Origin of the sequence: Bacillus sp. FSL L8-0199, assembly GCF_038005705.1 — a bacterium.
GTDB classification, from domain to species: domain Bacteria; phylum Bacillota; class Bacilli; order Bacillales; family Bacillaceae_G; genus Bacillus_A; species Bacillus_A cereus.
Genome location: NZ_JBBOTS010000002.1, coordinates 57,672 through 115,342, shown reverse-complemented (window position 1 = coordinate 115,342; position 57,671 = coordinate 57,672). Strand labels below are relative to the sequence as shown.

Here is a 57,671-nt window from a genome sequence, read left to right as displayed (position 1 = left end):
GAATATTCTGTTCATTTTACCTTTAATTTTATTGCGGCCTTTATTTAGTATGGTTTTAGCAAAAAAATACTAATAAATCCAGGGCACATTTATGGACATAATGAAGGATATTACATACGTTTATCATACACCTATGCTTTAATTTTACATTTATTAAATTTAATATATTAATTAATAGAAATCATCCATACACTTTAATGTTAGGTCATTGCCATCAAGTTAAGAAATTCATTATCCTAAAAATGAAAAAAATGATTTGTCATAAATTGGTGTAGAGAGATAAAAATTTTCTTTTTGTGGGTATGTTAAAATTTTAGCTTGATGGACATATGTCACGCCCCCTATTACTGATTGTTGTTAGAACTGCTGCTCCCACAAGAAGAATATCTGAAAAAATTATTTTAAAACAAAACCTCTTTATAAAAGAACACAAGCTCGTATATAACAGGAACAAACGTTCTTTTGTTTAGGAAGGAATAACAGTGTATGACTATTCTATCTTACCGAATAGAATCATCTTATGTGTTGATTTACGTAGCTTTTACGCTTCTATAAGTTGCATCAAAATGGGGTTAGATTCTATGTATACACAATTGGCAGTAGTCGGTGATGTAAATAGAAACGGTTCTTTCGTATTAGCTGCCACTCCCCCATTAAAAGAATTGGGAGTAAAGAAGATGGCCAGATTATACGAGATTCCTCGAAGAAAAGACATTCTTGTTATAAATCCGATTATGGGAACATACATTAAATGCTCTAATTACATAACAAAGTTAGCTTTGCAGTACGTTCCTATTGAAGATTTTCACCAATATTCCATCGACGAGTTCTTCATGGATATTACGGATAGCATTCATTTATTTACTAACGATCCCTATGAATTTGCGTTGAAATTTAAACGTGAAATATATGCAAAAACACAGATCGAATGCACAATAGGAATTGACCCTAACCCTTTAATGAGCAAAATAGCTTTAGATATAGATGTAAAATAAAATAAATTTACGTAAACATGTTTAAATCATTATAAAGGAGCATAAAAGAATGCAAGAGGTTCAAATAAGAAAGAATGCAGTAGGAGCAATTATTCATAATGATATTAAAAACTATCCCTATTTAAATATACCTATGGTTATTAAAGAGAAAGATGGACAGATTTATGAAGTTATAAACACTGGTTTTCACACTAATAATGCAGTAAGAATGATAACAACGGACGATTTTGCTACAACCAGAGTAAATACACCGATTGTAACTGTAAAAAACAGTGATGGTAATATTCAAGTATACCGCTTGCCTTTAGAATTGGAATCTTGGGTAATTTCTTGTATGCAGGCTGCTTCTGCAGGAAAAATTTCATTTCCATGTAAAGTTTCCTTTGGGATTATAGATACAAAATATTATGTTGAATTCATTTAAAATTAGAATACATTTAACATTTGATGTAAATAAAGACGGAACACCAACATTTTGCAAATTCTGTACGTCAAGACTAAATCTCTTAATCAAACCATATTTTATTATACGTACCAAAACTAATTACCAACAACAAAATAGCCTAAAAAATATTAAACATTCTTTATTAACGATATTATTAATGTCAAATAAAAAAAGAAGAGAGAAAACATTCTCTCTTCACCAATAATATTTTACAGAGTAAGTAGGGTAAAAAACTATATAGAGATGAACCACGAAAATACTTTACCTAGTGAATTATATCATAAATCACTCTAAAAAATACATATCACATACAATTTTGTTTTATTTATGACAAAATTGTTAAATATTTGAATGCAGAAAGGCTTTATATCTAAATGAATAGAAAGGTGTTGGTGTGGTAATAAAATTTAAGGAGGCTTTCTATTATGTTTTCAAAAAAACAAAAATTATTAACAGTAGTTACAACATTAACATTAGGGTGCGGATTTACTTTTGGCTTAACACCTGCTTCTGCGGATACAGCCAATAACACTTCTCCAATTAAGGAGGAACAGGTACGAATACAAATACCTTTCACGGGCTATGTTATTTCAGCAGACGATAATTACTTAATTGTTGCTGATACTTTTACGAAAGAAGAAGCACTTTATTATCAGAATAATTGGTGGGAGCTAGTTTCCCAAAATAAAATTTTAAGAGTACCTGTATCCAATGGTGAAAACTACAAATTAGGTGAAAAATTAAACGTATACGCTGCTGCTTGGACTTACTCTTTACCACCAATCGCTATAATGCCAACAATTGAAAAAGTAGTTGATTAAATACTGCTTATCTAATAAAAGAAACATTGCCCTAATTAGAGCAATGTTTCTTTTCCTCATTTGACATTAGAAATTGAAATGGATGAGAACAGATTTGGAACGCTATTCTCAAAAGCTAATGTAAAGGAAGGGATTAGTTCATGTATTCTTTCTTGCATTGGTTTCTTATCTACTTCTCCAAGTTCGTTCAAAAGTTCATTCTCTTCTGAAGACTCATCTCCATTGATTAACATTCTTAACATATCTGAGTTAATGATTTCATGAGGCGAATGAACTAGCCCATTCATCATTATATATTTTTGGAGCATGGATGAATTACCTTCATTTGCTTGCTTTGCAGCTTGTTTAAGATATAAATCAAAATATTTCTGTGCAAATTTCACACCTTTTAGTGGAACGGTTCCTACATGCTCAACACCTTTCCAACGTAAATCCGCAATTGAACTCAGCCACCATGCCGGCTCAATAGCCTGTTGCATACGTTGCAGCACCTTGCGTTCGAATCCAGGTTTATGAGTAGAATGTTCCTTTAAACAAGTATCTAACATTTCAGCTTCAATAGCAGCTACGGTCATCCCCTGTCCATAAATGGGATCAAAGTTACAAAAAGCATCACCTAACACTAATAACCCAGATGGCCAATTTTCCATTTGTTCAAAATGTTGACGAGTTGACTCCTGCGCTCTAAATCCTCTTGGGACACTAATTGGTTCTAACTCTTTAATTAACTCCCTCATCATAGGGGTAACTAAAGAATCCAGTTCTTTTTCATATTCTTTTGAATTTGTTGGTGGATAGTGCGTACCTCCAGCAACAAATAGTAGCGCTTGAGCTATGTTATCTTCAATATACAATAACCCTACAGCACCAACTTTTTTAGCAGGATCTCCTTCAGAAATTGCACTCAATTTCTCTTTGATATGTGAAGGTACTTTATAATATCTCGTGCTATATCCAAAATTCACCTTTAAACGTTCTGGTTCTGGAACATCATAGCCCATAGATGTCAGCCATTTATTGAGTTTAGATTGACGACCACATGTGTCAACTACCAAATCGGTTAACACAGTTCGCTTTGTTTTTAATTCGTCTCGTTCTTGAATATGAATTCCAATAACACGCTTGTGATCAGACGAAGCTAAAAGGCCTTTCACCGCTTGCTTTGAATAAAAATGTACATTCGGAATTTCTTGCACACGTTGGCGGATTGTCCATTCTAACAATGCTCGACTGCTTGCTGCACCTTTTCGTTCTATAACTAGTTCCAGTGCCCCATACGGAGAAAATCGAATCATTTTATCATTCTTGACATTATGGGCCCCAAAATTTAATAAATCATCAACATATCCAGGAAAGAAGCGGTTCATAATTATTTCTCCGCGTGGTAATACACGATGAGGATGAAAGTCTTGAGGTGTACCTGGACGTTCAGATGGTTTTTGAGGTAACTCATCTTTTTCAACAACTATCACTGTCTCAAAATAACTGGAAAGCACGCGTGCAGTAAGTAAGCCTGCAATACCAGCTCCAATCACAAGTGCTTTTTCTCTTTTTTGCTGTTGATATGGTAATTGACTATCCATCAATAATCTCTCCTCTTTCTAAAAAGTATGTTTGTTCAGCATGAATCTATTAATTTTTTCAAAAAAATCAGAATAAATAAATGATGATTCTTCATTATTTTAGTAAGGAGCCCGTTGATATAATAGTTCATATAGGGAAACAAAAACAGATACATTTCAAAACACTACATTCCCCCCTATTACAAGTGAAAAATAATTAACGTAACCAGTAGTATTGTAGTATCTAATAGCACCGGTCTTAAATAGTTTGTTTTTCCGATTATCAATGTGTCAGTAAATCCAGCACATTTATCGTTATACTTTCAAGCTCAGTTCTCTTAAAATATATATGTTTATATTTTTTAGATATACGATTTTAAATCCTTCTGAAAACCCAATAGACAAATGCCCCGATATCATTATATTAAAGAGTTCACCCTAAATTAGTAATATGTTGAAAAACTCACTTTAGCCAACAGGTGCTTTAATTAAATACCTTTATTATCTCTGCAAAGGTATTTAAATTTCAAATACGTTTTTCAATCCTTTGAATCCAGTAAAATAATTCATTTAAATAATAAGATTTCACTGCATAATAGAATACCTAAAGCGCTGTGGGTATTTCATTTCATTATGCCCCTATTGGGATCTGCCTTCATCATTCATATTATTAAAATTACGTTAGTCCAAGTCAGAAAAAGTACACTTAAATGAGTATCTTTTTAACAAAATTCAAGTTCATATAACCTGTATAAATGCCCACCGCTTATAATAGTTTTTTTAATACTGCTTTATTCCCCCTTTAATATTTTTTATAATTTGCACCTTAAATGTATCACTTTTATTACCCTTATAAATATTTAGGGTTTTTATAAATATTTATTTGATTTTTAGTAATATTAGGATTCTATTTTATCTAATAGAAACTAGAGGGTTTGAGAAAAGTATGTAATAATGCATAATAAATCAATCAGATATTATGATATACTTTCAAAGAGCTGATACAAAATTTCTTTAGATTGGAAAACTAAAGTCTTATCTACCTATTTGTGGGGACGTCTTATGGCGCCTTTTCTTTTTTAATATAAAAAACCCCAAAGCATTCATATGCTTAAGGGTTTATCAATTGAAAGGTAGAGCTGTTTGGAATTCCTTAAATTAAGAACAAAGCGGGATTACTCCTAAACCAATTAATAAAGCTGCAGCAAACGCTGGAATTGGCGCAGGAATCTCCGATACCTTCTACAACTAAAAAGTATTGTCCATTTACTACTTTAAAACAAAATAATTGTATGGCTAATCCTCCCTTATGTTAGGATTAATACATTATATTAGACAATCCCGTTATTGATATAATTAAATAGTTTATTTTTTAGAAAATGTGTAATTTATCAACTTTCAAGGAAAACACATTAATTTATCTTTCCCTTATTTTCAAAAGGACCTGCTCAATTCACACATAAAAACATAAGGTAAATTGAACCCATTAAAACACATGGAATGACCCCTATTCTTTTTCTCTTATCTAAAGGAGGAACTATTATTATGGGATATGGTGGTAGTTGCGGCGAAGGCTGCGGTTTTGCTGGAGGCTTTGCTTTACTCGTTGTACTCTTTATACTATTAATCATTATCGGATGCAGTTGCTTCTGCTAAAAAACTATTAGAAAAGGCACCTTAGGGTGTCTTTTCTTTATGCGTAAGAACCTCGCCATCTTATGGAAATGGCGAGGTTCTTATCTATATTATTTATTATCTTGTTCCAGATTTTTATCAAGATTAGAATTACTATCATTATGGTAACGTTGGTAGTTCTCTTCATGTAGCCTTTGTTGTTCTTGTTCAACTTTATTATCATGATCAATCATCTTAATAACAAAAAATAATATTACGATTACAAACACTATAAATGGGATGAGAGCAGTTTTAGAAAGCTCCTTTAAATCCTCTTTTGCTTGTTGCTTTTCTTCTCCTGTTGAAAAGAGATAAGCAAATAAAGCTATTATAAATGCAAAAAAACCGAAGAGTATTTCTACAACTGCAAAAATAGCATCTAACATTACTTATGTATCCCCCTAATATAACATATATGTATTACTAATTAACCAATAATTCCCTTACACATTATATCAGCTAGAATACATGGAAGTATAATAAATTATTTGTATAGTTAATTTTATTAATTAATATGCATTACTATACGATAATTCGAATCGTCGGAAGACCCCTTAAGTTTTTTTTATGGAAAAATCCCCACACATTGTGTAGGGGCCTTGTTTTTCTTACCATTTAATTTTTGTTGGATTTAACTTGGAAATATATCCACGTACTAATTGTTTTTTGTTACTGTCATAGATACCGATATCACCAGAGAAATTTTCCCAATATTCCCCTAAATAGTCTTTTGATGGTGCTTTCAAATCTACATTTAATCCCATTGCCCCAAAACTTGCCACTTGGCGCGCTGCTATGTCGCCTACTTGTTGCGCTCGTTCTTTCGTTGTTCCAGCTGGAACGATAACAACAATTCGAGTTAGACTGTCTTTTGCTTCAATATGAACGTCTTGCGCCTGTGCAGCCACCTTTATTCCATCCTTTGCTGTTTGGATGCCTAAATGGCTTAATTTCACATCTTTATTACGCGCTCCTTGGCCTTGTGCTGTCATCGATTGTTCCACTTTTTCTTGTGTTTGTGCCTCATTTAACCCGCTGGCTTTCGGTTGTTCAACTGATGTTGACTCTGCTTTTTGTTCTTCTTTAACTGTTTCTTTTGCTACATTTTCATGCTGTTTTGACTTATCCGTCGATTGTTGCACAGTTACTTTCCTATCTTCTTGCTGCTTTTCTGCCTGAAATGCTTTAATTTTTTCTTTTTGTTCCTCTTTCTTCACCTCTTGCTCTATTTTCGCTTCTTCAGTACCACACGCTGCCAATAATAAACCTGCTACAATTGTTAAACCTGCTAATTTAATTGCTTTTATAATAAATACCGCCTTTTCATAATTTAATTCTTTCATCTGTATAAACGACCTCAGCTACAAATATTAACTTTGTACCACATATCTGGATCATTTAAATGATAACATATTAATATTCAAATTTTTTATATTTAAATATTAATTTTATAATCTATTTTCAATCAAAACAAATTAACCTTCGCATAAAACGTGGAAGTCATTCTTTTAAATCGATAGTGATAAGGTACCGCCACATCACCATCAAGCTAACAGAACAGATTACCCTCTAAGCGAAAATTTTGTGGCTTTTTTAGCGCGGAAGTTCATTATTATCGTTTTTTATGTTCCTTAACTTGATAGAGGTGTGGTGGATCCCTTTTTTAGAAGTAAATACTTCTAAAACCTTGAAGTATTTGAAAATCAATTTTATCTGCTTTTGTCCTTTGAATTATAAAATCTAATCCATTTTTGGTATTGTCCGCATATTTAGGCATTGCTTCAAGAGTATCTGTCAATGGTTTGTTGAAATCGTCCCAATGTATTGGAATAACAAGCTTCGGTTGTACTTTTCGTACAGTTTGCTTGTAATACGTATTTTGGAAAGTACTTTCCTGCTTTCCTAATACCCCTATTCCTAAAAACAAGACATCAGCTCGAATATCATCTAATACTCCTTCTATATAGTTAGCACTTGGTTTAACAAGGAAAGTTTTATTATTATGTGTAATCAAGTAATCATAAGAAGAGTCTTCATGATAATCTAGGGCTTTAGCAGGTTGTTTAAGTGGCTTTTTTATTTTTTCTCCTTCATCAAAGGTTGGTGAATGTTTCGATGGAAGGACAGTAACAGTAAAATCACCAAACTTCATAGCCTTATTTACTTCATATACAGACATCTGGTTCTTATTTATATAACCACCAATACCTATGTTAATTGCTGATTCTGAACCATATACATGTGTTCCAGTTCGTTTAGCTATATAAGCTAAATCAAACGCATGATCATAATGTGTATGTGCAATAAATAATCCCTTAAGTTTATTATTATCAACCCCTATTTGATTAAAAGCTTTATCCACAGTATCTTCATCTGTTTTTATATTGCTGAACAACATTTTTGGTAAGGATGGCCTAGAAATAAAACCATCAATCATTAATTGTGTATTTCCATCATCAAATAGTAAAGATGATGTTCCTAAAAATGTGACCTTTACCTCACCTTGATTCAATACTTTTTGTGTTGTTTTTGGAGCATAATACTCCTTGTATTGTTGAATATCTGCTGAAGGTGTTAAAAACTTGTAATAAACGAAAATAGAAGTAATTATTACTAGTACTAGTAATCCTATAAAAAACACCCTTAATTTTTTTCTTAATGTGTATTTCAAAAAACATTCTCCTTTCTAGACAAAAAATATTATTGTTTGCCTGTGCTAAATCCTCCTACTTGAGGCTACCACAAAGTATCTATAAAATTTAAAAAACGCCATCCTTTCCTATGATTCTACAGAAAGAATAGCGTATTTTTTCTTTTTATGGATACATTTTTTAGCTCAATAACGATGGGTTGTTACCTCGAATATAATTATTTTATTTAAATGTCTCTTTTAAATTTGTTTCATATCTTTTCATAGGTTGGTATACAAGAACGTGTAGTGATAAACCTATCACTGCAGCAATGTTTAAAATAATACTTATAATCATTAAAGACCCTTCTATAACTGGAGAAAAGTATCCATTCGTACTTAACGTAGAAGAACTTATACCAAGTAGTAAAATCACTATTAGTAAAGGTAAGTTTTTAACCAATTTGAATCCCCCTTTAAATGTAATATCTTTATATTATTATATCACACACTAGTTTATGTAATTACTATAAGATAGTTATCTATGGGCAATTTCACATGTTTTTTTGTTACAAGTTAGCACGAAATTTTGTTCTGGAGTATTATAAAACTTCCGCTTAATGGCGATGTGGTTCTATCCCATCGCTATCAAGCTAAGAAATTCATTGTACACCCAAACGAAAAAAGATGAAAAAATAATAAAAAGCTTATCATTAAGTGCTAAAAGATAAGCTTTTTTGTGTATACTTATTAAATTTTATTTGATTTCTTCCATGCTAATACTGTAATAAGATATTGAATACCAAATAGGAAAGCAAAAAGTATAATAAATCTTGCTATTACTGATAACCATCCAACGAAATCTTCAGGTAAGTTATATTTGTATGTGGTAGCACCTATTGCGACAAAACATAAAATAAAGGTATTACTCATTTTTTCTTTTAACTTTTCATTTAATTGTTCTTTATTATTAATATCTGTTTCATAAATACCAGTCAAAATAGATTTAATAAAAAAGAATATCATATAAAAAATTATAATGGCTAATGAAGCAGCCCATTCTAAAAATGGACGGTGTAGATATGCTCCTCTTATTATAAAATCAACAAAAGCTATAAGTAGGACAATAATTCCAGATTGAGCCCAAATTTTCATTTCAATTTGTTGGATTCTTTCATCTGGGTGTGTACTGAGTGAAAACCATTTTTTTAGTTTTTCCATTTTAAAATTCCTCCCAAAATAATTTATCTAAACTTTTATCTAGTGTTTTAGCTGTATGAATGCAAAGTTTTAAAGAAGGGTTATAATTATTACTTTCAATAATACTAATGTTATGTCGTGTAACATTTACAATATTGAACAACCCTTGTTGGGTCAGACCTTTTTCAACCCTTGCAATCTTCACTTTACTTAAAGACATTAAATACACCTCACTTGTAAAGATAACTTCACACCATAAATCTTATATTTTATATATTAAATTATTAACAACATTAATGCAATATATATTTTACATTTAGTCATGTATAGGTTGCAAATTCCTGTGTTTTTGTATCTAAAACTATCCTACAAATATAAAAAAATTCTTTCTGTAGAATCATAGGAAAGGGTGAATTTATTATATCTGTTTCTATATATAATAAATTAGAAGTATTTGTTCAAGAGATTCAAAGTTACTTGTACTTATCTCCCAATTAATTGTGCAATCTAACCTTTTCATCTACTAAGTTCTTTTACTAAGGAATAGAAACTAAAAAAGAAATAGAAATGAGCCTTTTTATTATTTTGTTCATCTTTTTTCGTTTTAGGAGAGATTTTATTTTTTAGCTTGATAACAATGTGGAGAAATCCTAGGTTTAAAAATCCCTTTAGTTACTGCATACTAGCAACAACCTTTTGAAATTTAGGTTACTGCGATGTATAATTATCAGAAAATCTAAGGGGTTTTATATATCGATAATATAAAAATAATAGCTGAGGTTCTGAGTATAGGGTTACAAATTGGTTTATTTTCAAAAACTGAAATAATTGATTGGGCTGATCAGACAATTGAAGCATTAGATAGCCCTTCTATTGAAATTATAGAAGTTTCTCTATCTAGTAATGATAAGTTGGTTGACATCGTACCTAAATTAAAAAACGTAAAAGGAACGTATGATAAAAAATTACCCGTAAAAATAATACTGGGGCTGTTATGGGATAAATTTATCCTAAATGAAGAAAATGTATTGAAAATAAAACCATTTATATCTAATTTGATACATAATGATTGCTGTGAGGGATTCAGTTATGTAGATGAACAGCTATATAATTTTAATGAGGACATTAATTTAGCAGCAGATAATATATATGGGAATCTAGAAGATATTAGTCAAGAATTAAAAAGCTTTCTATTTCCTTATAAAGACTTTAGTAATTATTTCAGTTTTTGGGAAACTTGAAAAATATTAAATTGATGGTAATTGTATTCCCTAATGTAGTTGGTGGAAATGTTAGTCTTGGATTAGCGCCAGTTGCAGCTTCTCAACTTTCACCTGGTGGTGCTGGTGGTGGGGTCATGTTCCCCCAAGTTGCCCCTATGCAACCTGGATTTTGTGGTAGATAAAAAAATTTAACAAATATTTTATTTCAGTATATAAAATTAATTAAGTATAGAAACAACTACACTTAATATAGAAATGGACCAAATTTTTTTTAAAAAAAAATCCTTTTTCAGTATCAATAACGAATTTCATGTCAACTAGCACCTCTTACGAGGCGCTAGTTGTTATTTTTGTTGTATACATATTAGAAGCATACGTTGACCGCAAACTAAAAAGGAATAAGTTGATCAAAACGGCCATCTTATGCTTCTTGTTACAGTTTTAAACATAGAGTATACAAATTATTACACTTACTTTTCTTCACCGCTTGCTTGCATGGAATTAAACGTCCAATTTAATTTCAATGCATCTCCCTGAAATATATTTTGGCCTTCACCGCTATCTACGAATGTGAACATTACATAAAATGTATCATCATCACCTGGAGTAAATCCATTTCCTTCTCGATCTAAAATACCTTTCTTTACAAGGTCAGGAATACTTCCATTTTGCGTAGCTACCTTTAATTTAGATAATGTAGAATAGTACGTTTTTGCTTTACTCGTTGTACTCTTTATACTTTTAATCATTATTGGATGCAGTTGCTTCTGCTAAAATACTAAGGGAAAAGACACTCTTATTTGGGTGTCTTTTCTTTATTTCTCAATATAAGAGCTATAAAAATATGCTATGATTTTAATAGAAATTCCCTTGTGTGCAATGAGATAGTAATACCCAACAAAAACCCACCTATTTCCGTAGGTGGGCCTTATCTTTATTACACAATCCAAATTATACTCTGATTTTCCCATCAACTTTATGCAATTATACATATCTGGAAAAAATACACCGAATGATTATTATTATCTAATTTCATTGATATACCAACCTTTATTCTTTATAAGACTGATTCTATCAGAGGAAAAATAAAAAGCAAAGCCTTTTGGCTCCGCCAAACCGAAATTCGTCTCCCACCTATCGTCGGGCTACGCCCTTCACACGCTTGAGGAAGGAGACTTCTTTCGGGAAATAAGTTAAAAATGAATTTCAAATTATGTTTAACATTAATTATTTTTATCTATTGGTATTATATTTATTGCTAAACCAATAGATCCTAATTTTTCAATTATTTTTTTTGCTTTACCATATGGAGCTCCTTTTACTAATGTAAAAGGAAGGTTTTTCGATCCTTTTAATAGTTCCCCTGTTGAAATATCAAGTGCTAGTACACTTTTTATCTTTACTAAATCTTTTAATCCTCCATTAGGAATTTCTATTAACACTATATTACACGTATCTGGGATTTCTTCTTTTATTTTCTGTATTTTTTGATTCAAACAACCCGTATTTACCCACTCAATAAAATCTAATGTAACTACAGTGGCATGATTTGGATTCATATCACCAGAATCAACAGCTCTTACTTCTCGTACATCTGCACCTTGCGACATTAAAAAAACATTGCCACTACCATCATCACCAATAGCAACATAACCATTTGCATATTCTATTACTTCCCAAGTCTCATTTCTTTCTATAATATCATCAGTACCATAAATTATTAATCTTCCACCTATAGAAAAACCATTTGTATACTTCAATAAATCTTTATGTACATTTGGTAATTCAACTTTCATTACATCTTCTATTTCTTGAATTTCAATATCATTTGCTGGCTTATTTTTTATTAAACCAGAAACATTAGAGAAATTTATCATTTTTTCACAAAACCTCCCAAAGTATCAAAATATTTATAAGCATCTACCAATACTTTTCTTGCAGTTTTCTGATCAACTCCTGCCTCAATCATTTCTCTATAGCTTACATTAAATTCATAATTTATATCCGTATCATATCCTTCAAGCCTTCTTCGCTTTCTTTGCATAGCAGAAATTTTCGCATGAGGTAAACCAGAACTTGATAGTAAAGGTTTCGTTTGAGCTTTCTTTTCGTTACAACACTCTCATCATCCTTTACAGTCCATTCATTTTGTTGTATAGAATGATGCCAATTGTATTTAATTATCAGCTGACATATTTTTATTTCCTGAAGCAGGATTATAACTTATTTTGTGAAGCCAAAATATATAGTAAATATTAAGTACTATACCTATCCGCGCTTAATTCTAAGAAGAAGCTTATGCAAATACATAAGCTTCTTCTATTACATTTATTACTCTCTTGGGTATAAATTTACATCAGTAAACTAATTTTATTAGATCTCTTTACGCACGATCTTTTGAATCCCATACCTCAACAAATTCGAAACCTTTTAAATTGTTTTCTAAAACTGTATTTCTAAATTCATCAGATACTAAGACAGTAGAAGAATGTAATCTTTGATTTAAAAATGTTTTAAATATTATCTGCCCCTCAACTTTATTGGCTAAAAATGCGTATTTTTCGAACCCTATTATTAACCCTGTACTTAGTTTTTCCAAAACTGCTTTATTGTAGTTAATTGCATCAACTGTATTTAGAACGTTTATTAGGTAATAAACTTCACTTGTAACATCATGAATTAATGGAAGGAACTCAACATTATTACAGATTAGAGGCTCTAATATTTCTTTTGCTTTTCTGCTAATCATTGGTGTACCAAGTTCTCCCCAGAACATAGGACAGTCACTTTTTTTATCACCTTCTACACATTCAATAAAAATTTTCCCCCACGAATCAGACAGTTTTATTGCCAAATCAATTTTCCCATCAAAATATTTTTTACGGTCTTCTTTTAAATTTAGTAGCTGAAAAGATTGATAGTTATCAAATAAGCTTTTTAATTGCCAAATTTTCATACCTTTTTACTCCTTCAGAATTTAATTATTAAGTATCATAGATGATTTTGTATTAAAGCCAAAATTCGCCTAAGTAAACCTAGTGATTTATTGGTATAATTAATATTGTATTCCATTTTATGGATCAATCAATTAATATAAGGCTATGTTTTATAACATATGAAAATACTGCTAATTTAATATTAAACATAATAAAATACATAGCCCTTTCTTTTTACTATTAAAAAACATATTGAAGTAAGGAGTTATATTATAATGGCAATCTTTCAAAGTAATGTTCAAAAAGCTGAACAAATTGCTACTCAAATGAGATCAGCTTCTGACGCAATTCAAAATGCAACAGGTAAATCAATAACGCACGCAACACGTACAACTTTAACCGTTAATTACAAAGCACAGGAAGCAAACCAACAAGCCTTAGAATTAACTAGACAATTTCTGGCTGCCTTTCAGCAATCCATTGACAATATACAGTCTGTAGCAACAGAGTTTGAACGAATGGACAACGAATTACAGAAGAATTTTTAGCTTTTTTAAGAATTTTTTCTTTATCCCTTCTGTTAACTTATATATAAGCAAAAAGGTAGGCGGAAAAAATGAATCAAGAAATAGAACAAAAAATGAAGGTCTTGAGTCAAAATCTAATGAATCTATCCGAGGAACAATACCAAAATCAACACGCAATACAAACACAAGAACAAGCAGAAGCAGACTTTCAAGAATTAAAAATACGCAGCCATCGCTTTTTTCATCGTATTTTAGAAACATGGCATGGTGATAAAGAACTCTTTCGCTTTTTTACCAATATACAATTAGAAACTCAACAAATTGAAAGAAGCCTTTCTTATAAATTAGAAGAACAAAAGGAAACATTAATTCAAGAGAAACAAAAATTATACAATCTAGAAAATGACCTCACTCATCAAAAACAAAAACTTGCTAGGGAGGCCAATTTATGAGTTTAAATATGTATCTTGGAGAGGTACAATCCCAAACAAACACTATGTATGCTTTTTGTACTGCTACTATACAAAGTATGGAGCAAGTAATCCAATCTATCGACAGTTTTGTGAATGATTCTGTCCTACAGGGTCAGACTTATGATAGTGCGAAAATGTATTTTGCAGAAACGTTTCTTCCTTTAGCACAGGGGATTATTTACCTATGTGAAGAATTACTCCATCAGAATGAATCTTTTCCTGCTGAGTTTCAATCAAGAGTCGCCTCAACAGATGTAGTTGAACAAGAACTATTAGAACAAATCCGAGAGATTGACCGAATGATAGCAAGTATTGAAGTTACAAAACAAATTATGCCACTACCGGATATGGATGCAATGGTTAACCTATTTATTGAGATGCGCCGTAAAATCCAGGAAAAGTTAGAACATCTATATGAATTTAATCAAACATCTAGTAATAACTATGCTACCGCGATTCAATTAGCGGCTAGTATCGCTGCAGGCCTAGCTGAAGTTCAAAGTGGAAAAGGCTTTAGCCCTGCAAGTGGTACATTTAGTACACAAAGAATAAATATGGAATGGGCAGATTCTATTCATGAATATCTAGATAATAATATTCGATTAGATAATAGTATAAAAACAAATAATCTAATTGAATCTGGTATACTATTAGGTAGTTCTTCGGAAAAGAATATACTAGAAAAGTTTATAAAAGGGGTTTGGAATGGATCTGGAGAATTTATTGGTGGTTTAGTAGAGACATACAATTCGTTAGACGATACAGTAACAAAGGAGAACCTAAAGTATGCTGCAGGTCATCCTATAGAAACCGCATATACCATGATAAATACTTTTTCAGACACTTTTATGAATGAATTTTGGCATGGCGATGCTGAAAGTCGTACACAATGGGGAACAAATATTTTTATGGAGTTTGGTTTAGGATGGCTTGGAGATAAAGGAGCAGGCCAAATTGGAAAAGTAACTTCCCTTGGAGACTCTGTAAAGTTAACGAAATTTTCAGGTGATACACCTTATATTTCAAGCCACTTACCATTAAAAGATCGATTTGCTTTTGCTGGTGGAGATGGTTTGCGATCTAGATTTGACACACCAGACTTTAAACAAGCTGAAGAAAAACTCTCTACCTATCAATTTGCTAGTAGTGGAAGAATTAATAGTAGCAGAACTAATGGTGGCAATGTTCCGTATAGTTTTGATTCATCACTTATGGAGCACCTTTTTCATGGGGAACTAAAACAAAAATGGTGGGGACTAAAAGCTGTTGGATATCACCATGAAAGTATGATGGGTGGAGGAGAAATAGTTAGAATTACCCATGCACCAAATTCTGCGGGAGTATATAGAGCAAAAGTAAAAGTAGACGGTGAAACAAAAAACGCGCTTTCTTCATTTTTCCCTAAGGATTGGGATAGAGTACAGGTACTTGATTCTATCAAAGAAGCATACGATAATAAGATTCAAGTCGATACAGTTAGATATGTAGGACAAACATCCCACGGATTTAAAGTAGAAATGATTATACAAAATAATGAGATAATAACAGCATATCCTGTTTATACTAGGAGGTAAAAAATGAAATATACATACGAATTTTATCGTGATGGACTTGGCGGATTAAGGATACGTTTGCCAAAAGAAATTTCTATAATTTCCCATTTCTTAGAAGATATTTTAGATGATGAAGCAGATGAGTATATACAAATTTTAGATAATGTAGTAGACCAAAAAGTTCCGCAATATGAAATAGAAGGGAACGTAGCAGCAGTCTACATTGAACCTAATTACACCAGTGCTATTAACTTATTTATGAGTGCTCCAAATAACCAATGTAAAATTGAGACCTCTGAATTTAGAAAACTACTTGTGTTGTGGCGAGATACAGTGGTAGCAGAAGGGAAAGATATAGAAGTATAAAAGAAAACTACCTTCTGTGATATTTAGATCATAGATGCTAAACTCAATAAAATCAAAGGTAGGAATATATTAAATATATTTCTACCTTTTTATTATGTGGCGAGACTCCACATCCATTAACTTAAAAATTTTTTATTTAACAGGAATTGTACTTGCAGGAATATAAAAGATTTTACAATTAAGATGCTGCACTTAATATTGTTAACAGTTATTTTTGCTTATCCTTCATTAATTGTAAACTACCACCCTTAACCCCTATGTTTTTCCGGTACAGGAATAAAATGTTAAAAGCAGTTTTAAAATGAGTTTCTTTTTCACCTTGTAAGCTGTAGAGCTTTCATATATTCCCCTTTTCTTTCAAGGGCCTTTTTTGCATCCTTAGCCGTTAATGCAAAATCTACTGCAATGTTCTGTAATAACTCCTTATTAGCTTACCTGAAGAAATCTCTTAGTTGTTGATTTGCTAACCTTTCTTGTTTACTATCAATCAATTAAAAAAAGAATTTTTTTGTTTAAGGGCTACTTTAAAATCTTAAGTTGATGGATGTGTGAACGAACCGCTACTAAAATTCTTGCTTTTAAATCATTATTACTGTATTATGTTTACATAGAAATATGAGAATTATAGTATATAAAAAGGAATCAAATCTATAAGTAAGATTTAAATCCTTTTCCAAGTCAAAAAGACTTTGCCAAAATCTAATATAATTTATGCTTGTCTTTTTAATATGTATCTAGTAATAACATATTTTTTATCAATAGAATTCTGTTTTCAATGATAGGAATTAGTGTTCTAAACAAGGAACCATACAAAGTGATCTGAAAAACCTGAGAGATATTGTATGTAGTTTGCTCATCTCCCGGTACTATAATAAAAGAGCCTTACCTCTCTAGGCAAGACTCTACTAGTTTAGTTGTATAATATTTACGTAATAACTAAGAAACAGAAAACATATAACACCAAATAGCAGCACCCTATTACTCCTCCTACAGCTAATACCTGTTTAACCCAACTCTTAAATTTTTGATTACTGTAAATCGCTTGCACTCTTTCCATATTTCCTCCTATTAAGGACAACCCTTATAGACTCTCACCTTGCTATGGTAACATTAAAAAATGGCTAATAGAGGCCTAATGTATAAATATGCAATATTGCATACATAAATGTATTGTTATAATTGTAAACGCTTACTATAATAAAGTTATAAAGATTCACCACATCTTAATAAGAAGAAAGAGGAGCGAATAATATGGAAATCGCAATGGCAGTTTTAAAATTTATAGGTGGAGCAATCCCATTAATTCAAGAACTTCTAAAAGCATTTATGTAAATTCACTATTTAGCAATTATTTATAAAAATTATCATACAAATGATCTGTATATCAAAAATGAATTGATTTACAGATCATTTGCGTGAGCAAGGTCCCTTTAACATGATTAAAGGAATTTTTTAATTTTTAAATACTTAAGGTTACACCCCATTAACATCAAGTTAGCAAAACAAAAAGAAAAATACGCACCCTTCCTATAATTCTACAAATGGAATAGCATATTTTTCATTTTTGGGACCTAAAAAACACCAAGACTACCCCTCTTCAGGGCAATCTTGGTGTTTTTTACGTTCACATACAAATTATTATTTGTATTGTTACATGGGTTCTTTATTAAATGATATACGTCTACTTTACCATCGATAAGCAATGACTAATGTCTCCCATTTTATCGTACTGATTACCTATACGAGGTTTTAAAAGAACCACCTTGACTAAAATGATAAAACAAGAAATCGAAATGAGCCCCTTTTTTATTTTGTAAGCAGTAAAGCTTCCATATAATGCTCTTTTCTCTCAAGAGCTTTTTTTGCATCATCAGCTGTTAATATATAATCTACTGCAATGCTCTGTAATAGCTCCTTATCCGCATTTGGCAACTGAATCGTTATATCTTCCACCCTACTCTTATTATTTCCATTTGTCTTATTAAATTCTTGAATACTTCTTGCCAGCTCTGCTAATTTTTCCATATGCACAGGATTGTTTACATCCAAAAATATATTACTTCTAAAAACTGCCGTAACGTATTTCTTTACATTTTTCTGCTTCTTCTTTTTTATCAAAAACAATATTTCCCGTATACATTTGTTCAAACGTAAATATATCGTTATTCTCTTTTCCAACATAATATGTATTGAACTTTTCTTTTACATCATTCGCTTCTTTTTTGATTTTATAATTATCACTATCTACTTTTGGAGAGATTCGTCCATCCAAAGCTAGCTGAAACTGCAAATACGGTTCATTTACTTGCTGTACATGAGCTATCCGTACATCTGGCCCCAGTAAATCTTTATAATTCCCCGGTATTTCAACTTCATTTAGTTTAATAGAAAAACCATACTGCGATTTTGTATAACTTTGAGCTTTTTGTTCAATTTCTTTATCCGATATATCACATGATGTTAATAGTATTAAACTAAACATCATATTACATGTTATTTTTGTTATTTTCATATGGTATCTCCTTTTATGCCTACTTCATATGCAGAAATACTAATATAGATTTCCGATAAAGTCACGAAGTTTAACAAAAAGAAGAGCAGTTTTAAATTGCTATGTTTATACAATTTTATATGAACCAGAGTTAAATTTAAAGGAACTAAATCGTGCGTTTTCTCTTTATTCAACCATTTAACTTACTAACACTTTTCATAAGATATTTACACACTGCATTTAGGTAAAGAAATACAGAAATGTGTTTTTTTCTTTGTACTATCTAAATTTATGCTCCCTCCATGTTTTTCTACTATATGCTTAGCAATAGTTAATCCAAGACCTGATCCCCCATTATTTTCTCGAGAATCATCTACTCGAACAAATGCATCAAAAATACTTTGTTTCATATCCTCAGGTATTCCAATTCCATTATCTATAATGTTTATATATACTTTGCTTTCATCCTCAATTAACGATACAAACACGGTCGTACCTGCCGTATTATACTGTAGAGCATTAGATATTATATTAGAGATAGCACGGTATAGTAACCTGTTGTTAATTGGAGCAATCACTTCTTTAGAGGGTATTTGATATTGAAGGATTAAGCGCTTCGCTTGAAATAAATCATAATATTCTACAAGCAATTCACGAATAAATTCAGATACATCAGTTGGATGTACTTCAAAAGGGTAATCAGAATGCTCTAATTTAGACAGTTCAAAAATATCTTCAGTTAATACCGCAATGATTCGAATCTTATTATATATTACATTCAAAGTTCTTTCTCTTTCACCTTTTTCAGTAATGATTCCTAGTTGTAATGCTTCAACATAACCTTGAACGGTTGTAATTGGTGTCCTTAAATCATGAGACAAATCTACAAGCATCTTCTGCTTGGTTTCTTCCAACTTCTTCTTCTCTTTCTCTATTTTATCCAGTTTTTCCGACATAACATTAAACGAATGCTGTATTTGCATTAACTCAAAATATGTTTCATAGTTTAACCTTTTATCATATTTCCCACTAGCAATTTCCTCAAATCCAGTTGCTAGTTTATCCAATGGCCTGGTTATTTTCCTAGCAATTTGCCTACTAAAAATATATACATTCATAGAGAAAAATACAAAAAATAAAACGATTGTAGTAAGTAATATCTTATAAAAAACATATACGTATTCCTCATTTTTATCAGAAAACGTATATTCATACTTTATTGCTTTTTTAGGAACCTTAACAAGGCAATATAATGTTTCACCTTTTTTCGTTACAAATGTTGCTACAGATGAATAATAAGGAAGTTGATCATTATCAAAAAATAAAGTAGTAAATTCTCTTTGTGAATATGATAAAAGCTTATCCTTCTTTTCCCCTTTGGTATAGATAACTTGTAAATTTTCATTAAGAATTTCTACCCAACCACCAAATGATTCTATTGATTCTGCATTAATAGTTTTAAAATTTTCACGAACTACTTCACTTGCCTTTAAATTAATTAGCTCTCCTAGTTGCTTTTCTGTTTGGTACATCAAAAATATAAATAAGATTATCAACGTGAAACCTATTGCTAGTGCAAATATAACGTAATTTTTAATTAAGATATATAAAACTTTATTTTTCATAAAGTTCTTCCTTCCTAGCAAATCTATACCCAAGTCCCCGGATCGTTTTTATATAAACTGGATTCTTAGGAGAATCCTCTAATTTCTCTCGTAGTCTACTAATATGAACCATAATCGTATTATCATCTGCACAGTAATAATCAGACCATACATTTTCAAAAATTTGTTTTTTAGTAAATATTCTCCCTGGTTCCCCCATAAAAAGGGTTAAGATTTTATATTCCGTAGCACTGAGAGTAATGGTTTCGCTTGATTTATAGAGTGTACAAGAATGATGATCTAATACTAAATCACCCATATGAATTTGCTTCTCCTTACCTTCTACAGCCTTATCATTAAATTCATAGGACCTTCTAAGGTGAGCTTGAACTCTAGCTATAATTTCTAAAGCACTAAATGGCTTTGTAATGAAGTCATCTGCTCCAATCCCTAAACCTATAATTTTATCTACTTCTTGAGATTTGGCTGACAATATAAGTATTGGGAATTGTAACGTCTCACGAATCTTTTTAATTAATTGGTAACCATCCATTTTAGGCATCATAATATCAACGATAGCTAAATCAATATGATTTTCTTCTAGACACTTTAAGGCAAATTCCCCATTTAAAGCCTCTACAACAAAAAAATTTTCCATTTCTAAAAAAAGCTTTAAAAGATCAATAATATCTTTGTCATCATCAACAATTAATATATTTTTTTTCATACTCTCCCTCGCATCGGTCAGAATTTTCAAAAATCCATTTAAGGTTATTGTAAGGTAAATGAAAGTGACATGAAAGACTAACCGTTTAATATACAGGTATGAATTAAAAAAGGAGGCATTATCACATGAAAAAATTTGTTGGAATTGCGTTAGCAGCTACCATTGGAATTGGAGGTTTAGGAACTTTTGCTACTACTAAAACTCACGCTGCAGTAAACAATCCAGAATCAACAAAATCGGTTTATCAAGTATCTGATGTGCAAGGTGAATTTATGCACATTAAAGTGGGGAAACCTTGGTCAATGACGCCAAGCGGAAATCAATACAAATATGTCTTATTTAGTGAAAATAAAATTTATGTCAACCCTAAAACTGGTGTAGTAACAGCATATGAAGAAGGAGCAGCTGAAGGCAGAGTACTCGATAAAAATGGAAATGTTGTTGCTATTTGGTATATCACAGCTTTTAAATAGTGAAGGGTTAATTTTACAAGGTCGAAAAGAGCATCTTTAAGTTTATTATGAGAGTAGTAAAAGAATTTCAATACTTGTAATTACCTTAAAATAAAAAAGCTTATCTTTTAACACGTAATGATAAGCTTTTTTATTATTTTTTCATTTTTTGTTTTCGGAAGTATTTCTTTAAGTTGATAGTAATGCGGTGCTATTCCATCACTATCTACAACTTTATAGTATCCCAAAACGGAAACAACGGGTTGCATTTATATAATTAGGTTTTGGAGAATTGATCATTTTGTTTAGAGATACTTTACGATTTTAACTTGAATGACATATAGTGTTATTTTTAGCATTCTAAATAATCGGGTTCAATGTATTTTTCTGTTTCAGGAGAGCTTTTAATTTCTATAGGATATTTCTTAAAAGCTACAACAGTGATCCTATCTTCTTGAACTAAACTTCTGGATTCATTTATAGAAGAGAAACCTGTTCTCGTTAAAAAATTGTATAAAGAGGATTTTGTCATCCAAAAACTAGTAACGTTATCTAATGATGCCCATTTTGATTTTAAACGTTCTTCTATTGATGAATTAGCAGAGTGTTCTAGCATTGTGTGTCCCTTATATTCATAATTTTTATAAAGTACTGATACATTAGGAGTAGAAGTGATATGAGTATCAATTATTACAAACCTTTTGCATACTTCATACACTTTTTCTAAAAAGGGGAATACATCTGAGCAGTCTAAATGATATAAAATACCAGAGCATAAAACAATATCAAAATGACCATATTTTTCAGCACTTAAATTTCTTACATCATCTTGATAAAAGGTTAAGTTTTCCAACCTTAATAAATCTTTAGCGAATATAGCTTTTTGTATGTTTGATTCTCTTCCTTCTATCCCTACAACAGTTGCTCCTTGCATAGCAAACTCAATAGCGTAATGCCCCTCTAAACAAGCTAAATCTAAGATTCGAAGATTTTTAAAATCACATTGTGTGATATCTTGAATCATTGTCACAATTTTTTTTAATGCAGGATTTGGTTGTCGAATATCTCTTGTATATAGAGTATCCGTTAATTTAATATCATAAGCGGTCCATTCACCATATTTACGAATAATGTTTTCTTTTTCGAGAACAAAATCTTTCATGATACATTTCGCCACCTTTAACATAATATTAGTGTAATATATACCTTTATAAGATCAATATATGTGTGTATAACTTGTACTTAGACGAAGGTAAACATTTTAAAGCTTCTCACTTTATCATGTGGTACGTCCACAATTCCTTCTTTTTGGGAGCCACTCGCAAATTTAGAACAATATGCAGCTCAAATAGTCAACTAATTAAACTACCTATTCATCTCATCTATCTAAATTATAGAAATAATTCTAATTTAACTAATTAAGATTTTTTCTTTTACATAGAAAATCTTATTATATTCATTTTTAGCCATAGCCAGTGCAAATGTCATAATGATAAGTGGGATACCACATTGCTATCATGCTAAGCAAACAAAATACTCCTTAAAATAAAATGAAAAAATACATTATTTTTTCTTATAAAAGAAAAGCAAAGAATAAACTTTAATATGTATTAATCCAAACAAGAGAAGATGATTCATGTGAAACAATTTACTAAATTTCCTCTGACATTTTTAGTTATGTTCCTAGCCAATTTAGCGAACTATTATTTTATCCTATTTATGTAATAATAAAAGCCTTCCTAATTATAGGAAGGCAACGTTCTAAAATGAAAACCTATATTTGATTACTAATTAAATTACCTCAAACTGATAATATACACTTTTCCCATTCTCCCTAGTTACTTTAATTTCAGCAAATCCTTTACCAATGACATCCATTCTAACCTTTCCATTGCCCTGTACTGTATATTTGACAACTTTTTCTCCATCTATTGTTGTATGCTTTGCTGCAACTCCATCTTCTGTTCTAGATTGACCAACACGCCAACAGTCACTGCACTTTTTTGTGCTCTTAGATATCATTTCATTTTTTACATGTACGCTGTTAGTAGATGCATCAGCAATACCATTTGTACTCAACAAAATTATGGAAGTTACTAAACCTATTCCCAGTTTCTTTAACATTATTTCATCCCTCCTGTGATAATTCATAATTTTATATTAAACTGAGATTCTTTCAGGTAACTTTCATTTACCTTACAATAACCTTAAATCCCTTTCTGTAGATATCGAATTCTTTGGAAGAAAGAATTCACATAGTTTATATTGATTTTTTTAACATGGCCATGTGGATTGGCCCTACATTATTAGCTATATGTACCTTTCCGTTCATTTTCTGCTATTAGTTCATGTGTTAAATAAATCAAATACATAATGACTGAGAGAATTAGATAACTAGCAGTTTTACCTTTATCAGCAATTAAATGCCTTGCTTCGACTAGAATCACTTTTATTATTAACAAAATCTCACTAGCTCAAATGTAATAACTTATGAGTATAAGAATATTTTCTGAGCTTTAATATAATGTAAAATTAGTAAGAAACTTATTTCATGAAAAAATGTTAACTATTAAAGAATTAGAAGTGATTATATGAATAAATTATTACTATCGTGTTTATTAGCTACATTCTGTCTAAATATCGCAGGATGTTCTAATGATATGACTATACTAAAGGATAGTTTTAAACCTTCAACACCTACGAAGGCGAAATGCATTAACAAAGCTTGGTACAAAAAACATATGCCATGTAATAGGTTATGCTAAAAATCATAAGGCGAATATGAATGTATATAGTAAACAATATATAAAAACATTGTAATTAATTGTTATAAATCTACCTAAAAAGACTATCAATAATGGTGGTCTTGTTTATATTGGTGAGATTGTACTAGGATGATAGAATAGATTTAACTGTATGACGTAGGGTGGGTGCTGTCCTTTCTCTTTTTTATGTAGAGGGAAAGTAGGTGACTCCTATGATGGAATATTTACTGTCTTTGCTACAGAATTTATTGAAAGTATTTCTAGGAATTATTGTTATTGGTTATGGAAACAAGCTAGTGAATAATATTAGCAAAACGCAAAAGAACCTCCCTACGCCGTCGGAAGCAAAAGGGAAGTTCTAGAAAAAGAAAATAAATTTATTTAGTAACTACCCGCCTTACGGCAACAGTTACCAGAAGAGATGTATCAAGCATCTCTTCTTTTATTATATACCCAAGGTATTACTGTAATACTACTGTAGTAATAATTATATCAAACGAAGATAAAGTAATCTAGCAACTTGACCACGTGTAATACTATCCACCAAAATCATATGTACCATTTTCCATAACCAGCTACTATACTTTCCCTTTTTATATCTATGTTTTCTTTATATAACCAAATGGTCAATAAGAATATCTTTAAAGATTGTATCTGTCCGTAGATTTGCTAAAGATATTAAAGTTGTTGCTGCAAATACTGCACCTAAAAGTTGTTTCATTTTCACACTATTTCCCCTTCTTACCCTAATTATTTTTGCGAATAAAAATATCCTTTATTTCCTAACATAAATCACTTATATATAATAATTTATATATATTAATAATAAATACATCGATTCCTCCCAGAATACTGTAGACTCACTAAAAAACTCTTCTTGCCTATATAAGAGTTTTACTACGACTTCACTGTTAAATAGCATTTCCCTTTATTTCAAGTAAATGTCTGCTGTATTCTTTTTAAACTAGCCGAGATATTGTTTTAGTATTTCTAGCCCTATTTTCAACTCTTCTAATGAGTTTGTAGAGGATAGAGCAACTCGTAAATACTGATTAGGCATGGTTTGTGCGGTAATAAAGCGCTCGGAATGAAAAACCCGAATGCCGTGCCTCTCCAAATCTGTTTCTAATTGAAATGCATCATAATGATTTTGAATAGGTAGCCAACGGTAAAAGCTAAAAGGATGCCCGACAGGATTGTTGGAAGAAAAATATCCTGAATAAATTTCGTTTGCAGACTCCGCTAAAAATTTCTTCTGCTTAACAATTTCATGAGCTTTTCCTGATAACACTAGCTCTGTTATCACCTCTACGTCTAAGGAAGATGTTTTAACATTGACATTAAATATAGCCTTTAAAATATCCTTACGTAAGGCATCTCCGAATACCATATAAGCAACCCTTAATCCTGAACAAATGCACTTAGAAGTTCCACTAATATAAACACTTTGTTCTGGAAGTAAATTAAACATTGGTTGCTCATAATCAGAAATAACCCCTACTGTCAAAAATGCATGAATATCATCCTCAATCAAAATTATTTGATGCTTTCGAATGATTGCTGCTAACTCTTTTTTTCGAAAATCTGAAATCATAATCGTAGTAGGATTAGAGCAAGAAGGCATTAAAAAAATACCATGAATATCTAATTGACTACATTGCTTATCGAGTTCACTTGGGAGCATTCCAAATTCATCCCCTTGAATGGGTACTAATTGAATATGTAGCATTTTTGCCAATTCGATAAAATTTGAATAGGTGTATACATCAGTTGCAATTCGGTTTCCAGGTTTAAACAACGCTGTCAATGTAATTGCTAAAGCATTTTGTGCCCCCGAAACTATTGCTATATGGTCCTGATCCACATTAATGCCGAAAGACTTCATCCAATTGAGACCTGCCGTTTTTTGGTGCGGAAGACCAGTTGGATCATTGTAATTTAATAGTTGCTCTAAATACTTTTTATCTATGACCTTTTGAATAGTCTCTGCGACAATACTATTAGTTTGCTCAAATGATGCTACTAATCCAAGATCAATACAGTTTCTGATTTCCTCTGTAGAAATAGTAATGGAACGAGTTGCATTAGGAGCTACAAAAGTTCCACTCCCTGTGATTGCATAAATTAGGCCTTTAACTTCACATAGTTTGTAAGCTCGGGTAACTGTTGTAAAGTTTAAATCTAAAAAATCTGCTAATTCTCGTTGTGGAGGCAATTTTGTTCCTGGAGCTAAAAAACCATTTACAATATCATGTTCAAGTAGTGCTGCAATAGAGGAATAAAACGGACGCTTTAATAGTTCCTTATTAGGTTTCCAAGACATAGAGTAATTTTCAAATGAATTTACTGGCATGCTTCACCTCTACGATTAAATTTTTATAGGATAAATTTTAATAGTTAAAATTAAGATTTATAAACTTTGAAAAGTATTACAAGGATAAAAACTCAGCATTATTTTAAAGTTAGAATAACACACTTCCGCTAAAGAAAATTGTAATCCATACAATTTTCTTATTCATTGTATGGATTTTATGTGTTAAATTTGTATGCAATAAAGCTCTTGATTAAGGATGTGAATAATATGAAAAATAGAAATCAAATAAGAATCGCATTCCGTGCAGCTTTTCCTTATACAATACCTATTTTTGCTGGTTTTGTATTTTTAGGAATTGCTTATGGAATCTACATGAACTCTCTGGGTTTCAGTGCAATATATCCAATTCTAATGAGTTTAATCATATTCGCAGGATCAATGGAATTTATTGCAGCTAATTTATTACTGGTTGCTTTTAATCCAATTCATGCACTTTTTCTTACTTTAATGGTGAATGCACGGCATTTATTTTATGGTATTTCTATGCTAGAGAAGTATAAAGGAATTGGAAAGAAAAAGTTTTATCTTATTTTTGGACTATGTGATGAATCTTTTTCTATTAATTCTACTGTTGATATTCCAAAAGATGTTGATAAGGGTTGGTTTATGTTCTTCGTGACACTGCTTAATCATTTGTATTGGGGTATAGGAGCAGCAATTGGTGGTATTTTTGGTTCCTTTGTACACTTCAATACAAAAGGACTAGATTTCGTTATGACAGCACTTTTCGTTGTGATTTTTGTTGAACAGTGGATGAGGGAGAAAAAGCATTATAGCGCTCTTGTAGGACTGGGATTATCGATATTTAGCCTAATTATTTTTGGTGGAAACAATTTCATCATTCCTGCAATGATTATGATTTTATTAGTACTTACTATCCTAAAAAAACCAATAGAGAACGTAGAGGAGGTTTCCCTGTGACAATGAGTTTACTGCAACAAGTTATAACAGTTGGTATAGTGGTTTTAGGCACAATGATTACAAGGTTCCTTCCCTTCTTAGTGTTCCCATCAGATAAACCTACTCCGCAATATGTCCAGTATCTCGGTAAGGTACTACCTTCAGCTGTCATAAGTCTTTTAGTTATTTACTGTTTTAAGGATCTAAACTTATTATCCGGCAATCATGGTGCTCCAGAATTAATTTCAGTAGGAGTAGTAATAATCCTTCACATATGGAAGAGACAAATGCTTCTCTCCATAGCAGGTGGAACAATTATCTACATGCTGTTAGTACAATTTCTTTTTAATTAAATTCATAATAACAAGTAATTGTTCCTATAATCCTTCTATTTAAGAAATAGAAGGATTATAATTAAAAAACTAAAGGATATTTAATAAACTCATTCAAAAATTCTGTTCTCCTAACTGTAATATCTCCTTATTTACCGGACATTTTACTTTCACTTCCCAGTGTCCATGTACTGTAACTCTCACCTGAGGATTAAACATTTTGATTTCATCTACACTAAAGATAATGCTTTTCTCCTCAAAATTTTTTTCCTTAGTGTTTACTTTCCCTATGACTTCATTCTGCCAAAACACTTCTAATGAAGCCTCACTTTTAGGATCTCCCAAGTATTTATATACAACTTCAACTTCCCCTGTACGTTCAATTAGTTGAAAAAAACACTTTTTCATATCTATGGGACTATTAAGAACAATATTAGTCCCACAGGTATACGGCTTAAATATTGAGCCATCAAGTTCTGTAAGACAATTGACTTTATGATACCAATTTCCTATATAATCATTCTTAATGACTATTTTATTTGGGTTATACCTGGGATCATAATAAAATATTATATCATGTGGACTATTAAAAACTACTCCATGCACGCGTGTATGAGTTTGTCCTATTGGTGTAGTAAGATTGTTAATCCAAAACACTTTAAATACAGAATCTACCCGCCTGCTTTGGTAGGTATTGATAATGATATAACCTGATTTATTTAAAGGTAATTCATGATAAATTTCTGGAACCGACGTATATAATCTTTCACCACATCCATAGGGTTTTGCAACAGTTCCATCTCCGTCATCAATAATGAATATCCCCCCTTCTACCTCTAAATCCATTAAATCTGTCTCCATTGCACAGAAAAATGTACCATCTTCAAAAAAGAACATTACATGATAGAGTTTTTCTACTTCATAATGCCCTGTAAATCCTTTTACAAACTCTCCATCATATTTCAATTCCTTAGTAGGTGGATATATTATACCTTTTAGCCCCTTATATGCCCCTTCTTTAACCAGTGCTATTTTCCCAATATTAGGATCTCGGGGATCTAATTTTGGTCTAGGAGCATTAATAGTACTAATACTATTACGCGTATTTTCACTTATAACAAAATCAGACAATCTTTTATCCTCCCACAACATGTAGTTCTATTGATTCATCATTTAATACAGTGCGGTCCACAGCAATAACCATCCCCTCACCAACTTCAATCATAATGAATTTTTCAGTGATGTCTTTTAAACCACCAATATATGCATTTTCTTTACATGTAAGCATAATAGCTTTTCCAATTTGATCTCCCAATTCACAAATCGGATGAGATTTCCAATTACTCTTCATATCATCACCTCTAAACTATTCAAATTGTAATACCCGCTTTATAATCGCTCTTTATAATCAAACCCAAACTACGCAAGAATATAAACAATTAAAGCTTTCCATTATTAAAAAACTACGTGTTTATTGGATTTTATTTAATAGTATTATAGGTAAATTGGATTATTTTTTATCTGAATGTAGAATTATTTTTTATTTCCTTAAAATTCCCCTCAACTTTTTCAGCATATAAAACGATACTTATAATAGAAAGAGGTGTTTTAATTGTATAAAACGATACCAAATTCAAAAGAAAGAGAATTTATATACAATAGCTCATACAACAAAGGGCATATAAGCACTCCTAGCATGGTAGCTCACTGTATTGGCCTAAGTACTCACGCAAAATTGGTGTATTCTAACATTTTGAATTACATTTATAAAAAAGGAGAATTTGCATTCCCAAGTATTTATAGATTGTCTATATCTTGTTCCTGCTCAATAAATACAATTATTCGTTATATTAATGAATTAGTTGAAAAAGGATTTATAAAAAAAGAGGTCCCAGGTCGTGGAAAAAGTAATCGATACTACATAATAGAATGTGATAAAATTCCACTCCTAAAAGTATCAGAAATGATATGGGAAGTAATAGATACACTTGCAAAAAAATATGATTGGAAGGATATTATGAAATGCAAGAATTCAATATTGTCTTTTCTTAATCAAAATAAATATTCATTACATCATATGGAGATTCAGCAAAATACAATAAATCACTTAAATGCTTTATTCCTTCATGTTTTAGAGAAAAAAGAATTAAATATTGAAGTATTGACTAGTAATTTTATATTTAAAAATCAATCTATTATATAACAGTTTTGAAATTACAAAATCATATAAATAATTTATAAGCATAATGGGTGGTGTGAATATTGAATGAACCTTATGTTACTTGTACACAATGTGTCGTTAGAGATTGGTGCCAACGTAGAAATGGTACTACTCCCCTGCCACAGGATTATACAATAAATCCTGAGTGTGGCGGTTATATCTTACTTAATCAAGCTTTAAAGCTTTCTCAAATCCCTTTAGAATATCAAAATGCAAATAAAAGAAATTTCTTAATCGACACGGATAACAGAATGTACAAAGACTACATTATAGATACTTTTAATTCAATAGAGGAAATTGTTAAGAATGGAAATAATCTCGCTTTTATACATCCACAAAAAGGAACTGGTAAATCATATACTGCTATAGCCTTTGCAATGGAATATATATTTAAATCAGTAATGAATCCTTCTTTATTTAATTTTGAGTCTCCGCTTGTACTCTATATTAAGTATGGTTCATGGGCAAATGATCTACGGCAAATTTATCAATTAAATGATGAAGATTTCACACAAAAAGTTTTACAACAAGTAAAACTCATGAAGACGGTTCCCCTACTAATACTTGATGATATAGGAAATGGGAGATTTACAAATTATATTAAGGATTTTACTTATGATGTAATTGATTTTCGTAAAGAAAACAAAAAATCAACATTTTTCACTTCTAATCTTACACTCCAACAATTAGAACAAGAGAATTGTCTTGGGGATATTATTACATCTCGTATGTTATTTAATACTGTTGTATATCAATTAGGAGGTCGTGATAGAAGACAAGAAAAAAGTTATATTCTGAAGCCAATTATATAAAGATCTCGTCATGTAACGGGGTCTTTCTAGAATCCATTTAACAATAATATGATAAATATGTAAAAATAGTATTACAATTAATATATTTCCATAGTATACTAATTTACATGATTAAATTTTCAGCTTATGAATTGAGTAGAAGTGTATTAAATCCTTATATATAAATACCTGTAAAACAAAAGAAGTTAATCAGAACATAATAAAGCAGCAATATCTGTTTTGGATAGTAAGATGCTTTATTCCATTAGGGTTCTGGTTTAATCTTCTATTCTTTTACGCCCCAAAAACGAACATAAGTTCTTTTATTTTTCGGTAAAAATAGAACATACGTTTTATTTTAAATTATAAAAGAACATAAGTTCTAATTTTTCACCCCAAAAACGAACATAAGTTCCGCGTTTTGTTATTAAAAAAATCGCAACTATTTCCATTATTACATCGATTATTATGTCGAGATTAGATGAAAAGGAGTTTATATTATGCCATCCATTGAAGAATTACAACTATTAAACAATATATTAGAAAACAGAGATTGGTCTTCAATTGATAAAAATGGCCTTGATGAAGAACATTTTCCTATACATAAAGATATTTTTAATTACATTAAAAATTTTAAAAAATTACAAAAACAACTTCCAACAATAGAAACCGTAATGAATATATTTGAAGAATTTGAAATGGTCGAATTAGAAAAAACAGAATTTGTAGTAGATGCTCTGAAAGAAGATTGGCTACATAGAAAATTCAAGCCCTTTCTTCAAAAAGCAGCAAACCTTGTCGCTGAAAAGAAAACTGTAGAAGCTATTTTAGATATTAAATTAAATGCCACGAATATGTTAAAACTTGCGAATATTGACAACAAAGGATACTCATATACTGGAATGGCGGATACACGTAAGAGTAAATACTTATCAATTCATGGTAGAGATGAAAATGAAATTTTAGGAGCGACTACAGGCTTTAAAACATTAGATTTAGTGACTAATGGATTAGTAAGTGATGGGCAAGAAACTGATTATTTTCTTGTTTTCGCACCATCTAATATGGGCAAAACATTAATATCCTCATTTATGTTAATGTCCGCTTGGAATAGTAATATCGAGTGGGATTTCCCTGCATACTTTGCTTTAGAACAACGTGCCGAAGAAATTGCCCGAAATTGGGATCATGTCCTGGCTGGTGTATCAAATTTAGGCATACAACGTGGTACTATGTCAGCTGAACAAAAAGACCGTTATATCTTCTTTTTAGATCAACTAAGGAAAAAGCAAAAAGATATGGTCATCTATGATATTCAAAAAAATGGTGGTCGCCCCTATACAGTTACTGAAATACAACGCGTCCTTGAGTCTGAAGGACATACTCGCTTTGTTTTAGATCAATTATCCAAAGTACGTTTAAATAGCTCCAATAATAATTTTGGGGATTTAAGACAAAGATTATTTGATATATCAGCAGCAGTACGTGAAATGATTTTAGGAACAGGAATTCCAGGTTATGTAGTAGCACAAGCTAACAGAGAGTCCGCTAAAAGAATAAAAAAAAGTCTAAATGATAGCACGATGACTGGTGAAGATATCGGGGAAACTTATGCAATTTTCCAAGATGCTAGCAAAGGTATATCTATTATCAAAATAAATGAAAATACCTTTAAAGTACAGGTTATAAAAAATCGTGGCAATGCTAGTGGTCAAAGTTTCATTGTGCGATATAACTTTGATACCGGACTGATTAGTACCATAAACAATCAGTATGAAAAACAGTTCTTCTAGTCTTAATAATGGAGATGAAAATACATGCAAAAAGCAAAAAATGTAGAAATTCTCGAAAATACATCACTTGATATACCAAGTCTAATAGATGATTTGCGTTTTAAGTATCAGTATTCCCTTAGATATCAAAGTAACCATGCAGCATTTTCAAAGAAAAATGATAACGGCAATTATATAATGTGTTGCTGTCCGAATCATACAGAAACAAGACCATCATTTGGTATTTCTAAAACCCCTCCCTATCACACACACTGTTTCTGTTGTGGATACTTAGGAACCATAGATTGTGTAATTGAAACCGCTTTTGTTTTAGAACGAGGCAACGGATTAAAAGCCCTATTATCAAATTACTATTTTGAAGACAATCGTAAACCTTTAGACATTACAAAAATCTTAGCTACAAGAAAAAAATGTATAAAAGCAAATACATTATCTGAAGAAACACTCAAAAAATTGGATGAGGAAAAATTTAAAAATCAAGGAATTTACAATGTAGCAATGTCCTATTTAATTAATCAGCGTGGAATAAACATGAAGACTTTAGATACTTATGAAATAAAAATAGATGTCAGAAATAAATGTATCGTATTTCCGCAACGTACTCGAAACGGGGATCTTCGCTTTTTACAAAAACGAAAAATTGGAAGCAATTATAACGGTTCAAAATTTATCAACGAAGGATTACCAAACAAAAAAGATATTTTATTTGGACTTCATTTAATTAATCAATTACGAACATCAGCCAATCGAATTAAAAGAGTTCGTATCGTAGAATCTCCTATAGATGCAATGAGTAACTATCAAGTAGGTATTCCTGCTATTGCAATTAACGGGAAATTATTATTTAAAAACCAAATACACGAATTACATCTAGCAGGTATAGAGATAGTTGATCTATTTTTTGACAATGACAAAGCTGGAAAAGATGCAACACAAAAAGCAACAAAACACTTAATACAGGAAGGATTCACGGTCAATCATACTCTTTACCCACCCCAATTCACTGAAGATTCAAAAATCGACTCCAATGACTTACTTAAGATGGGGTTACTAGATAAATTAAATACAAATTCAATTAGTTTACTAAGCAGTAAATTTTAATTCATTCAAATAAAGGGGATTTATATAATGAACACAGCAACTATAAACTTTCAAGATTTAATAATGGAAATACTAAACTCTGAATCTATAGCTAAAATTTTTAATTTTGAATTATTTAAGGTGAGAAATCAAGATAAAGAAGATGTGAAACAAGATTGTATCTTGCGTATAATGAAATCTCTTCAACAAACAACAGTTCCATCTGAAAAGCTACCTTCATTCTGTCAAACAATTATTAAAAGAACCGTGGTTGATTATTATCGTTATACAAATAGAATGGTAGAACAAAATTCGACTTCTGTATTTTATTGTGATGGATTTATTGAAGACGATTCTAGTGAAAACAATTGCCCTACATTTTGCCAAGAGTCTTACGAACAAGGATATGAATTCTCAATTGTTAAAGCAGATTTTGAAATACATAGAAATAAATTTACTCCGACTGAACAACATGTCATAGAATACATGCTATATGACGGCTTAGGAGTCTGTATGAATTTAGCCGAAATCGCAAACGAACTTAAAATTAATAAATCGCACTCAACAAGAGCATTAAAGAAATTGCGTAGCATTTATTGTTGTTAATATACATAGTTCCCTACTATTTCAAACAACAATCACCTAAAAATATTGTAAAACAATTAAGAACATTTTGTAAACAAAAGCAACTTTTATTTTTATTATAAATTCCGCAACTTTTTAATTAGTTATTACGATAACTATTAATCAGTCTAGTATATACAACTAGTATACAACATCGACAATAATTTTCAAAGGCGTTTTTTATCTGTTTCTTATTAGATTTCAGCCCTCTTTTATATATATAACCATTCATTACATGAACTTTATTGGAAAATTATTAAGCTTAATTATTGATTTGTTACTATTAAATATTGGCTAGATTCATAACTTACAGTCTGCATTTAAAAACTTAAGTTCTATTTATTTATATAAATAGAATAGACAAAATTAATTTAATTAAAACTTTATATTGATATATAACAATCAGACGAAGTTATATATCCTGTCAATTTAAGGAGGAAATAAAGTATGACGACCATAAAAGGATTAGATGCAATTTTAAAAGTGAGAAACACCTTTCTTACGTTTAAAGATAAAAAACCACTTACACTTTTATTTATCGATTGGTATGAAAATCTGGTTGGTATTCGCGAGCATTATGAACCTACCTTAAAACCCAAATATATACGTTGTCCAGGGACAGATGTGTGCCCCCTTTGTCACGTTAATCCTGGTAAATATCCGAATTTGAAGATTAAATTACGTGTATATGATCCATTAGATAATAAGATTAAGCTAGTCTCTTTAGCGAAAACTCACATTCAAAAATTACACACAGACTTTAATCTTTACATGATTGATCCTACAAAAGATTTTGTCACTATCTCTAGAAGTGGGACAGGTGCTAATGATACCACTTATTCAGCTAAACCATACCATTATACTTCAGTGGATGAAGAACCTATATTAAAGAAGCCAGACTTTAATGAAATTGAAATGCTTGATATATCAACATATATAACTTCTCATAGTCCTGATGAAATCCAAGAATTTATGAATGCAGCCTCAACAATATACAATTTACAGCAAGCACAGTTTCAATGTAGTTCCCCTACTCTTTCATTAACTACTGAAGGTTTTGATGAAAAGGAACAATTGAGAACTACTAATCATAAATTACCGTTTTAGAAAACCGTATGGAATTTTAATTTCTATTATTAAATATAGAAAGGGACGATTATGTCGTCCCTTTTTGAAGTAAGGAGTTGTAAATTTTGTTTTTTAAATCAAATGAATCCAATCAGGACATTTTTACACTATTAAATAAGCGCGAAGTAAAAGAAAGCACGCAAAAAACTCGTACAAAAAAAAATGAGAAAAAAAAGATTACGATAAAACAAAATCAATATGTTCACGGAATTAATAATTCAGTAAAACTACCTTTAAATTACTACTTAATACATACCCCTGAACAATTTAAAGAATTCATTACCAAGTATAAGGTGTATAAAACCTTACATTCGCAAGCTTATACATTTATTGATACGAAATCCACTGGTTTGAATCCTTTTAAAGACTCAATTATCTCAATTACGATTGGATTTATGGATAACAGTTTTTTTTATATACCTATTAAGCCTTTTAAACATCGATTATCACAGAATATCTCTACATTAAGTCTAGAATACACGATGAAAAAACTCTCACCACTATTAGAGAAAGATACCTTATTAATACTTAGTAACAGTAAGCAACACATTCACGCTCTATATAATTGGTGTAATTTTGACATTACATATAATATCTTTTGGGATACTGAGATAGCTGCAAACCTATTAAATGAGAACCATCCAAAAGGTGTAAAAGAATGGTATAAAGAATATGTATTACCCCGTCTTATTTCAAAAGGAACCATTTTAAATACCATTGATAGAAAAAAATATATGTTTGAAAAGACACTCTATGATCAGCTACAACACCATGTAGCTACCTACTTCGCTTGCTATGATATTTTTATGCTAAAGTCTGTATTCCAGTATCAGAAAAGGATTTTTGAAAACCCTAAATTTAATCTTGTTCATATATATAAATTATTTAGAGAAATAGAGATGCCTTTAATAGCTGTACTTACTACCGCTGAAAGAAAAGGTATTAAAATTAGTGAAGAATTTCTAAGCAATGATGTAAAACAAATACTCCAAGCAAAATTACAATCCGTAAAAAAAGAAATCTTGAATTACCTAGGTTCTACTATCACATTAAATAATTGTATGCACCCACCTAAGCAACAAAATAAATATAATAGCGTAAATAAATTAACAAGCACTTTGTTTAATATAAATTCTCCAGCCCATTTGGCCCAAAAACTTTATATTGATAACGCTATTCTAAAACCTATTATGGAATATGACAAAGGTTGCAAAAGTTTGATTTCCAAGCTAAAAACTGATAGAAAAACGCTGATACGTAATCTATCAATGCATCCTGTAATTCCGCTAATTCTAGAATATCGTCGCTTAGTGAAATTAATAAGTTCTTTTTGCAACTCCCTACCCAAAGAACAACAAGGTACTATCGATAATAAAATTCATCCTATCTATAACTCTGTAGGAACTAAAACAGGCCGTATGAGTTGCTCGTCACCAAACCTAAAGTTGTGGGCTGCATAAAGGTAACTTTATGTGTAAGCAGATCGTTAATTCAGGGAAAGCTAAGGGTAATTACCTATGTCAATCCTGAGCCAAGTCTAATAGGGATATTAGAAAGGTGCAGAGACTACTTAAATTAACCTAGAACAGGTGAAATAAGCACGAAAGCGATCCACCCTTCTACAACAGGGTGATGATATAGTCCGATACTCTTTGAAAAAAGAGAGCAAGGATAAAGAGCCTTGCATTACTACAATGACAACAAGTACCAAGTAAAGCTGATTTTATACGTATGGCCTTTAGAGCAGAAAGAGGTAGATTATTCACCAGTATTGACTTCAGTTTACAAAACGTTGGCTGAAGTCGTTAATCTAAACCTACTCAAAACAGGGAACGCCCTCATGTAACGGTGGAGCGAATCCTGTGCTTCTAGTGACAAGAAGTGCAACGACTGCTTGTTAATTATCATCTTGATTCATAGTTAACAAAATAATGAGTCGTCTATCAACCAAAATTGATAAATCCATCGAACTCATTTATACGGTAGGCTATGGGCTTAGTGGTCACAAAATTTGCCCATTATTTGCAGGAATGCAACAGAAGGTATAGTCTAATCCGGCTCCTTTAAGGAGTGTTCAAATACCATGAAAATGGCGGTATACATACAACAAGAATTACGTTGGCTCGCAATAGTAACACAAGAACCGGTTCTAATTGAAGCCTTTAAGAAAGGTTTAGATGTGCATAGTCAAATCACTTGCCAAATTAAGGGGTTTACTTATAACTTGTTTGAGGATATTCGAAATTATAAAAGAGAGACATTAAAAGAGACTCAGCATCATATACAACAGCTTATAAATAAATGGTCAGATACCCCAGAATGTCTATATATCTTGAAGATATATAATATGAAGGAACTAAATAGTACTACTATTCCTTCTCTGGCAAATGCTTTTGAATCGCTTAGAAAAGAAATGAAAAGCATTGTATTCGGTAAAGGGATTGCCGAATTAAAATCTCACTCAAAACAGGGAAACCTAAGTGTATAAGCATATGGTAATCCTGTGCCAAAGCGTTCATATGAATGGCAGGTGCAGAGACTTATAGCGTTCCGCGGTTATATAAACAACCAATCTAACGAGTTCGCTTAATGTGAGAAGTAACTTGAAATAGTTGCTAAGGTATAGTCCACTCCCTTAGGAAACTAAGGGGTTTAAGTGACCTTATATGGTATAACAGAAATCGGTTTATCCGATCAATTAAATATTACAAAAGCAGCAGCGACCTCGTTAATTAATCAATTTAAAAAACAATTACCCAACTTTTTAAGATGGGAATCTGAAACACATAGAGAAGTTTTAACTAATGGTTATGTAAAAGATTTGTTTGGTAGAAAAAGACGTTTTAAAGAAACGATTTTAAAAGCTACCTCTTCTTCCACCTTTAAGAACAAAAATTCAGATTGGAGATTAGAGAAAATAAAACGGCAAAGTTGTAACTTTAAAATACAAGGAACTTCTGCGACGCAGGTAAAAAAAGCCATGATAAATTTATTTTATCCCACCCGGCCAGATGGTACAAAATGCTTAGATAGAGATGAATGGCTACAGGAGAATTACAAATCTATACTTGAAGAGCATGATATACACATCGTATTACAGATACATGATGAATTAATCTTTGATGTACCACAAAATGTTTCCCAAGACGTTTTAAAAGAAATTTCAAATATTATGCTAAACGCCATTCCTTCTACCTATTTAGGAGTGACATTCCATTCGGATATTCATACCTCTCCATATTGGGGTGGTACATTTTCAATTGAGGAAATTAAAAAGTTTTCTAATAGGGATTTAGATCTGAACAGATTATTTCATCAACAATTTAAACAGAAAATAAACAACTTCCTGAATTCAACGTTTTAGGTGAATTTAATAGAAAATGAATTAAACATTATAATTGCCACTTTGATTAAATGAGATAATAAAAAAACGTACACTTCTGTACGTTTTTTTATCTTTTTAGCTCCTAATTATCTATACAAAAAATTGAAATACCATTTCAACTTCTGCCTCATTTGTATATTCAACTCTAGGCATGGTGCTCGGATTACCATCAATAGCTAACGATAACGGTGCAATACTAACCATTGGTGTAGGTGTTGTTAATAAAACCTTACATGCAGTTACCCATTCTACGCCATATTTCTGACGCGCCGAATCATTTAATTTCACATCAATTCTAGAAATATTTCCAAAGTTCGTTACTGACTCCCCTGTTTGCCTATTGAACCCTTTAACCGCAATACCATTACGTAACGAGTCATACGATACAATATACTTCTCTGATGCAATTGTAAGGATTTTATACGGCATTGCGCTCTTAACAAATTCAAATACATTTGGTCGTTTGTCGGGCTTTCTAGTACTCATCTCAAATACTTTAATTAACTCAATATCTTTAAGTGATAATTGTCTCTTTTTACCTCCGCAATTGCTTGCTGTATCATATGGTACAGGAGCTATATCATGAGATAATTCACCTGGAATATCAATACAATTAAAGCATCTTTCAATAGATTCTATAATTGTAACAAAGTTTAATAATTCAAAATCTATATTTGTACGTTCTAATTCATATAATTTTTGTTCAAGCATCTCTAATTCTATTTCCAAACGACATTTTGTAATAGAGGAACAATCTGAACTAGCTATATCATCTCTCATACGCTGCATAGCATCTTCAATAGCTAAGATTTCCTCATACAAATCTCCAAATCTAATTGTCATTATCACTTCCTCCTCACTTTTTTTTCGGAGCCTTAGTAGGATCTAATGTCCAAGTGATCCAATCGCTTACATCTTTTAAAGAGCTTACATGGAAGTACTCTCTACACTGTCTAAAGAAAGGAATGATAGGACTATTCCAATTCCCTGGCCCTATTTTCCCAGGTCCTTTTCTTCCTGGAAGAACTGTATATATAGTTTTCATAGGCACTAACGCATAACGATTAAATACTTTAAGGCTATTTAGCTTCCCGTCAACCTGATCGTATGTAACTTCTTTATACAGGCGATGTGAAGGTTCGCTACTACCCTCTAACTTTTGTCTATCATCTGATACAAGAATAAGAGAATTCTCTACGGGTTTACCATTTATTACACTTTTATCTATCACTTGATCAATCGAATGATAAATTGCAGACATACCAGATTCAGGGAAATCCGATCCTCGATTAAATGTTAGCGTACTAATATCAGAAAATGCTTGTGCTAATCCTTGTACATCTACACTTTTATTCAGTAGAATTCTCCAAAAGTTCGGCCTATTCTTTCCTGCTCTGTCTGTAGGATCAGCATAGGCTACTAATGATACTTTACATGGGATTTTAGCAGCTTTAGCATAACGCTCGATTTCATTTGCTGTGGCAACTAATAAGTTTCTAACACGACCTCCAGGTTCAAGGCCCCCTCCTTCAAACATAGATTCAGAAATATCTACAACGAAAATAATATTAACCCCTGTGACTGTAACAGGTGGTACCCATGGATCCGGTTTTGGATAAGGTAAAACTTGTGGTTTTCGTGCATAAGAAGGTCTCACGCACTCCCTTATACATTCCCTAATTTTATACATTAATGTATCCAAGTTTTCACCAGATTCAAGTCCTGATTCCATGATTACTTCACGTATAGCTTCTAATTCATCTACATATTGCCGTAAAGCATCTACTGAGTATGGATGGCTATGTGCCATACCCTTACGCAAATCTTTAATCATTTTATCTATTTCTTTAACATATCTCATAATACTTTTGAGTTTAGGCATATCGATTGTAACCTCCTAACCAAATATAGTAAGCCCATTATAGGAAAAGGTGTGTCAAATGACACACCTTTGTGGTATTACTTTTTCAAGTTTCTTCTCAATTTAAGGCATCTTTTTCTAATACTTCCTCTTCAGCCTCCATTTGGCTTGCTAATTTACTAGCCTCAATAAATTCCTGAATTTCTTGCTTAGGAGTAAATCCAACTTTCTTTTCAATATTTTTACCATCTTTCATAAACAGAAGCGTTGGAATCGTACTAACTTCACACAATTTAGTGATATCTAAAAATTGATCAGCGTTAACTTGAATAAATTTAATATCGTCAATTTCTTTTGACAATTCCTTAATATCCTGTGTAATCATTTTACAGGGGCCACACCAAGTAGTATAAAAATAAACTAAAATAAACCCTTCTACTATCTTTTCTTTAAATTCTTCAACTGTATTAATTTCAAACATTTTATTCCTACCTCCTGTAAAGTATTTATAAGGAAGAACGCTAACAAATCCTTTATACTGTATATTAATATAAAATAATTATATATTTGCATACATTTATGTCTACTTAATTTCCACCACAGCCGCATCCAACCTTACGAGCTACCGTATATGTATTACCGTCATTCCACTCTTGAGAAATATTTAATGCATTACGAGCAGAACTAGCCCAAACTTCTTTTTCTACATATTTTCCTTCTGCATCATGACCAGAAACCATATATTTTCGCTTGCCTAACAAATTAACCCTCTCCTTAATTACTTTTATAGAAATTACCTAAATGCTCAAAGCGAGGAACTTTTACTCCGCATACCTCAATATCCGCCATAAAAGTACTCTGAGGTTCAATCCAAGTATTCCCTTTAGCATCTTCATAAATTACCATTTCTTCATCAGTTCCTGTTTGTTTTCCCTTACCAGTAACGAGATAAATTCCACCCTTATAATATCTATAGATTTTAACTTTTTTATTATCCATATCTCCTCAACCTAAACATAATCCTCATATAAATTTATTTAATAATTTCCTTCATTTCTTTTAACCAATTTACTAAAACCATTTCTATTTCCTGCAAACGTCTTATAGAAGTACTTTCAGTCATTCTTTTAGATGCTTTATTGCAAATATAGAGACGTTCTTTTTCAATATCAAATACCAAAGAAAGATGGTAATCTTGTAAACCAAGTGAAGTGGAATCATATCTTACCATTCGTTTAATGGAATGCTCGATATGTATCTCCTTTAACTTACTAGCGAGGTTTTCTCTATGCTTTTTCCACTGATCCGTTGTAAATGTATTTAATAGCATATTAAATTATCACCAACCTTAAAATCATATCCTCTAAATCTCATTTATTAACTACACTAAAATTGCTGAATCATAGTCCCCTGATACAATATAATTAATCCCTGAATCATTATGAATTTTAATTATAATTACTTCGTTAATTTGATGATTTATAAACGATCCATAAGGTACCTCAATATCTTTCATTGCATCTATAACATTTTGAATCTCTTTATTCTTAACTTTCATTGCATTTTCTATTTTGCTGCTACTATTAGAAAAATGTAATGGATACTGTAAGTTTTGCTCCGTTACATTTTTTACATTTAGTTGTTTCACTAAATATTTCACATAATCTTCTGCTTTTTTAAGCCGATTCTCCATATTACGATAGTTCTTTTCCAGCTCCGCAATATAAAGATTTCTACTCATATCTGCTTCATTATTAGAATTTGATTCAGAAGTATTCTTAGCCTTTTTATTCAATTGACTTTTTTCCTCATTGTTATCTCTTACTTGCAAATGTTGTACCTCAAGCAAATCTAAATGTTTCAAAGCATTATTTTCACCTTGATCTAATTCTTTTTTTATTGTCTTTTGCAAGTAATTAAACCATTGGACTAACCATGTGTTATCAATGTCACCATGAATAATTTTGTTTTGTTCTTCCATAGAAAAATCCATGTCACAAATTCTAGCAATTCCGGAATTAATGTCGATACTAATGGACAAATTTTCGCCACTTTGAATTAACTGTACTAATCGACTAATTTTCTTAGATAATTCCATATCGTTTACCTCTCCTATTTCGTACTGGTATTATAGTAGTCGATATATATATCAATTTAGTTGCGAGTTTTTTTATATCTAATTTAAATATTAAATTTGCTATAATACCTGTACTTCCTTATGAAAAATAATGTACTATGTTTTTACATTCACATTAAAAAATCTTAAGTAGTCGATAATTCATCTAATGGTTTATATTGAAATGCATTAGATTTTTCAGACTCTTTACCCTCTAAATTAATTGCCGTCATTTCAATTACAGATACTTTATCATTAAAAATGTTATGATCTAATTTAGCAGGTGAATGCTCAACACCTGTTAAAACTAATACATCATTTACAAAAATGTTATAACTCTCACTATCAGGTGACGTACTATAATCAAATCTAACTTCTACTCCGCTTTCCATATTATCCACAGAAGTAATAGCTGGTGGTTCAGGAGCTTCATTTCCTACGACTGTAATTGGTACAAATACTTCATGCACCCCATTTGTAATGACTATATCTGTTGTTCCTCCGCTAAGGCCTGTTACAATTCCTTCAAGGCTCACCTTTGCTATATATTTATCTTTGACAGAATAAGTAGTGCCTGTACTCGCCCAATATACATAAATTAACCAGTTATCACCAACTTCTTCTTTACCATCTGTTTGGAAAGTAATCCCTAAATAGTCACCTTTTAAATTTACAATTCGATATTCATTTCGTTTATTCGTTGCTATAACTTGTAACCCTTGTGTTTCTCTATCATCACCCACACCAAAACCATTGGTAGTCTTTACAATTTCAACTGTTCGTTCTTCAAATTTATAATTACTAATGTCTACCGCTGTAATTAAACCTTTATTATTATATAAATTATCTATATCTTTAAATAACATAGCCGGACGAAGTTCAGCTGTAACATTCTTTGTAATCCCATCACTAGTTAATGCTTCTACATTCAACTGAACTTGATCACCAGTGTTGAGATTTAAATGCTTGTGGGAAACCATTAGAAAAGCTGTTGATGATAAAGGCTCGAATTCTGTATTAAGAAAAGCATCCACTTTCTTCTGGTACTTCTTTAGAGAGTCCTCTAAAACTAACTTTGCTTCTCTATAGGAAGTCTCAATTAATGCAGAACTTACCTCATCTCTCTTTTGCTCTAAAGTGCCTAACTTCGTTAAAATTTCTTTTGCCCTCATATTTCATCCTCCCTCTTGTATCGCATTCATTATAAGGATTTACAAAATTTTTTATTTAATTTTTTGTAGAATAATTCTAGCCTTTTGTATAGTCATATTGTTTAACTTCCTAAAATTAAATTTCTCTATATTCAAATGTATAAATTGTTTTTGAATGATGCTGCCTTATTCATTGTTATTTTTTAAATGCAGGATGTTCTTGAATACTTCTTGTTGCTTTAGATTCATCTTCATTCAACTCAGTTGTATCTAGAGGGATATCTTTAGCTAAGCTAACTAACATGGTCATATATTCAACTTCTGCAAAAGATATGATAGAATTTTCACCTTTAGCATTTTTACGAATTATAGTAGTACCATTTTCTTTCCATTCCTTAAACTTGCTTTGAAAAAAAACATCTGCTTCCTCTAAGCTAAGACCTTCAGTTAATTCTTGTGTCTCACTCTTTAATTTTTTTACTAATTTATCCTCCAACCAATCAACTTTCTTTGAATTTCCACTTTTAAAATAAAAGACTGCAGAAACGTTAAATTTATTTATTTTCATATTTAAATTCCTCCTAGATTATAATCTTTCATCTACACCTGATCTTACTCTAAAGCTTCAATAGGTTAATTAGTTTGATATGGAATTTATCCTTACAGCTATATATTTATAGTCGTTTTACTTAACTAGAATGTTGCGAACTTATTTCCTAATAATTAAGAACGAGCCAATATCATGAGAAGCATCTATAGGTATTGATATAGTTCCTTTAATATGAGAGTTACTTGATTTGCGAATTGAAATACTTCCCTCTAATCGCGATGCACTTGCTACATAAATAGAACTTTTTATCTCTTCAAACATACTCATTCTAATAATAGCTGTTCCACTAAGAGTATAGCTCGCATACTGTCTTGTTAAAATTGTAGACAGTATTTGTGACATATCAGGGTATACCACTAAAATATTGCTATGAATCTCCATAAATTTATAATAAGTACCATCTGCAAATGGTTCCGTATTTAATACTTTTCCAATTAATAAATTGTATGCTGAGCCGCCAATCAAATTAATATCATGATGTTTCTTTGTATCCATGTGCTCAAATACTAATACAGTACGATTATTAGAAAAATCATATACCCCACCTAATTTACAAAACACAGGAACGTTATTATCTCGAAAGATAGTTGTAATCATTTCAGGAAGTTCACTTTCAAATTGCTCATGATAAGTTTTATATTCCCCTGTCTTTAATATGACATTGTATACTATTCCATCAATCTTAATTTCTAAGTTTTCATCTAAAATAGAAATAACATCCTCCAATTTTTTATCACAATATATTCTATAACCATGCGGAGTCAATGCCACTTTCTTCACCTCCTAAGAAATCCCAACTTTTAACAACTTTATTACTCTTTAAAAAGTTTTCTTTTCTTTTAGTTTTGTTTAACTGAAATTTAGTTTGAATAAAACAGAATCATTACTCCTCCTTTTTCATAGTAGCTATCGAAATATCCCTAATAATAGTTGTTAGATTTTAAAAATCTAATATAAAATAGTTTTTTCTAACCTCTAATTCCATACTTACAAGTAATCTCCATCTGTTCACTTAATACATCTATATTTTCTTCCCGTTTTAGATCATTCTACTTTTTCCGTCGCAACCTATTAACTTCTCATAACGACAGTTAGTATGCAGATTCAACAAATAGGAGGATTTAAAAATGATAAAAAACAAGTTACTAAAGACATTATATTTCAATTCAAATACTTTAAATTGGGGCCCATACTTTGATTCATTACATCAACCTTATTTCTTAAAATTAACCAACAGTTTTTTCTTGGTTAATAGAGTTGGGGTGAATTAAAGTGCCTTCCCAAAGATATATTGACCTGAGAGAAGATAATTTACCTGACTTACATAACAATGTGTTATTGAAAGCTTGCCAAGAGGATCCTGATTTACTCTCTGAACTTTTATGTGAAAATAAAGAATTTCTCTTCTCAATCATTGCTCACTACAAAGGAAGCATTGAATCCCTGAAAAACAAATTTAACGTGGATGAAGAAGAGTTACTTCAACACGCTTATATAGCTGTTATTACAGCAATTAGAGATTTTGATTTTAATAAAGGAATTAAGTTTACTACTTATATTTATCGGCCAATTATATGGGAAGTTAACCAATTACTCTATAATGATTCTAGACTTGTACGCTTAAGTCGAAGTGCAGTAGATCTACTCAAACAAATGGAGAAAGTTGAAAATGAACTAGGTTATTTTCCAAAAGCTGAAGAATTAGCAAAATTACTTGATGTTACTGTAGAGCGCATTGAAAATGTTCTTCGATTCGCTTCAGAATTAACCTCTTTAAATTCACTTGAAAGCTTTGAACCCGAGGATTACTCAATAGGTTATGAAAGTAAAGTAATGGATAAAATCTATGTAGAAAATCTACTTAAAAACTCCAATTTATCCGAATTTGAAACTCAAGTGATCAATCTTATTATGGATGGTAACAATAACTCACAGATAGCAAAAAAATTAAATGTCTATCCAATGACAGTTAATCGTGCTTTAAACCGTATAAAGAATAAATTAGATAACAACTTTGAGTCAAAACGATTGTCCAAATATGAAAGTGAAATTGGACTAATTGCAGAAGAAATGATCGAATTAAACTGTATAATGAATATAGAACAACTCAAAGATTTATTAGATGTATGTGGTTACAATATAAGCAAGTATAGCTCTCGAGTTTTATATTATATTCGTCAACAAGCTATAAGCCGCTTAGATCAAAACCTATCTGAATGCAATGATTGCTCGCAATAAAACTTAATTAAAAAAGCATATAACATTAAATGACAGAAGATTCAAACTATATAACTTCTTAAAAACCATTTTAGTTACATATAAAAATAAGCAGATTCTTTAAATAAAGAATCTGCTTATTTATTAAATTTCTTGAATCCACATACCATAGTTAGGAAGAGCTAATTTTAATTTATTAAATGTTTCATCAACCCATGATTTAGTATTAAAATCTCCTACGATAATTCGATAATTATCATCCCCTAAATTTTCCTCCCACAAACCATAACCAGGTAGAATTTCTTTTACTCTATTCATTGTGGCATCCTTCCACTCAGACGTATTAAAGTCACCAAGGTAGATACGATAAAACGTATTGTTCTCCTCTTCTCCCAAGAACCATTTAAGAGATTTGTCACCATTCAAACGGTTAACATCACAATTCCCAATTCCAGATACATACCCACCTGTTGTATTGTCTGCGTATTGCCATAAATCACAACTATATTTCGGCTTATTGCCATAGCGTGGAACCCATAAAAAATCAGCTTTTATATTACTTAACCCATATTTTTCATACATATGGTGGCTTACATATAAACCAACTTTCCACCCTGCCGCTTTACATGTATCAATAAATGCTTGAGATGCTGCAGCTAATTTACTTGGTCCACAACTTGCGAGTGTATCATCTTCTACATCTAACACTAAGAATCTAGCATTTGGACTAACTCGTGCCATAAAATCTTTTGCTTCCACAATTGCATCATTAACACTTACATAACACCCATATGCATATGCTGCATGCGGGACGCCATATGCTTCTAATTTTTGTACATGCTGATTATACAATTTATCACGTTTCAATGAACCATATTGCACACGACAAATAGCAAGATCTAGATTTTTCGCCGCCACAGCCCAATTAATATTATCATTCCATTTTGAAATATCAACAATATATCCCATACTTTAACCCCATCCTTCTTTAACGTAAAATATCAAATTTTTTCAAAAATCCATTCGCATAATTTGCTCCTCTACTTGCCAATAATCCTGCAGATATAATGGATATATATTTTCCATATCCATTCAAGTCAAAGAAGTTTAAATTAAAAGCAAATGCTAAAGAAATACCTACAAAAATAGATAACAGATACGTGAAACGATCTTGAATAGTTCTATTAGGTATCATGTTTTTTAGAATCTCTGTAAGAGATTCTGTTAGAATTGCTAAAATCACTAACAATGCTCCATTCTCTAGCATTGACTGTAAAAGGGCATTCATTTTCTATTCCTCCAATTTAAAATAGTGCATACCAAGTTTGCATACCAACTACACCATCAATAGATAAGAAACTAGAATTACGCTGATACTCTTTGACCTTTTCTTCTGTTTCCTTACCAAATATGCCATCAACACTCACTTTTAATGTTCTTTGAATCACCTCTATATTCCGTCCCCTATCGCCTCGTTTTATAGGCTTTCCTGGATATGGTCGAACAGGAGGGCTTCTCATATACTCTTCTAGTTCTATGTTGATGTAATTCTTGCCTAATTGAGGTGAACCTGGCTCGATTAAAATACTTTGTCCTTCATACAATGCATGGATGTCCAGTTCTGGATTTAATTTTTTTAAACAATCTGCTTTTATACCAAATTGTGTGGTTAAAGACTGAAGCGTATCAGTTGCACGTATTGTATATAACTTTCCATTTTTGACCGATACCTGTTTAGCTATCATATTGGTTTCCTTTGTACAACTTTCAAACTCGTCTACTACATCCATAATGAATTGATTAAAGCTTTTACCTACAAATTCTAGTCCTTTAGTGGGATCACTTCTCAGCTTAGAATCTAGTACATCATGCCCTATAATATCTCGGCGAGGATTTAGTCCAAACTTATAACAAATATAAGCATGCAGCCAAACATAGCGCTTATACGAATCTACCTTATCAATTTTTTCACCGTAGCATAATTCCACTCCGATGGCAGAATTATTAGCACATGTATCATATAATGCATTACTAGTATTAACATCATAAATTACATGAAAGGCATATTCTGGTTCATGTGTCACAGCAGGTATACACTCAATAATTTGTTTATCATCTACGAGAAAATGTACCGCAGTATTTGATTGATTCTGTGTACGTTGATAATAATCTACACTTTCTCTTGCTGTTAAGTTTGGATGCTCTATATCATGTGCAACAATAAATTGAACATAAATGCGATTACCAGGACGCTTGGTTGATCCTTCATCCAGATAATCTGTTTCAATTTCAAATTTTTTCTTAAATCCCACATCAAGACCTCCTCATGCCTGAATAAAACGAAGAACATCAATCTCGTATTGCAACACTTGATTTGCATTATTATAAGGAGAATATTTAATGGTTTAACATTTACTAAGAATAATAAATATATTTAAAATAAAAACAGATAGAGGTAGTCCTTGCTCTTAAAATAACTGATTATTCCGAATTAAACTCCTAGGATTCACCTTATTCCGCAATACTATTGCGTCTCCTTTGTACCTCTTCTTTTAATTCTCTATTCGCAGTGGTCAATTCATGTACTTGCGTTTCTAGACTCTCATTACGAGCCGTTAATTGTCTTACTTGTACTTCTAATTGAAGATTCGCTTTTGTTAATCTAGCAACCTCTAGAGTTAGTTCTTTCACCTGATTTTGATATGTTAACATCATATCTTTGAGTTCAATTCGAAACTGCCTTTCGTCATCAGATAAAGAATGACGGTTTGTACTTGTATCGATACTAGTGTTAGAAGTTGGTTTGTTCTTAGAAGTTAAGTAACCAAAACCCCCTGTAATAAACATGCCTAATACAGAAGCAATTGCAGAAATTAAACTATCTTTCATTAACCGTCACCTACTTTCATCAGCTTAAGATAGAGACCTGCGGCCATAAGTGCCCAAACAAAATAACTTGTACCTGTTGTAGCACTATCACTTAACCATAAGGAAACGGAAACAAATGTCCAAAATCCAATAGAAATTAACAATCCAATACTTCTAATAATCTTATTATCTGTAGCCACCCCATATAATAAGAAGAAAGATATAAATAAGCATTGCATGCCCCATAACTGTTCCGGCATAACTTGCTCCATAGTACTGTAAACAGAATTTTTAAATGTAGCAATGGGAGATAACAATAAAACTGCCCACCACAGTGCTATACTGATCAAACCAATTTCAACAAGATTGTATTTTCCCTGTTTAGGCATATATAATAGCCTCCTACTTTTAGAAATTCTCCTACCTTAGACATAACCTAATTTGAATTATTACAAGGTAAAGAGATGTTACACATGAAATACGCTCAAAATTTTTATCTCCATGTATTGTCAGAGATAAAACGTATTCCTATTTCATTTATCCTTATAACTTAAGACAGTTATCACTTTCTATCATTGAGTCTTATCTAGCTTCTTACGTAGAATAGTTTAAACAATTTCATGTCACTATACATAAAACTAACTTTCTACATTGGAAATATTTACGCTATTAAACAATATAAGTAGAAGATTTATATATTCCCTCTAACATTACTCAAAAATAAAAAGATTACACTTTTCTTAGAGAAACACTATCTACAACACAATACGTTAAGAAAAGTTACTTTAATTAGACCATTGAAAGTTCTTTAGACAATGAAAATTGATTTTTACAGCAAAATCATAAGAATTTATAGGGCTCATATATTTATAAATTTATTATCTTATTCAATAGAAATTATAAGAATTTAATCATAAAAAATAGCCTACCCAGTGAAATGGTAGGCTACTTTTCCCTTTTACATTATATAAGCATAAGGATACGCTGTTACAACCTCAACACTACTCTCTAAATTGCTAACACGCTTAATTAAAGCTGTTACCGATATCTGTGATTCATCACTTTGTCTTACAAAGAAATTGTAAGCTTGTAAGTCACTTTTATCGGACTGTCTAACAGCTACTGTTCCAAGTTTATCATATACAGCTGATCGTCTTACTGCAATTGTACTGCTTAAATCTTCCTTATCACTCTGCCTTATAATAACCGTGGAATTTACACTGTAATGTTCAAATGCTTTAACTAAACCAACAAGATTACTATTCGAAGACTGTCTTACGGTGATTTCACTATTAAGTAAACCACCATCTGTTTGAGAATCACCCCATACTCGTACAGTAGCGTTCCCGAACAAATTAAAATGATCATAGCAAGCTATTTCACAAGCTAAATCTGCTAAGGCAATTTGTCTTGCAGCAATCTTGGAAGGTAAATCACTAACTTGTTTAGCTTGAATAAATCCATTTAATCCGATTTCAGCACTTCGTCTAATACTAATACTTGATTCTTGATTCTGGTTATCGCATATTCGAATAGCTATTGTTCCATCTAGTTGTCCGCCATCAAGCCAAGAGTCACCCCATACCCTTACTACAATAGAGTTTTCTAGTATCACTGCACCAGTTTGTCTTATTCTAATAGAAGAGGCTAAATCTCTATACCGTGGCTTACTAGCAGTAATGCTAGAGAACAAGTTAACCCAAGGCCTTACATACCCCTTAATCGGAAGCCTATCTTCAGTATTTTGTTTAACTCTTACATAACCTCTAAAATCTATATGACCTATAGCTCTTACAGTTAGTTCTGAATAGAAGTTTCCTGAATTTATTTCAAATATACTGTCTAAATCTGAGCTTCTTCTTACTCGCGCATTTAACATGGAAACCAGATTTTTTTGCGCATTAATAGGAATCGTAATAAACGATTGTAAATTACCTGAGTTTACTGTTACAATACCTGGAACATCATACATCATGCGTAGATTTATCGAAGAAGGAATTTCCTCCCACCCACCTAGCGGAATATGAATAGTCGCAGGAAGATTGTTCTCATTATTTTGTCTTGCAATTACATGGCCATTTAATAAAGATTTCTCCCAAACATTAATGTACGTTTTTAAATTAGGATTTCCTATGTTACCATAACCTTTTAAATCCACCCTATACTTAACGTACATTTCAGAATGTTGATCCGTATATTCTTCAACCCTAATTCCAATTGTACTATCTAATTCAACTCGCTCTTTAACATCTAAACTACCAGACAACTCAAAACTACGTGTGATTTCAAATTCCATGAGTAGATTATTTTGCAAGTCAGTATCATTAGACCATACTCTTATATCAAAATTAGAAATGAGATCATCCCTATAAAGAACATAAACACTAGAGACTTTATTATTTTCAGTAATACTCATAGTAGAGGTTATTTGCCCACCATTAACTATAGGGTTCCCCCATACACGAGCGGTAATATTAGTGCTCAAATCATTTCTATAAAGAACATAAATACTCGAACGTTTTTCTATTTCATTGGCACGAATATAACCATCAAGGTCAGATGCACCTATTGTTTTAATAGCTATTTTTGCAAGAATTTCACTAAAATCTTTTTGTCTAGATACAATACTACCTATAATTTGTGGATGGTTAATCCAAATTCGGGATTCTAACTCCCTAGGTTGATGAACATGTAAACTAGATGCTAGATTACCAAATCCTTTATTATCTCTAACAAGAATGTTACCAATTAAATCTTTTACCTTATTCTGAATAATTGTGATTTCTGCTGAAACATACGCATGATCATCAGAATATATCTGCATGTCATAGTATGTAACTTCTAACTCTGGTCTTCGCTCGATTGCTTCTTTTGTATAAAATCCTCTAGATAAATTTTCCGACTCTTCTACTGCCCGCACTAAGAAACCAAGGTTAGGTTTTTCATATATATGCCACTGCTTAACTAACTGCGTTACATCAAACTCTACGTATCCAGCTGCTCCACCTATTACTCTAGTTACAGAAAATCCATCTATTGCAGCTTGAGGTTGGTTAGCCCACGTTACACCTGTTTCATTCCATTGACTATTACTTTCAGTGACCTGGACAGACTGAGAACCTTGTCCTCTCCCATCATAATACAGTCGTAAAATAGCTTTACCTATTTCAGTATTTGCTGTAGGTATTGTTGAAATATCAAATCCAACAAGGGAACGATATTTCTCAGGAAACGGTGATCCAGTCCTACCTATATACATCTGTGTTTCTGAACCATAGTTTAATTTCGGGAAAAATTCACGAACAAATGCATCCTTATTCGGATACAATTTCATATTAAACTTTGGCCTTTCCATCATGCCATAACTAGCTCTTAATACGAATGGCTTAGAGACAAACAATTTACATTGTAAATTTTCAGTTACTCTAATCGATAACTCAGATGATAACCACTCAAAATAAATAGGTGCTATCTCATAGGTAGCCACCATCCTGTTTTTCAAATTAATGAACATGTCTCCATATAATTCATTCCACTCTTTAATCCCTAAATCCATAGGTAAATCCGCTATAAAGATTGGAGAAATTTCATAGCTGGCAGACATTATTCCCTTTACAGCTACCGTTAGGGTACCATCGAGCTCTGAAAGACTAGTAATAGTAATTTTTGAAGCCAAATCATCTATGATAATTCCCGACATACCATACTGTGCTCTCATGGATGAACGGGTCGTTACGTTAATAGTAGAGAGAAGCTCCTGTACAGCTCTTACAGTAAGATTTGCAGGGAAATCTCTAATGGTAATACCATCTACTCCATAGGTTGCTCTTATAGATGAATTAGTAGAGATGTGCATACTTGATTCCAAGTTATTCGTACCCATTACAAAAATCTCGGAATAAAGATCACTATAATACGAAGGCTCAGTAAAGTATATAGCCCTTACTAATATATCTACATTTATATTAACTCCAATATTGGAAGGTAAATCTTTAAAATATGTTACAGAAATGGCACCTTTAAAATCATGATATGAAGCTTTGTCCGTTTCATACTTAGCAGACAAATGAATTTCTTTCATATTCACTATAATGTTTGATTTTAAATGTGCAGGATACGTCAATACATTTACTTCAGAGAGTAAACTTGAAATATATTGCTCATCAATCCCATAATGACCTACTAATTTGGCATAAGGGTTAATAGATATATTTGAAATTAGATTATTATGTGTACATACTCTAATTTCTGATTTAAAATCGCTAGATCCATAACCCTCCATATTATATTCAGAACGCATATAACTAATAGGATTGATATTCAATGTACATCTTAAATCTTTTTGGAAATGTGTGACACTAATTGTAGCAACTAAATCTTCTTCTCCAAATTTATCAATCTCATAGTTAGCGGCTATTCTAATACTTGGATTAATTATAATAGAACTTATCATATCTTCAGGTTTCATAATATCTATGAAGCCTTTTAAATTTTGACTATCTACTTTGGCTGTCTCATATTTCGCTGTTGCTCGAGACATTATGCTTACATTTAAGGTAGCTTCTATCTCATCACGCCATAATACTAATCCCTTAGAAGATAGTTCACTTTTATTGTCGGTAATAAGAAAACCTGCATTGTAACTATTCGTTACCTCATCCCAACTAAGTGCCCTTTCATATATTCTAAAAGTTGCTATATTCCCTTCGAAATAACTATTATTTGCTGTTGATGATTTACCTAATACTAATGGGGCTGTTGTATTAACATATTCCCCCAATATAGGTAAACTAAAGCCCTGCGGAGCTGCATTGATCATACCCCATAAGCGTTCCCCATCATATAGCAAAGTTACATGTTGCCAAGCCTTTACGTTAACTTCAGCAAAAACAAAAGACATTTTCTTTGTTTCTGTCGTTATTTGAACCTGAATTTCACGAGTATCTAAGTCAAAGTAAAGTGAAAACCCTCGTTCGCTTCCCGCACCATAAGATGCGATATAACCTGACTTAACTGGTTTGACCCAAGTTTCAAAAGTAAAACCTGAGTCTATTGGCAGTAATTCCAAATGATTAGGGATTACCACGTGATTGTTAAGGCCGTTAAAGTAAAGTGAATAAGGATCCGTAGGTATATTCATACCTGTCCAAGTCTTATCTTGCGAGAAGTTAAAACTTATCAAACTTCCGTTATGCCCTTTTCTTGCTAAATCAAACCAAGAATTAACAGGGATTGTATTTACACCCTGTGAGTAACCTTGGTTAGCTAACGCAGAGTGTAAATGTAAGGTCAGTCCCTTTAACGGATATGCCATTCTAATCACATCCAATCCCATTGTATTGAGATGAAAAGCTCATTAAGCAGGACTTGCTTTTGCCTTCATATCAAATGTGCCACCCTCTGTAACTGTAACTTCGGATAGGAACCTAATATAAAACTGCCTAGCATCTCCAATAGGTATAGTTCCAGGGAAAGGTATTTCGTCTACAGGTACAAAAGGATTGTTTGATAAACTTAATTGGACTGTAATCCCCGGTTTAACTGTAGGTGGATCGACCCAAACCTTCATATCTTTAACAGGAAAATCAGCATTATTCTGCAACCATACTGGATAAGCCTCAGAGGTACTACCCGCTACCAAAGTTCCATATTCTAAATATCGTAAAATATTACCTGCTTCATCAGTATAGTACAGGCCTATTTCATTTCTAAAACCTAAAATCGGAAGTTTTGGTGGGATGTGTTTTATTAATACGGGATCTCCATCTCGATTTTTTTCATCGAATGCCCAAATATTCACGAAATCATAGGCACTGTATGTGGAAGGATGTCGGATTTCTGGTGTATACTTACCGACAAGTGAATTAAAACTGCCTGCGCTAGTTCGATTACTATTATAAAAACTATTGTCAATTGTCCAACCTGTGATAAAATGTGATGGGCTAACTGACTCTCCTCCATAATTGGAATCAATTGTCCAGTTCCTTAAACATGAATATGATGCATACCCCGTGATGACTACCCTGGAAATGGTTACTCCCCATACCCCATCCCCACCTGAGGAATTATAGTAAGCAGCTTTTCTTACATGGACTCCTCCAACTACTCCCGCAGAATTGGAAGCTTTCCTCATATCTGCATGAATTACACAATCCTGTATTTTAATGTCTTGACTAGTTTTATAAGCACTATTTATATAGGAAATATTTCCAATAACTCCTCCAATCAAACCACTGATTTGATCAAAAATACCTGATATAGTACATTTTGATATTAGAGCCTTATTATCCCCAGTAGTACCAACAATCCCCCCAAAATAGCCACTATGTTGCTGCATAGGTGCATCAAAAAGGCAGTTTTCAATGGTCGCATTGTTACCTATAATACCTACCAGCCCCCCTGAGCCTTTTCCGTTACCCGTATTAGCAAAAACTTTATAAGTAAACGAATTGAATACCTTTACACTTACATCAATTAATTTAGAATAATCACCCATTTTACCTACCACAATACCTGAATTATCACCAATTTCCATGTCTACATCAATAATAAAAAGGTTTTTTACAATGGCAGAATTAGCTAATTCACTGAATAATCCAACATTAGAAGTTGAACGTCTATACATGTAAAGGTTACCTATAGCCTTATTATTCCCATCAAAAGTTCCTTGAAAAATATTAGCCCACCAGCCATTATTATTATTACTCATTCCCATTCCAATTGGTAACCAACCATAACCCGACTTAGGATAGTTTAATACAATATCGTTTTCCATGCGGAAATGTTTATCAGCAAAGTGACGGACTTGTTCTAAATCAAATTGATTATAAATGAGGAACGGATCCTTTGAAATTCCTTTACCTTTTTTAAACTTAATAAATTTTCTATTCTCAGGATATCCTTTATTTACTTTATAATCGCCAATATGCCAATAATTCTGATAATCAAACGAGTATGAAGAAGCCTTTTTCATGTCTGCTTCATTAAGTGCAGTGCCCCCACCTTTAGCTACTCCACCTTGTTTTGTAAGATTGTAGTAGCAAGTATATATGCTGCTTCCTGAACCTACAAAACCACCATGACTTGAAGCATTTTTAGCAACTGTTAAATCAGTAACAGAACCTGTTGAGAAACATTGAGATACAGATCCACCATTAACAGTTCCTACAAAACCACCACAGTTATTACCTGAAGACATCACATCAGCATGACTGTAGCTTCTAAAGATACTCCCTGCATTTTGGTAGCCAACTAAACCTCCTGTATGACCAGCAGAGCTCCCCTCATTTTTAACTGTTCCCGAAATTACGGCACAATCTTCAACATCTCCATCAGACTTTCCTACTAAAGCACCTACCATTGATCCATTGGCCACAATATTTACATTAACTAATCGAACACGCTTAATAGTTCCCCCGGTTTGTTCACCAAACAAACCCACATTAGATTGGGTACGATTAATATATAAATCTTTAATATCATATCCCGCACCATCATAGTAACCTTTAAAGCTAGTAATTGGAGCAAAACCAGAACCAGTTTGATAACTAGTCATAATAATATCCTTTGTTTGCGTGTAGTAAGCACCTAAGTTACTTCGGACATTATCTAAATCCTTTTCATCCTCAACTAAATAGGGACTAGATTGTGTTCCCCCTCCACCAGAGAAATGGTCAACATATATATATGTCTTACCTTTTTCTTTTACAAAGTATGGTCTTTCTTGATCCTTTTCTGTCTTTTGTTTAATAAAGACAATTAAAGGATTTCCATCTTT

Annotated in this window: 57 protein-coding genes and 5 pseudogenes (1 of these 62 only partly in view); 25 read left to right on the top strand and 37 right to left on the bottom strand. The window is 31.7% G+C overall.

The window, feature by feature from the left end:
• Positions 1 to 482: 482 nt before the first annotated feature.
• The 3 genes and pseudogenes from NST86_RS28675 to NST86_RS28665 form a co-directional block, all read left to right on the top strand.
• Positions 483 to 992, top strand: a pseudogene (locus NST86_RS28675) (Y-family DNA polymerase); the annotation flags it as partial.
• Between the two features lie 52 nt (positions 993 to 1,044).
• Complete coding sequence (locus tag NST86_RS28670; RefSeq protein ID WP_001158653.1) at positions 1,045 to 1,419, top strand: hypothetical protein; 375 nt, start codon at positions 1,045 to 1,047, stop codon at positions 1,417 to 1,419.
• A gap of 446 nt (positions 1,420 to 1,865) precedes the next feature.
• Entirely contained in the window at positions 1,866 to 2,261 is a 396-nt protein-coding gene (locus NST86_RS28665; RefSeq protein ID WP_000491768.1) for a DUF3221 domain-containing protein, read from the top strand.
• Between the two features lie 56 nt (positions 2,262 to 2,317).
• On the opposite strand, the gene NST86_RS28660 is transcribed toward NST86_RS28665, so the two are convergent.
• Positions 2,318 to 3,844 carry an FAD dependent oxidoreductase gene (locus NST86_RS28660; protein ID WP_061663253.1) on the bottom strand — a complete coding sequence of 509 codons (1,527 nt, stop codon included), beginning with the start codon at positions 3,842 to 3,844 and terminating at the stop codon, positions 2,318 to 2,320.
• Positions 3,845 to 5,368: 1,524 nt separating this feature from the next.
• Here NST86_RS28660 and NST86_RS28655 point away from each other — a divergent pair.
• Positions 5,369 to 5,479, top strand: coding sequence for a YjcZ family sporulation protein (locus NST86_RS28655; RefSeq protein ID WP_000540371.1), 111 nt, complete (start codon positions 5,369 to 5,371; stop codon positions 5,477 to 5,479).
• Between the two features lie 89 nt (positions 5,480 to 5,568).
• Here NST86_RS28655 and NST86_RS28650 read toward each other — a convergent pair whose 3' ends face one another.
• The 6 genes from NST86_RS28650 to NST86_RS28625 form a co-directional block, all read right to left on the bottom strand.
• Complete coding sequence (locus tag NST86_RS28650) at positions 5,569 to 5,883, bottom strand: hypothetical protein (protein ID WP_061663109.1); 315 nt, start codon at positions 5,881 to 5,883, stop codon at positions 5,569 to 5,571.
• A 222-nt stretch (positions 5,884 to 6,105) separates the two neighbouring features.
• A complete protein-coding gene (locus NST86_RS28645; RefSeq protein WP_061663108.1) occupies positions 6,106 to 6,840 on the bottom strand; it encodes a DUF874 family protein in 735 nt (244 codons plus the stop codon).
• Between the two features lie 320 nt (positions 6,841 to 7,160).
• The gene (locus tag NST86_RS28640) at positions 7,161 to 8,168 is read right to left on the bottom strand and encodes an MBL fold metallo-hydrolase (RefSeq protein ID WP_061663107.1); all 1,008 of its coding nucleotides are present in this window, start codon (positions 8,166 to 8,168) and stop codon (positions 7,161 to 7,163) included.
• Positions 8,169 to 8,370: 202 nt separating this feature from the next.
• Entirely contained in the window at positions 8,371 to 8,589 is a 219-nt protein-coding gene (locus NST86_RS28635; RefSeq protein ID WP_000240396.1) for a hypothetical protein, read from the bottom strand.
• A 287-nt stretch (positions 8,590 to 8,876) separates the two neighbouring features.
• Complete coding sequence (locus tag NST86_RS28630) at positions 8,877 to 9,347, bottom strand: DUF6773 family protein (protein WP_000413129.1); 471 nt, start codon at positions 9,345 to 9,347, stop codon at positions 8,877 to 8,879.
• Between the two features lies 1 nt (position 9,348).
• Complete coding sequence (locus NST86_RS28625) at positions 9,349 to 9,546, bottom strand: helix-turn-helix transcriptional regulator (RefSeq protein WP_061663106.1); 198 nt, start codon at positions 9,544 to 9,546, stop codon at positions 9,349 to 9,351.
• 532 nt (positions 9,547 to 10,078) lie between these two features.
• Here NST86_RS28625 and NST86_RS28620 point away from each other — a divergent pair.
• A complete protein-coding gene (locus tag NST86_RS28620) occupies positions 10,079 to 10,567 on the top strand; it encodes a hypothetical protein (protein WP_033703436.1) in 489 nt (162 codons plus the stop codon).
• Positions 10,564 to 10,731: a hypothetical protein gene (locus NST86_RS28615; RefSeq protein ID WP_154698631.1), complete on the top strand. Its 168-nt coding sequence runs from the start codon at positions 10,564 to 10,566 to the stop codon at positions 10,729 to 10,731. The genes NST86_RS28620 and NST86_RS28615 overlap by 4 nt, the downstream gene beginning before the upstream one ends.
• A gap of 288 nt (positions 10,732 to 11,019) precedes the next feature.
• Here NST86_RS28615 and NST86_RS28610 read toward each other — a convergent pair.
• Positions 11,020 to 11,250, bottom strand: a pseudogene (locus NST86_RS28610) (TasA family protein); the annotation flags it as partial.
• 10 nt (positions 11,251 to 11,260) lie between these two features.
• On the opposite strand from NST86_RS28610, the pseudogene NST86_RS28605 reads away from it, so the two are divergent.
• Positions 11,261 to 11,323 (top strand): annotated as a pseudogene (locus NST86_RS28605) (YjcZ family sporulation protein); the annotation flags it as partial.
• A 449-nt stretch (positions 11,324 to 11,772) separates the two neighbouring features.
• Here the strand turns inward: NST86_RS28605 and NST86_RS28600 are convergent.
• From NST86_RS28600 to NST86_RS28590, 3 genes are all read right to left on the bottom strand, one after another.
• The gene (locus tag NST86_RS28600) at positions 11,773 to 12,426 is read right to left on the bottom strand and encodes an SMI1/KNR4 family protein (protein WP_061663105.1); all 654 of its coding nucleotides are present in this window, start codon (positions 12,424 to 12,426) and stop codon (positions 11,773 to 11,775) included.
• Entirely contained in the window at positions 12,423 to 12,602 is a 180-nt protein-coding gene (locus NST86_RS28595; RefSeq protein WP_431519940.1) for a hypothetical protein, read from the bottom strand. The genes NST86_RS28600 and NST86_RS28595 overlap by 4 nt, the downstream gene beginning before the upstream one ends.
• Before the next feature lie 330 nt (positions 12,603 to 12,932).
• The gene (locus NST86_RS28590; RefSeq protein WP_000708203.1) at positions 12,933 to 13,505 is read right to left on the bottom strand and encodes an imm11 family protein; all 573 of its coding nucleotides are present in this window, start codon (positions 13,503 to 13,505) and stop codon (positions 12,933 to 12,935) included.
• 255 nt (positions 13,506 to 13,760) lie between these two features.
• On the opposite strand from NST86_RS28590, the gene NST86_RS28585 reads away from it, so the two are divergent.
• The 4 genes from NST86_RS28585 (at position 13,761) to NST86_RS28570 (ending at position 16,404) form a co-directional block, all read left to right on the top strand.
• Positions 13,761 to 14,033 carry a TIGR04197 family type VII secretion effector gene (locus tag NST86_RS28585; protein ID WP_061663104.1) on the top strand — a complete coding sequence of 91 codons (273 nt, stop codon included), beginning with the start codon at positions 13,761 to 13,763 and terminating at the stop codon, positions 14,031 to 14,033.
• A 68-nt stretch (positions 14,034 to 14,101) separates the two neighbouring features.
• Entirely contained in the window at positions 14,102 to 14,464 is a 363-nt protein-coding gene (locus NST86_RS28580; RefSeq protein ID WP_061663103.1) for a DUF3958 family protein, read from the top strand.
• A complete protein-coding gene (locus NST86_RS28575) occupies positions 14,461 to 16,059 on the top strand; it encodes an EndoU domain-containing protein (RefSeq protein ID WP_061663102.1) in 1,599 nt (532 codons plus the stop codon). The genes NST86_RS28580 and NST86_RS28575 overlap by 4 nt, the downstream gene beginning before the upstream one ends.
• A 3-nt stretch (positions 16,060 to 16,062) precedes the next feature.
• Complete coding sequence (locus NST86_RS28570; RefSeq protein WP_000878117.1) at positions 16,063 to 16,404, top strand: hypothetical protein; 342 nt, start codon at positions 16,063 to 16,065, stop codon at positions 16,402 to 16,404.
• A 925-nt stretch (positions 16,405 to 17,329) separates the two neighbouring features.
• Here the strand turns inward: NST86_RS28570 and NST86_RS28565 are convergent.
• Positions 17,330 to 17,461, bottom strand: coding sequence for a hypothetical protein (locus NST86_RS28565; RefSeq protein WP_000442766.1), 132 nt, complete (start codon positions 17,459 to 17,461; stop codon positions 17,330 to 17,332).
• Positions 17,462 to 17,549: 88 nt separating this feature from the next.
• On the opposite strand from NST86_RS28565, the pseudogene NST86_RS28560 reads away from it, so the two are divergent.
• A pseudogene (locus tag NST86_RS28560) lies at positions 17,550 to 17,736 on the top strand (hypothetical protein).
• Positions 17,737 to 18,210: 474 nt separating this feature from the next.
• Here NST86_RS28560 and NST86_RS28555 read toward each other — a convergent pair.
• From NST86_RS28555 to NST86_RS28545, 3 genes and pseudogenes are all read right to left on the bottom strand, one after another.
• Positions 18,211 to 18,916, bottom strand: a pseudogene (locus NST86_RS28555) (hypothetical protein).
• A gap of 206 nt (positions 18,917 to 19,122) precedes the next feature.
• The gene (locus NST86_RS28550; protein WP_061664350.1) at positions 19,123 to 20,520 is read right to left on the bottom strand and encodes a HAMP domain-containing sensor histidine kinase; all 1,398 of its coding nucleotides are present in this window, start codon (positions 20,518 to 20,520) and stop codon (positions 19,123 to 19,125) included.
• Positions 20,510 to 21,226 (bottom strand): response regulator transcription factor, encoded by a 717-nt coding sequence (locus NST86_RS28545; RefSeq protein WP_340934980.1) that lies wholly within the window; start codon positions 21,224 to 21,226, stop codon positions 20,510 to 20,512. Before NST86_RS28545 ends, NST86_RS28550 begins: the two co-directional genes overlap by 11 nt.
• A 125-nt stretch (positions 21,227 to 21,351) precedes the next feature.
• Between NST86_RS28545 and NST86_RS28540 the strand changes: the two genes are divergently transcribed.
• Positions 21,352 to 21,699 carry a hypothetical protein gene (locus NST86_RS28540; RefSeq protein WP_000714877.1) on the top strand — a complete coding sequence of 116 codons (348 nt, stop codon included), beginning with the start codon at positions 21,352 to 21,354 and terminating at the stop codon, positions 21,697 to 21,699.
• Positions 21,700 to 22,030: 331 nt separating this feature from the next.
• Here the strand turns inward: NST86_RS28540 and NST86_RS28535 are convergent, their stop codons facing one another.
• The 3 genes from NST86_RS28535 to NST86_RS28525 all read right to left on the bottom strand — a co-directional run bounded on the left by NST86_RS28535 (position 22,031) and on the right by NST86_RS28525 (position 26,796).
• Positions 22,031 to 22,840, bottom strand: coding sequence for a class I SAM-dependent methyltransferase (locus NST86_RS28535; RefSeq protein ID WP_000651395.1), 810 nt, complete (start codon positions 22,838 to 22,840; stop codon positions 22,031 to 22,033).
• Between the two features lie 629 nt (positions 22,841 to 23,469).
• On the bottom strand, positions 23,470 to 23,802 hold the full coding sequence (locus NST86_RS28530) for a hypothetical protein (RefSeq protein ID WP_000914230.1): 333 nt from the start codon (positions 23,800 to 23,802) through the stop codon (positions 23,470 to 23,472).
• A gap of 1,605 nt (positions 23,803 to 25,407) precedes the next feature.
• On the bottom strand, positions 25,408 to 26,796 hold the full coding sequence (locus NST86_RS28525) for an aminotransferase-like domain-containing protein (RefSeq protein ID WP_340934978.1): 1,389 nt from the start codon (positions 26,794 to 26,796) through the stop codon (positions 25,408 to 25,410).
• A 228-nt stretch (positions 26,797 to 27,024) separates the two neighbouring features.
• On the opposite strand from NST86_RS28525, the gene azlC reads away from it, so the two are divergent.
• A complete protein-coding gene (gene azlC / locus NST86_RS28520) occupies positions 27,025 to 27,738 on the top strand; it encodes an azaleucine resistance protein AzlC (protein WP_340934977.1) in 714 nt (237 codons plus the stop codon).
• Complete coding sequence (locus NST86_RS28515) at positions 27,735 to 28,070, top strand: branched-chain amino acid transporter permease (protein ID WP_000178818.1); 336 nt, start codon at positions 27,735 to 27,737, stop codon at positions 28,068 to 28,070. The genes azlC and NST86_RS28515 overlap by 4 nt, the downstream gene beginning before the upstream one ends.
• A 93-nt stretch (positions 28,071 to 28,163) precedes the next feature.
• Here the strand turns inward: NST86_RS28515 and NST86_RS28510 are convergent, their stop codons facing one another.
• Together NST86_RS28510 and NST86_RS28505 are read right to left on the bottom strand one after the other, a co-directional pair.
• The gene (locus NST86_RS28510; RefSeq protein ID WP_340934975.1) at positions 28,164 to 29,180 is read right to left on the bottom strand and encodes a hypothetical protein; all 1,017 of its coding nucleotides are present in this window, start codon (positions 29,178 to 29,180) and stop codon (positions 28,164 to 28,166) included.
• 4 nt (positions 29,181 to 29,184) lie between these two features.
• On the bottom strand, positions 29,185 to 29,400 hold the full coding sequence (locus NST86_RS28505; RefSeq protein WP_000841662.1) for a hypothetical protein: 216 nt from the start codon (positions 29,398 to 29,400) through the stop codon (positions 29,185 to 29,187).
• A 261-nt stretch (positions 29,401 to 29,661) separates the two neighbouring features.
• On the opposite strand from NST86_RS28505, the gene NST86_RS28500 reads away from it, so the two are divergent.
• From NST86_RS28500 to NST86_RS28460, 9 genes are all read left to right on the top strand, one after another.
• The gene (locus NST86_RS28500) at positions 29,662 to 30,252 is read left to right on the top strand and encodes a helix-turn-helix domain-containing protein (RefSeq protein WP_000278516.1); all 591 of its coding nucleotides are present in this window, start codon (positions 29,662 to 29,664) and stop codon (positions 30,250 to 30,252) included.
• 59 nt (positions 30,253 to 30,311) lie between these two features.
• Entirely contained in the window at positions 30,312 to 31,082 is a 771-nt protein-coding gene (locus NST86_RS28495) for an ATP-binding protein (RefSeq protein ID WP_006915014.1), read from the top strand.
• Positions 31,083 to 31,561: 479 nt separating this feature from the next.
• Positions 31,562 to 32,854 (top strand): DnaB-like helicase C-terminal domain-containing protein, encoded by a 1,293-nt coding sequence (locus NST86_RS28490; protein WP_061664342.1) that lies wholly within the window; start codon positions 31,562 to 31,564, stop codon positions 32,852 to 32,854.
• Positions 32,855 to 32,878: 24 nt separating this feature from the next.
• Complete coding sequence (locus NST86_RS28485) at positions 32,879 to 33,955, top strand: toprim domain-containing protein (RefSeq protein WP_340934974.1); 1,077 nt, start codon at positions 32,879 to 32,881, stop codon at positions 33,953 to 33,955.
• Positions 33,956 to 33,982: 27 nt separating this feature from the next.
• Positions 33,983 to 34,540 carry a sigma-70 family RNA polymerase sigma factor gene (locus tag NST86_RS28480; RefSeq protein WP_001090550.1) on the top strand — a complete coding sequence of 186 codons (558 nt, stop codon included), beginning with the start codon at positions 33,983 to 33,985 and terminating at the stop codon, positions 34,538 to 34,540.
• A 465-nt stretch (positions 34,541 to 35,005) separates the two neighbouring features.
• The gene (locus NST86_RS28475; protein WP_097796906.1) at positions 35,006 to 35,665 is read left to right on the top strand and encodes a hypothetical protein; all 660 of its coding nucleotides are present in this window, start codon (positions 35,006 to 35,008) and stop codon (positions 35,663 to 35,665) included.
• An 86-nt stretch (positions 35,666 to 35,751) separates the two neighbouring features.
• Positions 35,752 to 37,146, top strand: a complete 1,395-nt coding sequence (locus NST86_RS28470; RefSeq protein WP_340934971.1) for a DNA polymerase — start codon at positions 35,752 to 35,754, stop codon at positions 37,144 to 37,146.
• A 623-nt stretch (positions 37,147 to 37,769) separates the two neighbouring features.
• Positions 37,770 to 38,174 (top strand): hypothetical protein, encoded by a 405-nt coding sequence (locus NST86_RS28465; protein ID WP_000781409.1) that lies wholly within the window; start codon positions 37,770 to 37,772, stop codon positions 38,172 to 38,174.
• 168 nt (positions 38,175 to 38,342) lie between these two features.
• Complete coding sequence (locus NST86_RS28460) at positions 38,343 to 39,050, top strand: DNA polymerase (RefSeq protein WP_044584328.1); 708 nt, start codon at positions 38,343 to 38,345, stop codon at positions 39,048 to 39,050.
• A gap of 111 nt (positions 39,051 to 39,161) precedes the next feature.
• Here NST86_RS28460 and NST86_RS28455 read toward each other — a convergent pair whose 3' ends face one another.
• The 10 genes from NST86_RS28455 to NST86_RS28410 all read right to left on the bottom strand — a co-directional run bounded on the left by NST86_RS28455 (position 39,162) and on the right by NST86_RS28410 (position 45,580).
• Complete coding sequence (locus NST86_RS28455) at positions 39,162 to 39,914, bottom strand: hypothetical protein (RefSeq protein WP_098382362.1); 753 nt, start codon at positions 39,912 to 39,914, stop codon at positions 39,162 to 39,164.
• A 13-nt stretch (positions 39,915 to 39,927) separates the two neighbouring features.
• Positions 39,928 to 40,953, bottom strand: a complete 1,026-nt coding sequence (locus NST86_RS28450) for a hypothetical protein (protein WP_001125259.1) — start codon at positions 40,951 to 40,953, stop codon at positions 39,928 to 39,930.
• A gap of 97 nt (positions 40,954 to 41,050) precedes the next feature.
• Positions 41,051 to 41,413, bottom strand: coding sequence for a thioredoxin family protein (locus NST86_RS28445; protein ID WP_044584326.1), 363 nt, complete (start codon positions 41,411 to 41,413; stop codon positions 41,051 to 41,053).
• Positions 41,414 to 41,519: 106 nt separating this feature from the next.
• Positions 41,520 to 41,693, bottom strand: coding sequence for a hypothetical protein (locus tag NST86_RS28440; RefSeq protein WP_000900867.1), 174 nt, complete (start codon positions 41,691 to 41,693; stop codon positions 41,520 to 41,522).
• 13 nt (positions 41,694 to 41,706) lie between these two features.
• Positions 41,707 to 41,931, bottom strand: coding sequence for a DUF1653 domain-containing protein (locus NST86_RS28435; RefSeq protein WP_000369000.1), 225 nt, complete (start codon positions 41,929 to 41,931; stop codon positions 41,707 to 41,709).
• A gap of 34 nt (positions 41,932 to 41,965) precedes the next feature.
• The gene (locus NST86_RS28430; RefSeq protein WP_046392594.1) at positions 41,966 to 42,262 is read right to left on the bottom strand and encodes a hypothetical protein; all 297 of its coding nucleotides are present in this window, start codon (positions 42,260 to 42,262) and stop codon (positions 41,966 to 41,968) included.
• Positions 42,263 to 42,313: 51 nt separating this feature from the next.
• On the bottom strand, positions 42,314 to 43,030 hold the full coding sequence (locus NST86_RS28425; RefSeq protein ID WP_340934966.1) for a hypothetical protein: 717 nt from the start codon (positions 43,028 to 43,030) through the stop codon (positions 42,314 to 42,316).
• A gap of 164 nt (positions 43,031 to 43,194) precedes the next feature.
• Positions 43,195 to 44,220 carry a hypothetical protein gene (locus NST86_RS28420; protein ID WP_044584323.1) on the bottom strand — a complete coding sequence of 342 codons (1,026 nt, stop codon included), beginning with the start codon at positions 44,218 to 44,220 and terminating at the stop codon, positions 43,195 to 43,197.
• 175 nt (positions 44,221 to 44,395) lie between these two features.
• Entirely contained in the window at positions 44,396 to 44,767 is a 372-nt protein-coding gene (locus tag NST86_RS28415; protein ID WP_044584322.1) for a hypothetical protein, read from the bottom strand.
• 141 nt (positions 44,768 to 44,908) lie between these two features.
• Complete coding sequence (locus tag NST86_RS28410) at positions 44,909 to 45,580, bottom strand: hypothetical protein (protein WP_061664333.1); 672 nt, start codon at positions 45,578 to 45,580, stop codon at positions 44,909 to 44,911.
• Between the two features lie 501 nt (positions 45,581 to 46,081).
• On the opposite strand from NST86_RS28410, the gene NST86_RS28405 reads away from it, so the two are divergent.
• Positions 46,082 to 47,047 (top strand): sigma-70 family RNA polymerase sigma factor, encoded by a 966-nt coding sequence (locus NST86_RS28405; protein ID WP_340934962.1) that lies wholly within the window; start codon positions 46,082 to 46,084, stop codon positions 47,045 to 47,047.
• Between the two features lie 123 nt (positions 47,048 to 47,170).
• Here the strand turns inward: NST86_RS28405 and NST86_RS28400 are convergent, their stop codons facing one another.
• The 7 genes from NST86_RS28400 to NST86_RS28370 all read right to left on the bottom strand — a co-directional run.
• The gene (locus tag NST86_RS28400) at positions 47,171 to 47,995 is read right to left on the bottom strand and encodes a GH25 family lysozyme (protein WP_061664331.1); all 825 of its coding nucleotides are present in this window, start codon (positions 47,993 to 47,995) and stop codon (positions 47,171 to 47,173) included.
• A 19-nt stretch (positions 47,996 to 48,014) separates the two neighbouring features.
• On the bottom strand, positions 48,015 to 48,314 hold the full coding sequence (locus tag NST86_RS28395; protein ID WP_340934959.1) for a hypothetical protein: 300 nt from the start codon (positions 48,312 to 48,314) through the stop codon (positions 48,015 to 48,017).
• Positions 48,315 to 48,330: 16 nt separating this feature from the next.
• Positions 48,331 to 49,338, bottom strand: a complete 1,008-nt coding sequence (locus NST86_RS28390) for an N-acetylmuramoyl-L-alanine amidase (protein ID WP_097796914.1) — start codon at positions 49,336 to 49,338, stop codon at positions 48,331 to 48,333.
• A 199-nt stretch (positions 49,339 to 49,537) separates the two neighbouring features.
• Entirely contained in the window at positions 49,538 to 49,915 is a 378-nt protein-coding gene (locus NST86_RS28385) for a hypothetical protein (RefSeq protein ID WP_000655295.1), read from the bottom strand.
• The gene (locus tag NST86_RS28380; RefSeq protein WP_001125914.1) at positions 49,915 to 50,283 is read right to left on the bottom strand and encodes a hypothetical protein; all 369 of its coding nucleotides are present in this window, start codon (positions 50,281 to 50,283) and stop codon (positions 49,915 to 49,917) included. The genes NST86_RS28385 and NST86_RS28380 overlap by 1 nt, the downstream gene beginning before the upstream one ends.
• 569 nt (positions 50,284 to 50,852) lie before the next feature.
• Positions 50,853 to 55,208: a DNRLRE domain-containing protein gene (locus tag NST86_RS28375; protein ID WP_340934955.1), complete on the bottom strand. Its 4,356-nt coding sequence runs from the start codon at positions 55,206 to 55,208 to the stop codon at positions 50,853 to 50,855.
• 42 nt (positions 55,209 to 55,250) lie between these two features.
• Positions 55,251 to 57,671 carry the 3' portion of a halomucin gene (locus NST86_RS28370; RefSeq protein ID WP_087948151.1) on the bottom strand. Its footprint extends 471 nt past the window's final position, so 2,421 of the gene's 2,892 nt are visible here — the last part of the coding sequence; the start codon falls outside the window, past its right edge — the gene reads right to left on this strand; its stop codon occupies positions 55,251 to 55,253.

Coding starts and splice junctions, on each gene's coding strand:
- NST86_RS28425 (WP_340934966.1), bottom strand. CDS start 43,030: ATGGAATTATCTAAGAAAATTAGTCGATTAGTACAGTTAATTCAAAGT.
- NST86_RS28490 (WP_061664342.1), top strand. CDS start 31,562: ATGCCATCCATTGAAGAATTACAACTATTAAACAATATATTAGAAAAC.
- NST86_RS28385 (WP_000655295.1), bottom strand. CDS start 49,915: ATGAAAGATAGTTTAATTTCTGCAATTGCTTCTGTATTAGGCATGTTT.
- NST86_RS28400 (WP_061664331.1), bottom strand. CDS start 47,995: ATGGGATATATTGTTGATATTTCAAAATGGAATGATAATATTAATTGG.
- NST86_RS28655 (WP_000540371.1), top strand. CDS start 5,369: ATGGGATATGGTGGTAGTTGCGGCGAAGGCTGCGGTTTTGCTGGAGGC.
- NST86_RS28545 (WP_340934980.1), bottom strand. CDS start 21,226: ATGAAAAAAAATATATTAATTGTTGATGATGACAAAGATATTATTGAT.
- NST86_RS28415 (WP_044584322.1), bottom strand. CDS start 44,767: ATGAAAATAAATAAATTTAACGTTTCTGCAGTCTTTTATTTTAAAAGT.
- NST86_RS28570 (WP_000878117.1), top strand. CDS start 16,063: ATGAAATATACATACGAATTTTATCGTGATGGACTTGGCGGATTAAGG.
- NST86_RS28575 (WP_061663102.1), top strand. CDS start 14,461: ATGAGTTTAAATATGTATCTTGGAGAGGTACAATCCCAAACAAACACT.
- NST86_RS28380 (WP_001125914.1), bottom strand. CDS start 50,283: ATGCCTAAACAGGGAAAATACAATCTTGTTGAAATTGGTTTGATCAGT.
- NST86_RS28435 (WP_000369000.1), bottom strand. CDS start 41,931: ATGGATAATAAAAAAGTTAAAATCTATAGATATTATAAGGGTGGAATT.
- NST86_RS28670 (WP_001158653.1), top strand. CDS start 1,045: ATGCAAGAGGTTCAAATAAGAAAGAATGCAGTAGGAGCAATTATTCAT.
- NST86_RS28540 (WP_000714877.1), top strand. CDS start 21,352: ATGAAAAAATTTGTTGGAATTGCGTTAGCAGCTACCATTGGAATTGGA.
- NST86_RS28645 (WP_061663108.1), bottom strand. CDS start 6,840: ATGAAAGAATTAAATTATGAAAAGGCGGTATTTATTATAAAAGCAATT.
- NST86_RS28535 (WP_000651395.1), bottom strand. CDS start 22,840: ATGAAAGATTTTGTTCTCGAAAAAGAAAACATTATTCGTAAATATGGT.
- NST86_RS28420 (WP_044584323.1), bottom strand. CDS start 44,220: ATGAGGGCAAAAGAAATTTTAACGAAGTTAGGCACTTTAGAGCAAAAG.
- NST86_RS28590 (WP_000708203.1), bottom strand. CDS start 13,505: ATGAAAATTTGGCAATTAAAAAGCTTATTTGATAACTATCAATCTTTT.
- NST86_RS28650 (WP_061663109.1), bottom strand. CDS start 5,883: ATGTTAGATGCTATTTTTGCAGTTGTAGAAATACTCTTCGGTTTTTTT.
- NST86_RS28375 (WP_340934955.1), bottom strand. CDS start 55,208: ATGGCATATCCGTTAAAGGGACTGACCTTACATTTACACTCTGCGTTA.
- NST86_RS28445 (WP_044584326.1), bottom strand. CDS start 41,413: ATGTTTGAAATTAATACAGTTGAAGAATTTAAAGAAAAGATAGTAGAA.
- NST86_RS28665 (WP_000491768.1), top strand. CDS start 1,866: ATGTTTTCAAAAAAACAAAAATTATTAACAGTAGTTACAACATTAACA.
- NST86_RS28455 (WP_098382362.1), bottom strand. CDS start 39,914: ATGACAATTAGATTTGGAGATTTGTATGAGGAAATCTTAGCTATTGAA.
- NST86_RS28465 (WP_000781409.1), top strand. CDS start 37,770: ATGAAAATGGCGGTATACATACAACAAGAATTACGTTGGCTCGCAATA.
- NST86_RS28475 (WP_097796906.1), top strand. CDS start 35,006: ATGACGACCATAAAAGGATTAGATGCAATTTTAAAAGTGAGAAACACC.
- NST86_RS28525 (WP_340934978.1), bottom strand. CDS start 26,796: ATGCCAGTAAATTCATTTGAAAATTACTCTATGTCTTGGAAACCTAAT.
- NST86_RS28585 (WP_061663104.1), top strand. CDS start 13,761: ATGGCAATCTTTCAAAGTAATGTTCAAAAAGCTGAACAAATTGCTACT.
- NST86_RS28600 (WP_061663105.1), bottom strand. CDS start 12,426: ATGATAAATTTCTCTAATGTTTCTGGTTTAATAAAAAATAAGCCAGCA.
- NST86_RS28630 (WP_000413129.1), bottom strand. CDS start 9,347: ATGGAAAAACTAAAAAAATGGTTTTCACTCAGTACACACCCAGATGAA.
- NST86_RS28580 (WP_061663103.1), top strand. CDS start 14,102: ATGAATCAAGAAATAGAACAAAAAATGAAGGTCTTGAGTCAAAATCTA.
- NST86_RS28565 (WP_000442766.1), bottom strand. CDS start 17,461: ATGGAAAGAGTGCAAGCGATTTACAGTAATCAAAAATTTAAGAGTTGG.
- NST86_RS28660 (WP_061663253.1), bottom strand. CDS start 3,844: ATGGATAGTCAATTACCATATCAACAGCAAAAAAGAGAAAAAGCACTT.
- NST86_RS28505 (WP_000841662.1), bottom strand. CDS start 29,400: ATGAAGAGTAATTGGAAATCTCATCCGATTTGTGAATTGGGAGATCAA.
- azlC (WP_340934977.1), top strand. CDS start 27,025: ATGAAAAATAGAAATCAAATAAGAATCGCATTCCGTGCAGCTTTTCCT.
- NST86_RS28480 (WP_001090550.1), top strand. CDS start 33,983: ATGAACACAGCAACTATAAACTTTCAAGATTTAATAATGGAAATACTA.
- NST86_RS28395 (WP_340934959.1), bottom strand. CDS start 48,314: ATGAATGCCCTTTTACAGTCAATGCTAGAGAATGGAGCATTGTTAGTG.
- NST86_RS28530 (WP_000914230.1), bottom strand. CDS start 23,802: ATGTTAAAGAAACTGGGAATAGGTTTAGTAACTTCCATAATTTTGTTG.
- NST86_RS28625 (WP_061663106.1), bottom strand. CDS start 9,546: ATGTCTTTAAGTAAAGTGAAGATTGCAAGGGTTGAAAAAGGTCTGACC.
- NST86_RS28550 (WP_061664350.1), bottom strand. CDS start 20,520: ATGAAAAATAAAGTTTTATATATCTTAATTAAAAATTACGTTATATTT.
- NST86_RS28485 (WP_340934974.1), top strand. CDS start 32,879: ATGCAAAAAGCAAAAAATGTAGAAATTCTCGAAAATACATCACTTGAT.
- NST86_RS28450 (WP_001125259.1), bottom strand. CDS start 40,953: ATGCCTAAACTCAAAAGTATTATGAGATATGTTAAAGAAATAGATAAA.
- NST86_RS28430 (WP_046392594.1), bottom strand. CDS start 42,262: ATGCTATTAAATACATTTACAACGGATCAGTGGAAAAAGCATAGAGAA.